The sequence below is a fragment of the Pseudomonas sp. 43mfcvi1.1 genome, assembly GCF_900115935.1.
Classification (GTDB): Bacteria; Pseudomonadota; Gammaproteobacteria; order Pseudomonadales; family Pseudomonadaceae; genus Aquipseudomonas; species Aquipseudomonas bijieensis.
In genome coordinates this window covers 230686-288356 of record NZ_UETT01000007.1, presented here as the reverse complement: position 1 = coordinate 288356, position 57671 = coordinate 230686, and the positions used below count along the sequence as shown (strand labels likewise).

Below are 57671 nucleotides of genomic sequence, written 5' to 3'. Positions count from 1 at the left end.
TGGGGCACGCGGTGGATTTGATCGAGAAGGTCCAGCACGACATCGGCATGCCGTTGGGCGTGCAGACCGAGTTCCAGGGCGCGGCCCAGGCGTTCCAGGCGTCGTTGTCGAGTACCCTGTTGCTGATCCTGGCGGCGGTGGTGACCATGTACATCGTCCTGGGCGTGCTGTACGAAAGCTACATCCACCCGATCACCATTCTTTCCACACTGCCCTCGGCGGCCATTGGCGCCTTGCTGGCGTTGATCCTCAGTGGCAATGACCTGGGCATGATCGCGATCATCGGCATCATCCTGTTGATCGGCATCGTCAAGAAGAACGCGATCATGATGATCGACTTCGCCCTCGACGCCGAGCGTAACCAGGGCATGGACCCGCAGACGGCGATCTACCAGGCGGCGTTGCTGCGCTTCCGTCCGATCCTGATGACCACTCTGGCGGCCCTGTTCGGTGCGATACCGCTGATGTTCGCCACCGGTTCCGGTGCCGAACTGCGCCAGCCCCTGGGTTTGGTGATGGTGGGTGGGTTGTTGGTGAGCCAGGTGTTGACGTTGTTCACCACGCCGGTGATCTACCTGTATTTCGACCGTTTGGGGCGGCGGTTTGCCCGACCGGAAGGGAAAGAGGTGCGGGTATGACGGCGGCGCCCGGCATCCTGGAACTTGAGCGCTTTTTGTGGCGAGGGGATTTATCCCCGTTGGGCTGCGTAGCAGCCCCTTTGGTGAGTGCTGCGCACTCAAGCGGGGATAAATCCCCTCGCCACAACAGCCTAGCCGTCTCTTGTATCCAGCGGCTTGAAGCCTGGAGCGGTGGCCGATGAACTTGTCCGGCCCCTTCATCAAGCGCCCGGTGGCGACCATGCTCCTGAGTTTCGCCATCATGCTCCTCGGTGGCGTGTGCTTCGGCCTGCTGCCGGTTTCACCGCTGCCGCAGATGGATTTCCCGGTGATCGTGGTCCAGGCCAACTTGCCCGGGGCCAGCCCCGAAGTGATGGCTTCCACAGTGGCGACCCCGCTGGAGCGATCCTTCGGTGCCATCGCCGGGGTCAATACCATGAGCAGCCGTTCCAGCCAGGGCTCGACCCGGGTGATCCTGCAATTCGACCTGGACCGTGACATCAACGGTGCTGCCCGGGAGGTACAGGCAGCGATCAATGCTTCGCGCAACCTGTTGCCCAGTGGCATGCGCAGTATGCCGACCTATAAGAAGGTCAACCCGTCCCAGGCACCGATCATGGTGCTGTCGCTGACCTCGGATGTATTGGAAAAAGGCCAGCTCTATGACCTGGCGTCCACCATCCTGTCCCAGAGCCTGTCCCAGGTGTCAGGTGTCGGCGAGGTGCAGATTGGCGGCAGCTCGTTGCCGGCGGTGCGCATCGAGCTGGAGCCCCAGTTGCTCAATCAGTACGGCGTGGCCCTGGACGATGTGCGCACCGCCATCGCCGACAGCAACGTACGCCGGCCCAAGGGCTCGGTGGAGGACGACCGGCGCATGTGGCAGGTCCAGGCCAACGATCAGTTGGAAAAGGCCAAGGACTACGAAACGCTGGTCATCCGCTACCAGGACGGCTCGGTGCTGCGGCTCAAGGACGTGGCGAAAGTCACCGACAGCGTCGAGGATCGCTACAACAGCGGTTTCTTCAACGACGATGCCGCCGTGCTGCTGGTGATCAATCGCCAGGCCGGGGCCAACATCATCGAGACGGTCAACGAGATCAAGGCACAATTGCCGGCCTTGCAGGCCGTGCTGCCGGCCAGCGTCAAGCTGAACCTGGCCATGGACCGCTCGCCAGTGATCAAGGCCACCCTGCATGAAGCGGAAATGACCCTGCTGATCGCCGTCGCCCTGGTGGTGCTGGTGGTGTTCCTGTTCCTCGGCAATTTCCGCGCCTCACTGATCCCGACCCTGGCCGTGCCGGTGTCGCTGGTGGGCACGTTTGCGGTGATGTACCTGTACGGTTTCTCCCTGAACAACCTGTCGTTGATGGCGTTGATCCTGGCGACCGGGCTGGTGGTGGACGATGCCATCGTGGTGCTGGAGAACATTTCCCGGCACATCGACGAAGGCGTGCCGCCGATGAAGGCCGCCTATCGGGGCGCCGAGGAAGTGGGCTTTACCCTGTTGTCGATGAACGTCTCGCTGGTGGCGGTGTTCCTGTCGATCCTGTTCATGGGCGGGATCATCGAGAGCCTGTTCCGCGAATTCTCCATCACCCTGGCGGCGTCCATAGTGGTTTCGCTGGTGGTCTCGCTGACCCTCACGCCGATGCTCTGTGCTCGCTGGCTCAAGCCCCACGTGCCGGGACAGGAAAACCGCCTGCAACGCTGGAGCCAGCGCCTCAATGAGCGGATGGTCCGTGGTTACGCCACCAGCCTGGACTGGGTGCTGCGCCATCGACGCCTGACCCTGCTGAGCCTGCTGGTGACCATCGGCGTGAACGTCGCTTTGTACGTGGTGGTGCCGAAAACTTTCATGCCACAGCAGGACACCGGCCAACTGATCGGTTTCGTGCGGGGCGACGATGGGCTGTCGTTCAACGTGATGCAGCCGAAGATGGAAATTTTCCGTCGCGCCGTGCTCAAGGACGAGGCGGTGCAGAGCGTCGCCGGTTTCATCGGTGGCAACAACGGCACCAACAACGCCTTCATGCTGGTGCGCCTCAAGCCGATCAAAGAGCGTAACATTTCTGCACAAAAGGTCATCGAGCGCCTTCGTAAGGAAATGCCCAAGGTCCCCGGCGCTCAACTGATGTTGATGGCCGACCAGGACCTGCAGTTCGGTGGCGGTCGCGAGCAGACCACTTCGCAGTATTCCTACATCCTGCAAAGCGCCGACCTGGCAACGCTGCGCACCTGGTACCCCAAAGTCGTGGCGGCCTTCCGCGCCTTGCCGGAGCTGACCGCCATCGACGCCCGCGACGGCGGCGGGGCGCAACAGGTGACGCTGGTGGTGGACCGCGACCAGGCCAAGCGCCTGGGCATCGACATGGACATGGTCACCGCCGTGCTCAACAACGCCTACAGCCAGCGGCAGATTTCCACCATCTATGACAGCCTCAACCAGTACCAGGTGGTGATGGAGGTCAATCCCAAGTACGCCCAGGACCCGAGTACCCTCGAACAGGTCCAGGTGATCACCGCCGACGGCGCGCGGGTGCCGCTGTCGGCCATTGCCCATTACGAGAACAGCCTGGAAGACGACCGGGTCAGCCATGAAGGCCAGTTTGCGTCCGAGGGCATTTCCTTCGACATGGCCGAAGGTGTCACGGTGGAGCAGGGCACCGCGGCCATCGAGCGGGCAATCGCCAAGCTGGGGATGCCCGAGGACGTCATTGCGAAAATGGCCGGTACCGCCGATGCGTTCGCCGCCACCCAGAAGAGCCAGCCGTTCATGATCCTCGGGGCGTTGCTGGCGGTGTATCTGGTGCTGGGGGTGCTGTATGAAAGCTACATCCATCCGTTGACCATCCTGTCCACCTTGCCATCGGCCGGGGTCGGTGCATTGCTGTCGATCTATGCACTGGGCAGCGAGTTCAGCCTTATTTCGCTGTTGGGGCTGTTCCTGCTGATCGGCGTGGTGAAGAAAAACGCCATCCTGATGATCGATCTGGCGTTGCAACTGGAACGTGCCGGGCAGACGCCGCTGGAGTCGATCCGCAGCGCCTGCCTGCTGCGGTTGCGGCCGATCCTGATGACCACGCTGGCGGCGATCCTGGGTGCCTTGCCGCTGCTGCTCGGCGCCGCCGAAGGCTCGGAAATGCGCCAGCCGCTAGGCCTGACCATCATCGGTGGGTTGGTGTTCAGCCAGGTACTGACGCTTTACACCACGCCGGTGGTTTACCTTTATCTCGACAAGTTGCGCCATCGCTTCAATCGCTGGCGCGGCGTGCGCACTGATGCTGCCCTGGAAACTCCGCTATGACCGACCGTTCGCCTTTCAATCTTGCCGCGGCGCTGGCGACCGCCCGTGGCTCGCGGGTGCTGAGCCTGGCGCTGTGTGTGGCGATGCTCAGCGCCTGCGCCATCGGCCCGGATTACCAACGTCCCCAGGCCGCCGCCCCGGTGCAATACAAGGAGGCCCAAGGTTGGCGCCAGGCCAACCCCAGCGATGCGCTGGCCCGCGGCGCCTGGTGGGAGCTCTACGGCGATGCGCAACTCAATGGCCTGGTGGACAAGCTCAATGCGTCCAACCAGACCGTGGCCCAGGCCGACGCCCAGTACCGGCAGGCCCGGGCACTGGTGCGCAACGCCCGTGGCGCATTTTTCCCGACCGTGGACTTGACCGTTGGCAAGACGCGCTCCAGCCAGGGCACTGGTAGCAGCAGTTCGAGCCTGAGCAGTTCGTCCAGCGGCATTCGCGACACCTACAGCGCCCAGGCGGGCGTCAGTTGGGAGGCGGACGTGTGGGGCAAGTTGCGCCGGACCCTGGAAGCCGACGAGGCGAGCGCGCAAGCCAGTTTCGCCGACCTGGCGGCGATGCGCCTGAGCCAGCAATCGGAACTGGTGCAGAATTACTTGCAGTTGCGGGTGATCGATGAGCAGAAGCGCTTGTTGCAGACCACCGTCGACAACTATCAGCGCTCGCTGAAAATGACCGAAAACCAGTACCGCGCCGGGGTGTCCGGCAAGGACGCGGTGGCCCAGGCGCAAAACCAGCTCAAGACCACCCAGGGCGACCTGATCGACCTGATCTGGCAACGGGCCCAGTTCGAGAACGCCATCGCTGTGCTGATCGGCTTGCCGCCGGCCGAGTTCAGCCTGGCCGAAACCCAGGACATTCCGTCACTCCCGCAGATCCCGGTGGCATTGCCATCGCAACTGCTCGAACGCCGGCCGGACATCGCCTCGGCAGAACGCTCGGTGATGGCCGCCAACGCCAACATCGGTGTAGCGAAGGCAGCGTACTACCCGGACCTGACCCTGAGTCTCAGCGGTGGCTATAGCAGCAGTACCTACGACAATTGGGTGAGCGTGCCGAACCGCTTCTGGTCGGTAGGGCCGCAACTGGCGATGACGCTGTTCGATGGCGGCCAGCGTTCGGCAGAGGTCGACCGTACCGTCGCGGCTTACGACCAGACCGTCGCCACCTATCGCCAGACCGTGCTCGACGGCTTGCGCGAGGTGGAAAACTACATGATTCAGCTCAAGGTGCTGGAAGACGAAGCCCGCGTGCGCCAGGAAGCCCTGGACGCCGCCCGGGAATCCCTGCGCCTGACCCAGAACCAGTACAAGGCCGGGTTGATCGCCTACCTCGATGTGGTGACCGTCCAGGCCACCGCGCTGAGCAACGAACGCAGCATGCTGAGCCTGCAACAAAGTCGGCTGATTGCCAGCGTGCAGTTGATTGCGGCGTTGGGTGGTGGGTGGGATGGGCAGTTGCAGGCGGATGAATAAGCCAGGGTGAAGCAAGTCCCTGTGGCGAGGGGATTTATCCCCGCTGGGCTGCGCAGCAGCCCAAATACTACTGCCACTGCGGTGTGTCAGGCCGGATAAGGGGGGCGCTTCGCACCCCAGCGGGGATAAATCCCCTCGCCACAGGTGAAGCCTTCACAGATAAATCCCCTTATACAGGTGCGCCTTTGCTTGGTCGCCGGTCAGTCCCGCTTTTGGCCGATGCACTGCCTACGTCCTGTCGCCATGGCTTGTTATAGTTCAGGCCTCTTTCAGTCGGTAAAGGATAACTGCCATGTCGCAATACCAAGCGTTCAACGTCGAACTTGCAGACAACATCGCCCATGTGCAGATCAATCGCCCGGAAAAGATCAATTCGATGAATGCCGCGTTCTGGAGCGAGATCATCGAGATTTTCCAATGGATCGACGACACCGACGCCGTGCGGGTAGTGGTGCTCAGCGGTGCCGGCAAGCATTTCTCCTCAGGGATCGACCTGATGATGTTGGCAGGCGTGGCCAACGAGCTGGGCAAGGACGTAGGACGCAATGCACGGTTGCTGCGGCGCAAGATCCTGCAACTGCAAGCCTCGTTCAACGCCGTGGACAATTGCCGCAAGCCGGTGCTCGCGGCCATCCAGGGTTATTGCCTGGGCGGTGCCATCGACCTGATTGCCGCGTGTGACATGCGTTATGCCGCCGAGGACGCGCAGTTTTCCATCAAGGAGATCGATATCGGCATGGCCGCCGATGTTGGCACATTGCAACGCTTGCCCCGGATCATCGGGGACGGCATGCTGCGTGAACTCGCTTATACGGGGCGCACCTTCGGTGCCGACGAAGCACGCAGCATCGGCCTTGTCAATCGTGTCTACAGTGACACCGCCAGCCTGCTCGACGGCGTGATGGGCATCGCCCGGGAAATCGCCGCCAAGTCGCCGATTGCCGTGACGGGCACCAAGGAAATGATCAGCTACATGCGCGACCATAGCATCGGCGACGGCCTGGAATACGTCGCTACCTGGAACGCCGCCATGTTGCAATCGACCGACCTGCGCGTGGCCATGGCTGCCCATATGAGCAAACAGAAACCCGAATTTCTGGATTGACTGACCATGATTTCACGCTGGACCACCGCAGTACTCGATACCGATCTTCCTGGCGGCTGGGCCGTGGCCCGTAGCCCGGAAGGCTTCCTGTTCGATGACAACGGCGCGTTGTTTCCCCGCGAATGGCTCAAGCGCCAGGACCTGTCGATCCTTGCCGAACACGGTATCGGCCACCTGGATGGCGAGCCGGTCTACCTACTGGAATTGCACAGCCCGCTGGACATCCCCGGTTGCAACTGGAAAGGCCTGCGGGCCTTCATGCTCGAGGATGACCACACGCTGTACAAAGTGCTGGGCTACGCCGCACAGATCGGCACCTGGGCCCGGGAGCATCGTTTCTGTGGCAGTTGCGGCAAGCGCATGGGGCAGATTCCGCTGGAGCGGGCGATGTATTGCGATGTGTGTGATCTGCGGCATTACCCGCGGATCTCACCGAGCATGATTGTGTTGATCACCCGCGGCGATGAAGTCCTGCTGGCCCGTTCGCCGCGTTTCGTCACCGGCGTCTACAGCACCCTGGCCGGGTTTGCCGAACCGGGCGAATCGGCCGAGGATTGCTTGATTCGCGAGGTTCGCGAGGAGGTCAGCATCGAGGTGAAGAACATCCAGTACATGGGCAGCCAGTGCTGGCCGTTCCCCCATTCGATGATGCTGGGTTTTCATGCCGAATATGCCAGTGGCGACATCGTGCCCCAGGAAGATGAAATCGAGGACGCCCAGTGGTTCAACGTCCACGACCTGCCACCGTTGCCGGCCTCGCGTTCCATCGCTCGTTACCTGATCGACGTCTACGTGGCGCGGCGCCTAGGCCATGCTGAACCAGTGCTGCCAGGCTAGGCGTACGGTCAAGCCCAGCACCACGGTGATGAACACCGGTCGGATGAACTTCGCGCCGCCGCTGATGGCGGTGCGAGCACCGAAGAACGCACCGACCATCACCGACAGGCCCATGCTCAGGCCGATGACCCAGTCCACCTGCCCCGAGAAGATGAACACCGACAGCGCCGCGATGTTGCTGACGAAGTTCATGCTGCGAGCCACGCCACTCGCCTTGACCAGGTCGATGGGGTAGAGCAGCAGGCTGCTGACCGTCCAGAACGCCCCCGTGCCCGGTCCAGCCACGCCGTCATAGAAACCCAGGCTGAAGCCCTGGGGCGATTGCCACGTTTTCTTGATCGGCGCGTCGCTGTCCAGTGGCGCCTTGGGCGTGCCACCGAACAAAAGGTACAGGCCGCAGGCGAAGACGATCACGGGCAGCATCTTGTTCAGCCATTCGGCAGGCAGGTAATGGGCGACGATGGCGCCGGTCAAGGCGCCCACCAACGTGCCGACGAGGGCATGGGTCCACTGGCGGGGATGGAACAGCTTGCGCTTGTAGAAGGTGAAACTGGCCGTGGCCGAGCCGAAGGTCGAACTGAGCTTGTTGGTGCCCAGCACCAGATGTGGCGGCAGGCCAGCGGTCAACAGCGCCGGCGTGGTCAACAGGCCACCGCCACCGGCGATGGCATCGATGAAACCGGCAATGAACGCGACAATGGCGAGGATAGCGAGGGTAGTGAGGTCAACACTGAGTTCGAAAGGCATGGAATGACTTATTTGGCAGGTCGCAGAAGGGCTGCGGGGAAGGCCGGTATGTTACCCATTATGGTGCACGGCTGCGACTGCCCGATCATGCCCAGCCCTTGCACGCCATGCAAAATCCGTGGCGAGGGGATTTATCCCCGTTGGGCTGCGTAGCAGCCCTGAAGCAATGAACCCAATCTTCCTGGCACACCGAGTTGCCTGGTTTAGGGGCTGCTGCGCAGCCCAGCGGGGATAAATCCCCTCGCCACAGAGTTCGGTTACAGCCTTCAAACCACATCATCGACAATGATATGCCGCTCACCCCGCGAGCAGCGCTCGATTCGCGCCTGGACCCGGTACACCGTGCGCAGCATCTGCTCGGTGATGACGTCGTCAATCGGACCACTGCCTTGCAGGGTGCCTTGAGCGATGACCAGTACCTGATCAGCAAAGCGCAATGCCTGGTTCAGGTCGTGGATGGCGATGAATACGATGATTCCATGTTGACGGGCGAGGGCGCGCATGAAGGTCAGGACCTGGACCTGACGGTGCATGTCCAGGGCACTGGTGGGTTCATCCATCAGCAAGACCTCGGGTTCGCGCACCAGTGTCTGGGCGATGGACACCAGTTGCTGCTGCCCGCCGCTCAATTCACCGAGGTTGCGAAACGACAGCTCGCTGATGCCAAGGGATTCGAGGATGCGGTCCACCGCCGCCAGCTCATCGGTTTGTACGGCCCAGCCCGGGGCCTGTTGCTTGCGGGCCAGCAGCACCGATTCATAGACCGTCAGCCGCGCACTGACGTTGAGGTTCTGCGGCATGTAGCAGATGCCCGCCGGGCCTTTGCGCGAACCTTCCAACCGCACCTGGCCGGGGCCCTCGATCAGGCCGGCGATGCGTTTGAACAGCGTCGATTTTCCGGCCGCGTTGGGGCCAACCACCGCCACCACTTCACCACCGCAGAGAACCGGAGTATTGATTGCATCGAGGATCGAGCGACCACCATAACGGGCGCCGAGGCCTGCCAGTTCAATCGTCACCATGACTGTTTCTTCCCGCCAAGAATGAGAGAGATGAAAAACGGCACGCCGATCAGTGACGTGACCACCCCGATAGGAAAGATTGCGCCCGGTATCAAGGTTTTACTCACCACCGAACTGGCCGACAGGATCAAGGCACCGGTCAGCAATGAGGCGGGCAGGAAAAAGCGCTGGTCTTCACCGATCAGCATCCGCGCAATGTGCGGCCCCACCAGGCCGATGAAGCCGATGGTGCCGACAAACGCCACTGGAAATGAGGCCAGCAGACTGACCATGACCAGGGTCTGCAAACGCAACTTGCGCACATTGATGCCGAAGCTCGCGGCCTTCTCATCCCCCAGGCGCAGGGCGGTCATGGCCCAGGCGCGACGGGCGAAAATCGGCAAGGTGACAAGGATCACCAGGCAGATCACCCCCAGTTTCGGCCAGGTGGCCTTGGTCAGGCTGCCCATGGTCCAGAACACCACCGCAGCGACGGCTTGCTCAGTGGCGAAGAACTGCACCAGCGCCAGCAGGGCATTGAAGGTGAATACCAGGGCGATGCCCAACAGAACGATGGTTTCGCTGGTCATGCCGCGACGCAGACTCAACACATGAATCAGCAGCGCCGAGAGCATCGCCATGACAAAGGCGTTGAGCGGCACCATGTATTGAGCGATCACCGGCACCAGTGCCACGCCGAACGCCAGCCCCAGGGCCGCGCCAAAACTGGCCGCAGCAGAGATGCCCAGGGTGAACGGGCTGGCCAATGGGTTGTTGAGGATGGTCTGCATCTGTGCGCCGGCCAGGGACAACGCCGCGCCAACCGCTACCGCCATCAGCGCCACCGGCAGGCGAATGTCCCACATTACCACCCGTACCTGGGGCGCGGCGGACTCAGGTGCGAACAGCGCCCCCAGTACTTCGTCCAAGCCATAACTGGCCGGGCCGAGGGCCAGATCCAGCAGCACGCTGAACAGCAGCAACGCCCCCAGGCCGACCAGAATCAGCCGTTTACGCCAGACCTGCGCGCGGTAGATCGTGCCAAGGGCGAGGTGATCGATAGGGCCGTTCATGGCTGGGCCTGCGCGGGCTTGAGGCTGACGAAATAGCCCGGTTCGTAGGGCACCGGCAGAAATCGCTGGTGGAACTCACGAAACGTGGCGTCGGGGTCCAGTTCGGCGAACAGATCCGGGTGGAACCACTTGGCCAGTTGCTGGATGGCGATGAACTGGTAAGGACTGTTGTAGAACTGATGCCAGATGGCGTGAAACCCCTGGGTTTGCTGGGCCTTGATTCCGGCGTAGGCGGGGCGCTGGGTGAACCATTGCAGTTTGCGCCGTGCCTCGACCAGATCGGCACCGGGCCCGACACCAACCCAATGTCCGCCAGGGGCGAAGGCTTGCCAGTTTGCGCTGGTGACCACCACCTGATCCGGGTCGGCGACGATCACCTGTTCGGGGTTCAACTGGCCAAAGGTGTTGGGGATGATGGTGCCGGCGATGTTGTGACCGCCGGCCAGCTCGACGAAACGGCCGAAATTTTCATTGCCAAAACTCAGGCAGCAGTCGTCGGTGTAGCCGCCGATGCGTTCGATGAAGACCTTGGGCCTGGGCGGTTGGCGGGCCTCGATCACATCGGTGACACGGCGGATCTGTTGCTGGCTAAAGGCAATGAACGCCTCGGCGCGGGCTTCTTCGCCGAACAACTGGCCGAACAGGCGCATGGTCGGCTCGGTGTTCTGCATCGGGTTGTTGCGAAAATCCACATACACCACCGGGATACCAAGGGCGTCGAGCTTTTCGATGTAGCGGGCGTCCTCGGTGGCATGCTGGGCTTCGATGTTGAGGATGATGACGTCCGGCTGTTGGCTGATCGCTTGCTCGATGTCGAAGGTGCCGTCTTCGAAACCGCCGAAGGTCGGGATTTTGGCAATGTCCGGATAACGCTGCAGGTAAGCGCCGTAGGTGTCCGGGTCGGACTGGATCAAATCCTTGCGCCAGCCAACGATGCGCTGGATCGGGTTGGCGGTGTCGAGGGCCGCCACCAGATACAGTTGACGGCCTTCACCGAGGATCACCCGGCGTACGGGAATGCGCACTTGGACCTGGCGGCCCAGCAGATCGGTGACAGTGGTTCTTGGCGTGGTGTCCGGTGTGGTGCCTGAACAGGCGAAACCGCTCAGTAGCAGGGTCATGGCGCCCAGCAGCACAGCGATGAGCGACGGGCGTTTTCGAGGTCTGGATAACATCGTTTTAACCTTTGATGGCCCGGGCCGACAGCGCGGTGTACGCGCTGCCGGGCCCGGAAAGCTCAGAAGTCGACCGTGGCCGAGAGCAGCAAGGTGCGCGGTGCCCCTTGGGAGAACGCACCGTAGGAGGCCACACCGGACCAGTACTCGCGGTCGAAGACGTTCTGCACCGTGGCACGGAAAGTCGTCGGCCGGCCCTCGAGCACGGTGCTGTAGCGAGCGCCCGCGTCGAAGCGCGTCCAAGGATCGAGTTCGCGGGTGTTGGCCTGGTCGACGTACTGGCTGCCGGTGTAGATCGCGCCGCCGGTGAGGGTCACGCCCTGGACCCATGGCGTATCCCACTCGGCCCAGAGGTTGGCCTGCACTTCGGGTACGCCGACCGGCTTGTTGCCGCGATTGGCGGCGGTGCCGCTTTTGGTCAGTTCGCCGTCCAGCAATGTGACGCCACCCAACAGGCGAGTGCCTTCGCGCAGTTCACCGAACATGTTCAGTTCGATGCCACGGTTGCGTTGTTCGCCTTGGACCGAATACACACTGTTTGCTGCGTTGTTAGTCAGCTCGCCGGCGGGCTTCTTGACCTGGAACAGTGCCAGGGTCGAGGTGAAGGTGCCGTAGTCGACCTTGACCCCAACTTCCTGCTGGCGGGAGATATAGGGCTTGAATATTTCACCGGAGTTGCTTGCATTCGCAGGCGCGGTATCACCCTTGCTCAGGCCTTCGATGTAGTTGTAATAGAACGACACATGTTCCCAAGGCTTGATCACCGCACCGAACAACGGTGTGGTTTCGCTTTCGTCATACGCAGTGGTGACCGCGCCAGCGGCGTTGTAGTTGTTCGATTCGATGCTTTGCTTGCGCAGGCCCAAGGTCACCTGGACACGCTCGTCGAGGATCGACAGGGTATCGGCGAGGGCGACACCAGACAGTTCGGTGTCGGAAATTTTCAGTACGTCGGGGGAAGCAATGGAGGGTTTGTCGCGCTCCACCGGGTGGTAAATGTTCGACAATACAGGGGTTCCGGAATTGATCCCCCTGCGCAATTCATCGCGGTAGCGACTGACCTGCAGCGTGGTGCTGTGGCTGACCGGACCGGTTTCGAAGCGAGCCCGGGCCCCCGCGTCCACGGTGTAGCGCTCCACTTCGAACTTGTAGTAACCGGGCGTCGATCGGGTATCCCCGGCGCTATTGATAATTGTGGGGGTCTGGTCCGACAGCCTTGCTACATCGGACTTGCCGCCCCCGGCGTGGCCAAATACCGTCAGGCTGTCGCTCAGGTCATATTCCCCGCTGAGCAACGCCGATTTATCACGGGTCTTCGACCAGCCCCATTCCTGGGTCACGTTGCTGCGTCCGTTGGCGGCCGACGGTACCTCGACACCGTTCGCGATCTGAAACGGTCGGGACGGCGCGTCCCACTGTTCTTCCTGGCTGATCAGGTCCAGGCTGGTCCTGAATCGGTCGCCCTGGTAATCCAGGGAGATCGAGCCGATACCGACATCCCGCGACTGTTTGTCGATCGCCGTGTCGCCGCCCTGGAGACTGCCATTGATCCGCACGCCAAAGCGCCGTTCCTCGCCGAAGCGACGGCTGATATCGACGTGTCCACCCACTTGCGAGTCCATGGCGTAATTGGCGGTCACGCGGGTCAAGTCTTCGTCCAGTGAACGTTTGGGGACGATATTGATGACACCGCCGACACCGCTGTTGGGCGACATGCCGTAGAGCAGGGCGGCCGGGCCCTTGATCACCTCAATGCGTTCGGCGTACTCGGTGAACACCCGATAGTTGGGGGCCACGCCGTATACACCGTCGAACGCCAGTTCCCCAAGGTTGCCTTCGCCCACGGGAAAACCGCGAATGAAAAACGAATCGACGATGCCGCCGGTCTGGCCAGTGGAACGCACCGAGGAATCACGCTCCAGCACGTCGGCGACGGTCACGGCTTGTTGGTCTTTCATCAGGGCCGAGGTGTAGTTGCTCACACTGAACGGTGTGTCCATCAGGTCCTTGTTGCCCAACAGGCCTACACGACCGCCACGGGCGACCTGACCGCCACTGTAGGCGGCCGGCAAATCACCGGGGCGGGCTTCGGTGGCGCTGACGGTGGTTGGCGCCAGGGTCAGTCCGCCGTCGGTGCTGCGTTTTTGCAAGGTGTAGCTGCTATCGTCGCGAGCCACAAGATCCAGACCGCTGCCGGCCAGCAGCCGGGCAAACGCTTCGCGCGCGGTGAACTGGCCGGACAGGCCCGGGCTGTCCAGGCCCTGGGTCAGGGACGGTTCGAACGACAGGGCGATGCCGGCCTGCACGGCGAACGTCGAGAGGGTTGGCCCCAGGGGGCCGGGTTGAATGTTGTAGGACTGGCTGGCGATGCTGTCCAGCGGCGCGCCCGGTGCGGCCCAACTGCCTGGGCTTAAGGTCGAAAGTGCAAGGCCGAGCATTGCACTGCGAATCGCCAGATTCAGCGTGCGATCCGAGCGCAGGGGGCGGGCAACGGGCATGGCTTGATGATCCTGTTCAGAGGGGTTTTGTTCTCTAGCCAGCCAGGATCGAAAAAAGTATCACCCTCGCACGATTATTTTTTTTGGGTTCACGCCGGCGTCAACATGACCCAGTAGTCGCCCAGGCGCGAAGTGACGCGGATGGGGTAAGTCCGGGCGAGCATGTTCAGGGTTCGTTGAGTGTCGCTGACGGGGAAGGCACCGGAAATCCGCAGGTCGGCAATGGCCGGGTCGCAACGCAGGACGCCGTTGCGATAGCGGGCCAGTTCGCCAATGAAATCGGCCAGGCGCATGTTGTCGGCCATCAGCATGCCTTGGGTCCAGGCCAGCACCGATTTATCGACAGGTTTCAACCCGTCAATGGCGAACGCTGTAAAACCACTGCTCTGACCGGCCTCGACGACTTTCTCACCAATGCCTTTGAGGTGGATACTGACTGCGCCCTCGAGCACGGCGAGGCGGGTGTGCCCGCGCTCTTCGCGCACACTGAAACGCGTGCCGAGCGCCTGCATCCGGCCCTCGTGGGTTTCCACCCTGAATGGCCGGGCGACAGGCGACGGGTCCGGTGCGGTCTGGATCAGTATTTCGCCGCGGCGCAACAGCAACAGGCGCTGGCGCTGATCGAAATACACATCGATGGCGGTGTCGGTGTTCAACGTCACGCGAGTACCATCGGTCAATGTCAGGTCGCGACGCTCGCCCACGGGCGCGCGGTAGTCGGCGGTCCAGTTCTGCCAGTCGTTGAGCTTCCAACTGCCCCAGGCCAGTGGCGCCAGCGCGAGCAAGGTCGCCAGTTTGCCCATGGCGGCACGGCGCTCGGGGTTGCTGGGACGGTCCAGCGCCGGCATGGCCAGGGCCGGTGGCAAGCCTTGCAGTTTGCTCAACAACAATTCCGCCCGCGCCCAGGCCTGGCGGTGCGCCGGGCTGCTGTTGCGCCAGCGTTCCCATTCCAGGCGCTCGGTGTCGTTGACACTGCCTTCGCTCAGGCGCATCAGCCAGTCGGCTGCTTCATTGAGGATGGCGGGATCGACGGCATGACTATCGCGAGCAGGCATTCAGTCCACCCACATCAGGCAGTGCAGGAAGGCCTGCTTCATGTAGCGCTTGACCGTAATCAGCGAGACTCCCAACTGATGGGCGATGTCGTTGTATTTCAAGCCGCTGATTTGCGATAACAGAAATGCGCGTTTGACCGGCCCGGGGAGGGTGTCGAGCATGGCATCGATTTCATGCAGGGTTTCCAGCACCAGCAGGCGGCGTTCCGGCGAGGGCGCTTCGGGTTCGGGCAGCAGCGCCAGTGCCTGCAGATAGGCACGCTCCAAGGCCTTGCGCTGGAACCAGTTGACCAGGATGCCACCGGCCACGCAGCTGAGGTACGCGCGTGGCTCTTCGATGACCGCGACCTTCGAGGCGAGGATACGGATGAAGGTGTCATGCGCCAGGTCTGCGGCATCCAGCGCATTGCCCAGTTTGCGGTAGAGTCGGGCGTACAACCAGCCATGGTGTCCGCTGTAGAGGTCTGCGACGGTGCGCAGATGACAATCGTTGGTCGCTGAACCCGGATCGCTCATGGCTGTTTATATTTTTGATAGTGAGAATTATTCCCAATATTAGTGGAGGCGCTCGTCGGCACGCAAGATCGATCTTGAGGCAATGAGCAATTGTGCTGGGGCAGGGTTGTGCGAATCGCTATTCGCTTGCCTGGTCCGGCACCCCGACCGGCCTGTAGCGCAGCAGCACCAAGGGCAACAGCACCACGCCGTAGGCAATGCTGACATAGAGGTAGGTGTATTGAAGGCCATAGACCTGGCTGAGCAAGGCCCCCAGGGAAATGCCGATGATGGACGCCGTTTGCGAAACGCCCTGGGCGAGTCCCAGCACCTGACCCTGGCGGCTATTGTCGGTGCTTTTGGAGATGAGTGCGGTCAGCACCGGTGTAGTTGCGCCCAAGAGGACGCCCCAGGCGAAGTAGACAATGGCGAAGACCAACGGCTGACGTGTCAGGCCGGCCATGGCGGTCAGGGTCATGCAAGCGATCACGATGGCGGTGATGGCTCGCAGCGTCTGTGTCGGGTTGCGCTGCTCGAAGTAGCGTGACCAGGTGGTTGCGCACAGGATGAAGCCCAGGGCCAGCAGGCCATAGCAAAGCCCCACCAGGGCATTGCTGACGTCGAAGGTCGAACTCACATACAGCGAAAACGAAGTCTGCGGGAGCATTCGCGCCAGCAACAGAAGCCCCATGATGCCCAGCAGCGATACTGTCAACGGGTTGTATAGCCCGGGACGCGAGGGTGCGGACGGAACGCTGCCGGCTGCGGTTGTCTTCCCGACAGGCGCTACGTCAGGCAGCGTCAACGCCGCGACCACGGTGCACACTGCGCACAGGCCCGAGGCCACGATGTTGATCCAGAAAAACGTGGCATGATCCAGGATCAGCCCGCCCGCCACCGCCCCCAGCAGCGAGCCGACATTGGTGGAAATCTGCAGGATGGCAAACAGCCTGGCCCGCCGCGATGGCGCCTCGATGCTCACGCCGTAGGCCTGGGCGGGGGCGATATAACCGGCGAACGCACCTTGCAGGAAGCGCAGGACCAGGATCACCCAGATATCGCCGCATAGCGCCAGGCCAAGCTGGGTCAGGGACAACCCGGCCAGTGCCCGGATCATCATCAGTTTATGGCCGTAGCGATCACCGATACGGCCCCAGAAAGCACTGGTCAGGATGATGCCCAGCATCGGACCGACATACACCGCCGTGCTGGCGAAGCTGAACAGCGCGTCGTTGCTGGTCAGTTGTCGCAGGTGAACAGGCCAGAACGGCCCGCTCATCTCCATTGCACCCATGGAAACCAGCTGGATCGCAAACAACAGATAAATCAGCAAGCGAACGCTTGAACCCTGGGGGATACCAACACGGGGCATGGACAGACTCGCAGAGGCGGAAGGCTGTGTCTTATCCGACAGTGCGTGGATCTGAGCAAGAAAAAAATGCAGCAGGTTCCTCCGGAAGCCGAACAATCGACGATTTTTTTTTGAAATCAAGGGGTTGTCAGTCTAGGCAAATGAGTACATAATTGCGCCCATCGAACGCACTGAGATGTAAAAAATCTCAATGTTTTCAAGGGGATAGCGCTTCAAAGAGGTTCTGTTTCCAGATCAGGTTTGTACGCGGTTGATGTGGCTGCATTGCATCAAACGTCTTGAGGCCGAATAGCAAAATGGTTATGCAGTGGATTGCAAATCCACCTACGCCGGTTCGATTCCGACTTCGGCCTCCACTTTTAAAAAGCTCTGTAGATCTATGATTTACGGAGCTTTTTTATTTTCGAAGCATTGAAAGGTTTTGTGTTGAAAAGGGCGCGAGCTACCTTGCTTCACAGGGGAGGGATGTATATATTCCCCCCTCTTGCTGCACCAGCCAGGGCTTCGGCGATTGGATTTTGCCGACGCTCCCATGGCTAACCGCGCTACCGCCCGAATGGCGAAACTGGTAGACGCATGGGACTTAAAATCCCCCGCTCGTAAGGGCGTGCCGGTTCGATTCCGGCTTCGGGCACCATCTAAAATCAAGGGTTTGCGAGCGAAAGCTAATGCAAACCCTTGTTCGTTACGGCTTCTGAAACTACCGAAGAAACGGAGTCCTGCCTCCGGAGCCTCTGCACTCGGCATTGCGATTAGCGGGTGAGTGCTCAAGCGTTACCTGCTGTCCAAGCCCTGCCTAATACGCGAATCCCTTGACCATGATATTTATCATGTAGCCTCTTCTGTATCAGCACGGCTTGTACCGACTCGTCACAATCGCCGGCGAAACGCCTCGAGGATATCCCGCGTGCCCTTTTTCATTTGCAGTTGGGTGATGGCATCCAGCGGGTGCCAGAGGCAATCGCTGATTTCGTTCTGTGGCCTGGCCGCCGTCGAATCGCTGACTGACGCTTCGAATACGTGATGCTCGGTTTGCCCGTCACTGATTCGCATCAGGTAGAGCAGGTTCTCGACGTCCAGGCCAGTTTCTTCGGCCAATTCCCGAATGGCTGCCCCAGCATGGGTCTCGCCGCGTTCGACGCTACCGCCCGGCAGCATCCAGCGGCTATTGGCTTTGCGAACCAGCAAGATATGACGATTTTCCTCGCAAATGACGGTCGCTCGAATTTTCATGGCCGTGCTCAATCAGTGACTGTCATTAAAGTGAAATATAACTGCAATATTTGAGCCTGGCATCAATTGGCTTTGCTCAAACTGTCGATTTTTTCAATGTCTTATCCAGTACGACCGCGACGGCGCGAGAAAGACTGGGCTCATTTGAGGCAGTCATCGACCCATCCCATCTGTCCGACCACCAGCACTAGGCTTTCGACCGGTTATCGCCTCAAATGAATCAGCTTCAAAAAAATGAATCCATGTTGGGTGCATTGGCCGGGCCCCTCCCGGGGAAGGAAGCGAGATATGACCAGCGTTGAAGATTTCAAGATCAAATCCCATGAGCTCCTGGTGGAGCTCGATGCGGCAACGTCGGAAATGATGAAGCTCATATGTATCCATCAAATGAGTGGATCGACCTGGGATGAAGCGGTCCGCCGTCAACATGAAGCCTATGAGCAATGGGTCGCTTATTTGAATGAGCGGGGATAGGTCCTTTGGGCGCACCAAGGGTAAAAATTCTTTGAACGGCGTCTCAACGGCTGTGCCTAATCCTTAAACCGACAAGAGGATTAGGCCATGACCGAATTAGCCAGTTATTTTTGGATCGCTGTCGCGGTGCTTTTGCTCCTCGTCGATTTATGGGCGATCGTCAGCGTCTTTCGAAGCGACAAGTCGGCTGGCACCAAGGCTGGCTGGGCCCTGTTGCTGATCATTCTGCCGGTTGTGGGCCTGGTTATCTGGGGCGTAGCTGGGCCGCGCGGGATCAAGGAAGGACCGTCATCGCCGGAGCACAGCAAGGGCTAGAAACGGCTCTCCGAGTCAACTTTTCACTGGTTTATCCAGTTACCGCCGGTGCTTTCGCAGTCTTCCTGGGCTTGCTGCAACTGTTCGATACCGTAGTAGTACCACGTCACCTTGGCATTATCGGGAAGATTGGCCGACCCACCGTGCTTGTCCTTGCTGGTGCAATCAATAGCAGGAATCTGGCAATCATGAGGTTTCTCCCTTTGTGGCTTTTGCACCGGTGCCTATCAATTTCGAGGTGCAAAAAAAGCCCGTGTTCCATCGGTTTTCCAACCGGTAGAACTCAAGGGGGGCACATGTCGGGCGCGGTGCGTCAGCGGAACTTGGGCAGAGGGCGTTCAGCGGGCTTCAGCGACGTCAGTGCGCTTTGGATCGATGGGGCGTCTTTCTCGATGTCGTTGAGCCGGTCACGGATGCGCACCGCAGTGGGATGCCCGCCTTGGTGGTCGACCCAATCGGCGATTTCCTTGCAGGCTGCCGTAAGCCTGGCCTGACGCGATTCCAGCAAGGTGAGCAGGGTGGTGATGGACTCTTTTTCGGACATGTCACACCTCCATTCAGGGTTGCATTGAGCGTTGATGAGGCAGCACAAAACCCGCCAGGGGCGGGTCATGCTATCGCTTAAAGCGTAGTTGAGTTATGTCGGTTCTGTCGAAGAATCCGGCGCCCGGCTGGACAACCGGTGCACCGGAAACAGGGGTTATTTAAGTCAGCCGGACTCCTTGACCCAGGACGGCGCGACGCTTGCTCGCCAGCGCACGTCGGTAATACCGTATTTTTCAGCAAGGGGTTTTGAAACCCGCTTGACCTTTTCCCGTCCGAATTTCGGAATGCGCCCGACCCCCGCGTCGCAACTGGCCCAATGCCAAGCTTCGGAGTTATTCATCACTTCGGCGCGAATGATGAATGACTTCGGCTCGCCATGGAGCATGTAGTCGATGATGTAAAGCGATGGCCCGCCCATAAATCCTCCCTAATTAGTTCTATACGGATGGATACGGAGGCGTGCGGAAAATTCCATCGAATTATCCAGACGGTCAAAAATCACGCCAGGTAGTCGCGCAGCCAAGTCGCTGCTCGCTGTCCGGAACCAAACCCGGTTAACCTTCTCCAAGGTGAGCTTCACACCATGTGCCAGGGATTAACAGGCAAGACAGTGCGGTATCAGATAAAGGCAGAACATGAAAAACATCGCCAGGGCGCTGGTTATCGCAGTCCTCGCCATCGGTGTGTCGGGATGCATCGGCCCGCCCATCGAACTGACTCCACAAACCGAGCAAAGCCTGCTGGCACAACCCCCGATCCGTTTTTTGCTGACCTTCGATGACGGGCCTAGTGCCTCGTCTTTCTGGAACCCGAGCCTGGAGGTGCTGGATGCCCTCGCGCACAACCCGGTGCAGCCGGGGATCAAGGCGGTATTTTTTGTCCAGACCCGTGCACTAAGAGCTGGCAACAGCGACATCGGACGCTCGGTGATGCACCGTGAACAGCGCGAAGGTCATATCCTGGGCTTCCATACGGCGACTTACTGGCATACCAACCATCGCTTTCTGAGTCCTGACGAACTGGAGCAGTCACTGGTCAAGGGCGGGGGTGATATCGCCGCCATCACAGGGGCAGCGCCCACCCTGGTGAGGCCGCCGTTCTGGAGTTACGACAGGCGCACCTTCACCGCTTACCAGCAGCATGGCTTGCACGTGTTGCTGACCGACCTGAGCGCCAACGACGGTAAGGTCTGGGGAATCACCGCCAGCCCACGACGGCGAATCAACCTGACGCGCCAGCTCTCTGAAGTGCGCGAACGCATCGCCGCCGGGCAGTTGCCCGCGGTTGACGGGGTGATTCCGGTGGTGGTCACCTTTCATGACCTCAACCGCTATACCGCCCGACATGCCCGGGAATACTTGCAAATCCTGCTCGACGCTGCCCGAGCCACGGGCGTGAAGACCGACGCCAAGCCCTTCTATGATGACCGTCAGGCGCTGGAGCGGGCCGCGATGGCGCGCACGGTCAAGAACACTAGCGAACCGGTGCACTTGCCGGGTTTGTGGGATTGGTTGTGGGATTCGGATTCCCATTGAGAGACTCAGGCCTGCGTCGTTGCGCAAGGTTGCGACGCTCGGTTGGCACCCTTGCGCAAACTGAGTGTAAGGTAGGTGGCGTAACCCTGGTTTATCTCGAAAGGAGGTGACAATGAGTACTGCGATGCTGACCAAAATGCATATCAACGGGTATGACGTGCTCAGCGTAAACAGCGGCCCATGGCGGGTCTGCACTCAGGCCGACCGATTGGGCTCCTTTGCTTCCCGTGAGGAAGCACTGGCCTACGCCGCCGCATTGCCGGCCAGGAAAAAACACGGCCGCCAGGCTGCGACCGCCAAATAGCGCCGTCAAAGGCAAGGGGAGTTGGCTGCGAACCGAGCCGTATGGTTCGTTGCGCAGCCGATTCCTCCATCTCTGTCAGGTGGGTGCCAGTTCCAGCGGAATTTCCAGGGTGAACAGCGCTCCCTGTCCAGGGCCGTCGCTATGGACATGGAGGTGGCCATTCATTTCAACCGCTGCCAAGGCGCAGCTGTGCAAGCCGAAGCCATGGCCGTCCTTGCGGGTGGTGAACCCGTGGTTGAAGATGCGGGTCAGGTTCTCGGGCGTAATGCCTTCGCCTCGATCCTTGACGCTGACGCACAGCGTTTTCTGATCGACGACCCGGATTCCCAAAATCATTTCCCGAGGATGATCACTGACGTGCGACATCGCGAATTTGGCGTTACTGATGAGGTTGATCAGGATCAACAGCAACCTGTGCTTGTCACCCATTATCATCGGGACGTCCTGATAGTCCTTGATGACGGTGACGTGGTGCCGGCTCAGCGCGCCCGAGTTCATGCGTAACGCATCTTCGAACAGATCACTGATGCTCAGTGCCTCGATCAGCCTGGCAGCTCCGGCGTAGGTTTGCTGGGTGGTGACGATTTCCTTGATGTGGTCGATGCTTTTGGTCAGTTGCGCCAGTTCTTCGATAAGCAGTGTTTGCTCGGCGGCGATGGAGTCGACCAGCTCATTGAAGTAGCGGGGCAACAATTTGCCCTTTTCATCGCTGGTGATGAACTGGCCCAGGTCGTCGGCATGTTCATTCATCATTTTTACGGCTTTTCCAAGGCCCAGTGTCTTGCTGCTGCGCAACTTGCGGGTTACCAGGTCCGCGGAAATATTCACGCTGTTGAGCACATTCCCGACGTTGTGCAACACGTTAGTGGCGATCTCGGCCATGCCTGCCATCCGTGCGGCGTCCACCAGTTCACGTTCAGCCTCTTTCAGTTCGCGAGTGCGTTCTTGCACGCGCTCCTCGAGCCGTTCATTGGACGATTGCAGTTCGTGGTTGATCTGGTTGATGACGGCGTAGCTGCGAACCAGCCGCACCGCCAGGTAGATCATCAATAGCGCCATGAGGCTGGCGCACACACCCAGGTAGACATGGTATTGACGGTCCGCAGCAGCCGTCCTGCGCTGCGTCTCGTTCAACAGTTCGTTGATGCTATCCAGTTCCTGGGCCACCGGAATCACGCTGATGCGGTCAAGAAGGTCATTGACGATCGGTTGTTCCTCGATAATAGCTCTGACGTGCTGCGCCAGGGTGATGAAGGGAGGTTGATAGGTCGCGGGTAACTGGCTGATGTATCGTTCCAGTTCATTGAGCTGGTTCTGCACCTCCTTGGCTTTGTCCGAGGTGACATACAATGCGTACTCCAGCGTCGTCAGTGACAGCTCAAGCACATTGGAAGCCACCGTAAGGCGTTCCGCAGGGCTTTTGACTGTCATCTCCTTGAGCAATGTCTGAATGTCGTCTTCGATGACCGGCAGAGCGTCCAGGGCAGTGCGCAGCTTGGCGTTGTGTTGCTGGAATTGATCGACCAGTACTGTCTTGTTCTTGACCGCATCCACATAACCTTGGCGCCTGGACGCCCAAAGAGTCGCCAGGGGACCTGCGTTATTGAGCTGCTCCAACTGCTCCCATCGGCTGCCCGCCTCAGGCGGTGGCGCCAGCGACAGATTGTTGTTGACGCCGATTTTTTTCCTCAGGATCTTGACGCTCCAGTTAGCGTCGGCCTGCTTGAGTTGGCGGATGAAGTCACGGGATTCGAAGTAGGTCGATGAGTCGTACGTATAGGACTTGATCAGAAAGAATATCAGGGCTGAAAACGCAATCAGCGCGACGGCCAGCAAGGCAGGCCATTTGTACTTCTTGATAATGTAGGTCACGCGATTCTCCTGTTCAGGGCGCCTGTCGAGGGTGTCGGTGAATGCCCGGGCGGGCGGGAAATGTCAGAGCGTGAGGCGAAGAGAGCGTTGAACTGTCGTAGCGATGTTTGCGTGGGTTTGCTTTTGCCTGGGTACACGTTGAGCTCCCTGCTAACGGTGAACGTCGGGGGTCGTCAGTGACGTGAGTGTAGCGTTAACGAGACAGCTCGATGGCATTGGCCGTGAAGGCTGAGACGGTGGACGAGCGCGGCCAGGACTGGCCGCGCTCGTGAGGGTTTACTGGTTCTTGATGTCAATGAAGGGCAGGGCGCCGTTCGGCAGCACGGTGGTGGGCAATACACCATTCCAGCGCTCGGCCTTGGTGAGCTCTACCAGATTCTGGTTGCTGGCCAAGGCCTGGGCACGTGCCTTGATCGCTTCGGCTTCGGCCTTTCCGCGCAATTCGGTGGCCAGTGCGTCTGCCTTGGCCTGGGCAACTTGAGAATCGGCTTCTGCCTGGGCCTGGGTGACACGAATCTGGGCTTGAACCTGCTCGGTCGCCAGTTGCTGCTCGCGGGTCTTGACCTGCACTTCGGCGGCCATGCGCGCTTCAATGGCTTTTTCATAAGCGTCACTGAAGTCGATGTTTTCGACCTGGACGCTGTCGATGATCACCGGCCCGGTAATCGTCGCCTTGATTGCGGTCGAAATATCGTTGACTAGTTGGACGCGATTCTGCACGGCAGCCACGGCGTTGAACTTGCCAAAGACGTTTTCCACCTGGGTCGGCACCTGACGGCTGATCATCCGGTCGCGGATGCCTTCAAGATCCTTGAACTGGGTATAGACCTTCGCGACATCGGAAGGCGCGATGTGCCAGGACACGGATACCTTGAGCTGGGCGGACTGTTGGTCCTTGCTGTAGGCCTGGAGGTCTTCATAAGCCGTCACTTGGCTCTGGACGCTGATCAGGCGCACAGACTCGATAAACGGCGTCTTGAAGGACAGTCCCGGTTCAACCACCCCGACCAGCGCCCCGTTGCGCAGAAGAACGCCGCGCTCGGTTTCGTCGACCGTGTACCAACTGCCAAAGAAGACGCACAACAGGACGATGCCTACGATTGCCGCAACGAGAGAACCGATGGTTTTACTGGTCACTTTTCTTTCCTTGAGTGGAGGGGTGGTTTTTGCCATGACGGTATGTCAATCCTGAAAGACCGAAGCAGGCATTCTGAATGCCAGACACGAAAAAGCCCTGAATAATCAGGGCTTTAACGTTAGAAGATGGCGGAGGCGATGGGATTCGAACTCATGGACCTGTTACAGTCGACGGTTTTCAAGACCGTTGCCTTAAACCACTCGGCCACACCTCCGTATTGCGTTGCGGGCGCCATAATACCCGAATGAAACACACTGTCAAACTCTCTACGTAGCTTGTTACAGAGCGTCTGTTATGATCCTTGCCACTGAATGTTTCAAAACCGGAGGAGTGTCGCCATGCGCGAACAGGATTACGCAGTGAACAACAGCGTGCAGGCTGAGCAGCTAGAGGTTAGCCGCGTCCTGCGCAACACTTATGGCCTGCTGGCACTTACGCTCGCTTTCAGCGGTGTGATGGCCTACGTCGCCCAACAGATGCGGGTGGGTTACCCGAACATCTTCGTCGTGCTGATCGGTTTCTACGGCCTTTTCTTCCTTACCAACAAACTCCGTGATTCGGCCTGGGGCCTGGTGTCGGCTTTCGCCCTGACCGGTTTCATGGGCTTCCTGCTCGGCCCGATCCTCAATCGCTACCTGCAAATGCAGGGCGGCGCCGAAGTGGTCAGTTCGGCCTTTGCAATGACCGCACTGGTATTTGGTGGCCTGTCGGCCTACGTGCTGATTTCCCGCAAGGACATGAGTTTCCTCGGCGGCTTCATCACCGCAGGTTTCTTCGTCTTGCTGGGTGCGGTGCTGGCCAGCTTCTTCTTCCAGATCAGCGGCTTGCAACTGGCGATCAGCGCCGGCTTCGTGTTGTTCTCGTCGGTCTGCATCCTGTACCAGACCAGCGCTATCATCCACGGCGGCGAGCGTAACTACATCATGGCCACTGTCAGCCTGTATGTATCGATCTACAACCTGTTCGTCAGCCTGCTGCAACTGTTCGGCCTGATGGGTCGCGATGACTGATTGCATCCGCAATGAGTGAAAAGCCCGCTTCGGCGGGCTTTTTTTCGTCCGCGTTTTGAGGTTGTGGCCAATAGCCTCTAAAAAGCCTTAAGCGTGATGGCACCTTTGAATAAATGATCTACACCTATGGCTAGGAACTGCATTGCCAGGGGCGGCATGAAGTGGATCGATCAGCGACTGCGCGAAATCTCGCCACACCCTCCGGATACCGTTCGCATTTGGCTATCAAGCCTTGTCTGGTCGTGCCCGACTCTTGGGCCCAAGGAGGTGGGCAACATCAGTGACCGTGGACCGTGAGCAGGTATGGGCATGGTGCCCAAGCCTGATAACAGAAGGAGACCCTGCGCATCGTTCAATTGTTCGATGGGACGGCGGGCGTTCTCCCTATAAGGAGATATCGATGAACCACCCCCAAGGAAAGATCGCTGCATTGCTGACCCTGACAGGCGCGCTGACCATGGCGGGCGCCCACGCGGGGACCTTCCCTGATTTCGGCTACGGGCCACCCAAGAGCGTCTACTCCGGTCCATTATTCCGGCTCAGCCAAGACTATCCCACCGTGGCCCCGGGCCCTTCCTCGATGCCGGCATTCTTCAAGCATCTGCCCACCACGTTCAGCAATGATTTTGAAACCTGGCGTTCCTATATGAACGAGGTCAAGGCTTATTGCCTGGAAGGCAATACGGGGATCGGCTGGGATGTGCAGAAAAACAAGGTTCGCCAGTGGTATCACATGCCATGGCAACACTATGGCCCCAATGGTCGCGAAGGTATCCGAGGGCTTACCAAGGAGGCACCGATCAAGCCATTGCAATTGGCGAGCACTCAAAAAGGCAGTGGCCAGACCTACGCAGTAGGTATCTATAACGATATAGGGGGCTACACCATTGGCCAGGTCTGGAAAGACCCGCAGAACCCTGACCCGAGCTACACCTCACAACCTAAGGGCTTTCCCAACGGTACAGTCGTCTGCAAGGCGTTGTTTGCCGATATAGACGTCACCACGGTGCCATTCCTGGCCAATCCATTGCTCTGGAATGCGTACACCACCAAGACGTTCACCTCGACAGAGCGCGCGGTGACCCAAGTCGCGCTGATTCAGATGGACATCGCCGTGCGGGACACCCGCGTGAGCGACACCGGCTGGCTGTTCGGGACGTTCCAATACAACGGTGCCGTGACCGGTAAAGCGAACTGGAACAATCTGGTGCCCGTGGGGATTATGTGGGGCAACGATCCCAAAGAGACCGGCAACGCGTTCACCAACCCGACCCCTACCGAAACCAAGATCAACCCGGCGCTCAAGCAGACAGCCATCAACGCGAACACCAAAGAGCTGCCACCCACCCATCTGGGTTGGAACGGGCGCCTCAACGGTCCCGTGGACAATCCCCAGGCCTCCTGCCTGAGTTGCCACATGACCGCTGAGTACCAGCAATTGGCGCTGATGAACCCGACCTTCCAAGCCAACCCGCCACCCGTGGGCGGTGAGGAGTGGATGAAGTGGTTCCAGAATATTCCAGCCGGCCAACCCTTTACCCCTGGCACCCGAAGCACCGACTACAGCCTGCAATTGTCCGGTTCCCTGGCCAACTTCTATGACTGGAAATGCAACCACAGCGGAGTGTATGCCGACGGCCAGAATGCTTGCGCCAAAATACAGCCCCTTAATCTGATGAAGGCGAGCAATGCGCCTGAGCAAGAGGTGCACAAAGTCCAACGCAGCCCTGAACTGGAAGACCTTCAGTAGCGTGGCCTCCGGCCTCGGACACGAACCGAGGCCGGATCCGACTCACGCCATTGGCGGCAAGCGCCGTTTGACGGGCGTTTTCTTGACGATGGCCGTATTGGTCTCGGCCAGGACATTGAGCCTGTCCAGCAGCGTGTCCAGCTGTTCCATCGAGCGCACATGCAGTCGGGCAATGAAACAGTCTTCGCCGGTCACCTTGTCGCATTCGGTGAATTCAGCGATGGCCTGGATCTGCCGTTCAACTTCCTGCAACTGCCCCGGCAGCGGGCGGATACGCACGATGGCCTGGAGTTGATAGCCGAAGCACTTGGGGTCTACCTCGACGGTGTAGCTCCTGAGCACGCCGCGTTCTTCGAGCCGGCGAAGGCGCTCGGCGACGCTGGGAGAGGACAGGCCACTCAGGTTCGCCAGAGCCTTGAGGGAGCGTCGGGAATCTTCCATCAGGGCGCTGATGAGGATCTGGTCGATGTCGTCAGTCATTTTTCAGTTCCATTAGGCGAATGCTCGAAGTTGCCTTGATAAAAAAGGTCGAAAGCCAGTTTAGCCTTTTTCAGACCATGGAGAACCCAACCACTGGCTCGGCATACTGTGCCTCACTTGCTGAAGGAGCCTGAAGATGGACAAGACCCTACGCCGCGGTTCGCTCGAAATGACTGCCGCCATGCTGATCTCCGGAACCATAGGCTGGTTCGTGCTGGTCTCGGGCCTGCCGGTACTGGATGTGGTGTTCTGGCGTTGCGTGTTTGGCGCCGCCACTTTACTGCTGATTTGCGCCGGTTTCGGCTTCTTGCGTCCAGGTATCCTGACACGCACCACGTTTCTGCTGGCGGTGCTCAGCGGGGTGGCGATTGTCGGCAACTGGGTGCTGTTGTTCGCCTCTTACTCCCGAGCCTCGATTGCCATCGGTACGGCGGTGTACAACGTCCAGCCGTTCATGTTGGTCGGGCTGGCGGCTCTGTTCCTGGGAGAAAGGATCACCGCGCAAAAACTGTTCTGGCTGGCGGTATCGTTTCTCGGAATGCTGGCAATCGTCAGTTCCCACGGCGAACAAGGGCAGGGCGGCGGTGCCTATCTGCTGGGCATCGCGCTGGCGCTGGGCGCAGCGTTGCTGTACGCCATCGCAGCGTTGATCATCAAGCGCCTGACCGGCACGCCGCCGCATCTGATTGCACTGATCCAGGTCAGCACCGGCGTATTGCTCCTGGCGCCCTGGGCGAACTTCTCAGCGTTGCCACAGCACGCCGGGGCGTGGGCCAGCCTGCTGACCCTGGGCATGGTGCATACCGGTGTGATGTACGTGTTGTTGTACAGCGCGATTCAACGATTGCCGACGGCGATCACCGGCGCGCTGTCGTTTATCTATCCGATTGCGGCGATCTTCGTCGATTGGTTCGCCTTCGGTCATCGCCTTGAACTCCTGCAATGGTTGGGTGTGGCGGCGATCCTGTTGGCGGCCGCAGGCATGCAGCAGGGCTGGGGCATCAAGTTGCGCCGCGCAGCCCTGTCTTGAGGCACCGTTCGGCGTGGCTCAGAAGATGTAGTCGGTGGTCAGGAAGTTGGAATCGCGTTCGCGAATGATGTCGCTGATCAGCGCTTTGTTGCTGTCCTGGAACTTGGTGGCCACCAGCGTACGAATAGAGAAGGTGCGTAGCGCATCGTGAACGGACAAGGTGCCTTCGGCTGAGTTTTTCCGACCATTGAACGGGAAGGTATCCGGGCCGCGCTGGCACTGGGCATTGATGTTGATACGTCCGACCTGATTGGCGAAGGTGTCCACCAGCTTGCCGACTTCCGCCGGATTGGTACCGAAAATGCTCAGTTGCTGGCCGAAGTCGGACTCCAGCACATAGTCGATCACGGTATTGAGGTCACGGTACGGCACGATGGGCACGACCGGGCCGAACTGCTCTTCGTGGTAGACCCGCATCGCCGTATTCACCGGGTAGAGCACTGCCGGGTAGAAGAACGAGCTGCGTGATTCGCCACCGTGGGCATTCTTCACTTCTGCCCCCTTGGCGAGCGCATCGGCGACCAGCGAGTGCAAGTAATCGACCTTGCCCGCCTCGGGCAACGGCGTCAGCGCCACACCGTCCTCCCATGGCATGCCGGGTTTCAGAGTGGCGAGCCTGGCGTTGAACTTCTCGATGAACGCTGGCGCCACGTCCTCATGGACAAACAGGATTTTCAACGCCGTGCAGCGTTGGCCGTTGAAGGAGAGCGAGCCGGTCAAGGCTTCGCTGACGGCGTTGTCCAGGTCAACATCCGGTAGCACCAGCCCGGGGTTCTTCGCATCCAGCCCCAGGGCGGCCCGCAAGCGGTGCGGACGCGGGTGGAGCTTCTTCAGGTCACTGGCAGCCTTGTTGGTGCCGATGAAGGCGAAGATGTCGATCTTGCCGCTGGCCATCAGTGCGCTGACAGTTTCCCGGCCACTGCCGTAGATCACGTTGATCACGCCCGCCGGGAAACTGTCGCGAAAGGCCTCCAGCAATGGACGGATCAGCAACACGCCGAGCTTGGCTGGCTTGAACACCACGGTGTTGCCCATGATCAAGGCGGGAATCAACGTGGTGAAGGTTTCGTTCAGCGGATAGTTGTACGGGCCCATGCACAAGGCCACGCCCAGGGGGACGCGGCGGATCTGCCCAAGGGTGTCCTGTTCCAGCTCGAAGCGGCTGGAGCGTCGGTCCAGCTCCTTGAGGGCGTTGATGGTGTCGACGATGTAGTCGCAGGTGCGGTCGAATTCCTTCTGGGAATCCTTGAGGTTCTTGCCGATTTCCCACATCAGCAGCTTGACTACGGCCTCGCGTTGCTCGCGCATGCGCGCCAGGAAGGTTTCCACATGACGGATGCGCTCGGCGACGCGCATCGTCGGCCACTGGCCCTGGCCGCGGTCGTAAGCCCGGACGGCGGCGTCCAGGGCGGTGAGGGCGGTCTCGGCATCCAACAGCGGTGTGCTGCCTAGAATCACTTGCTCGTCGCCCAGTTCACCCGCCAGGTAAACGGGGCTGCGCACGACGGCCAGTGGTCCCTGCCAGGTTTTCAGGATGCCGTCGACCAGGTATTCGCGCTGTTCGATCCGGCCTTCGAGGCGGTAGGCGTCCGGGATGTCGGCGGCACTGGGAAACAGGTTGGCGAGAAAAGGGGCGGTGGTCATGTCGTTACTCCATCAATGAAATGAGCCATGGGCGGACGGCTTGCAGGTATAAATCGCTTTTAGCGTTATACGCCTTAATGGAGGTGTTTTTTAAGTGGCGGCAGATTGCTCGCGCCTGGCGATGTCGTAGGAGCTACCTCGCGAAGCGAGGCTGCGATCTTTCCCAGGCACTGAGTTCCAAGCGAAAGATCAAAAGATCGCAGCCTCGTTGTACTCGACAGCTTCTACACAGCTCCTACAAAGCTTTTGCTCACCAGCGCATCCGCACGCCCATGCTGGTGATGATGCCGTTGAGGTCGTTGTCGTCGACGTCACTGCTGTAATCGGCGCTGACATACAGGCTTACCGCCGGCGTGACCCGTGCCACCAGGCCCAGGCCGACTTCGACGGTGGAGGATTTCCGGCTGCTGCTGATCTTGTCGACCTTGTCCAGGGACAACGTATCGGCGCTCTGCACCGTGTGCCACAGGTTGGTGCGCACATAGGGCTCCATGCCCAGGCCATTGACCTGGTAGTTACCTTTGAGTCGTGCACCGACGCGGCCGCTCCAACTGCTCAGTTCATTGCCGGTACCGCTCTCGGTATTCGGCGTATCGAGGGTGATGCGCTGGTTGATCAACTGCGCCTGGGGTTCGACTACCCAGTGTGTCCCGATGCCAATCGGAAAGCCACCTTCGACCGACAGCGTCACCGCATTACCTTCGGCGGCCTGGCGCTGGCCTTGTTCGGTGCGACTGTAGCCATTGACCCGGCCGCCACTGGCGCTCAGGTCCACATGCCAGCCCGCAGGCCCGGTCAGGCTCCAGTAGGCGCCAAGGCTCGAGCCTTTGAGGTTGACGGCATCCTTGCCTGGATCGGCCATGACAGGCGTCACCAGCAGGCCATTGCCGGTTGAAATAATCTGGTTTTGTCCACTGATCAGCCCCATGCGCTGGGTATGGCCACTGTCGTTTCGTAATGTGAACAGGGCGGGGCTCTTGCTGGAGGCGGGGTCACCGCCGATCGCTGCGGTACTGAGGTCGTGGGACTGTGTTCGGCCATACCAGGGCTGCGTTGTCTCCTCGCCAGGCCAGGCCTGTACCTCCATGGAGGAAAGCAGCAACAACGAAGTAGAGAGGGTGTGGAAGGTGATGGTGATCTCTTGTGGACGGAGGGAGGTTTTCATGGTGGCCTGCCTTGCAATCGCATGCATTTCTCGCTTTTTGGCGTCTCTCCTACCCCGAATGAGGGGCGACCGAATGGATTGAGGCAAGCCTCTGGCGGCCCGCGTTTGCGGGTTCCAGAGGCCTGCCCCTGACTGTATTTCCGGGGGTAGTACCGTGTAGTCAAGAAGACTGATGGCACTGCGTCAAGAAAATGGACGATGAATGGCAGGCTGAAATCAGCCTCAATAAGAGGCTGATTTCAATTGCTTATTTCGGATCATATTTGGGCGTCAAATCACCGTCGGGGTTCCTGTCTACCAACTGATCCGTAAGCCGATTCTGCCGGCCACGGCGCGTTGCTGGTTGCTGTCGAAGTTTTGGCTGTAGTCCGCGCCGGCATACATGGCGACTGTGGGCGCCAGGCTCACGGTGACGCCAATCCCGAGGTCACCGGTGGACGCGCGCTGTTGGGTCTCGACCCGTTCGGTGTCGTCGAACGTCACCGAGTCGGTGCCGGAAAACGTGTGCCAGAGGTTGGCGCGCAGGTAGGGTTCCACGGGCATGCCGCTGACCTGGTAGCGGCCCTTGAGGCGAGCCCCGAGACGGCCGGTCCAGGCACCGTCGGAATCGAACTCGACCTTGGAGACCCCATCGTTTTGCGTGTCCAGGGACACTTTCTGGTGGATGATCTGGGCCTGGGGTTCGACGACCCAGTTGGCGTTCACCGCGAAGGGATAGCCGGCCTCCGCCGAAACAGTCAGGGCGTGCCCACGATTGTCGATTTTCAAGCCGCGTTCGGAGCGATTGTCACCGTTCAGTCGCGTGCCCATCACCACTGCATCGACGTAGCCGCCGGTAGGGTCGGTGAGCGTCCAGTACAGTCCATAGCTGTCGCCGTCGAGTTCTATCTTGCCGGCGTGTCGATCTTCGAAACCCAGGTTGAAGCCTTTGACATCGCCGTTCAGCTCCGTGTGGCCGACGAAGAAACCAATGCGTTGGGTCTGGCCGCCGGACAGCAGGGAGCTGTACAGATCGTTGCCCACCTGGAACCCCTTGATCGACCCATCGAACCGCGGCGTCACCGTACCGGCCCAGGTTTGCTCCAGATCCTTGCCGTAGACCCGGCCCCAACCCGCGCCGAACGCGCCAGTTTCCGTGAGCAGGCGCTGGTCGCCCTGGCGATCATGGAACGTGCCCAGGGCCATCAGGGTCAGTTGCGCCGCCGCTGGAGGCAATACTGACCAGGTCGGCACTTCCGGGCGATATAACGGGATAGGTGCCGCGCCGGGCACCGCAGTTGGCAACGGCGGTAGCGTCGGGACCGGTGGCGCACCTGGTGCGGGAGGCGCCGTCGGGATAGGCGCCGGTACCGGCCCGGCGACCACGGTAGAGCGCAGGTACCAGTTGTTTTCATTGCCGGTCACACCGCCCTTGAACAGTCGGTAGTCGAACGCACCGGCCGAGACGGATTGCGCCAGTGAAAAGGCGCTGGCGTCACTGACCGCGCCACCCTGGGCCTGGACCACTTCGATGCCGTCCTGGGTCGTCTGTGCGCCTGTGCCGCCCAGGTTCGTGACGGTGATGGCAGTGCTGCCGGTGAGCGTCCCGCCATTGACCACCAACTTGTCACTGGCAGAGCCATCGGCGCCGACTGCCGTTTGCACATGCAGCTGGCCATTGTTGCCCACGTAGTTGCCCTGGACGGTAAGGGTATCGTTGGTGCGGGTGTTGCCTTGGGTGAGGTCCACCGTGCCGGCGTTGTTGAGCGTCGCCAGTTGTCCGGCAGTAAAAGGGGCGATGACGCCCTGGGTCGCCGTCAGCGTGCTGCCGCTTTCGATGTTGAGCGTCCCGGTGCCGGTAGCACTGTCACCCAAGGTCAGCGTGTCGTTGAGGTCCAGTTGCGAGCCTTGGGTGAGGTTGACCGTTTCCCAATTGAGATAACGGGCGCCAGTGCTGGTGGTGCTGCCACTGAAGGTCAACACGTCCTGGCCCAACCCACCGTTCAGGCTGGGTGTGGTGGCAAGCAGGGTTTCATCGAGGTTGCTCAGCAATGCCGTGTCGCTGCCTTCGCCCATCAGGATGGCCGAGTGAATGAGGCCGCCGCTCCATTGGAACTGGTCATCGCCGGCACTGGCCCGGACTTCGCCGAGGATTTCGCCACCGCTGACGGTAATGCTGTCGTTGCCGCCGCTGACACTGACATTGCCGCCGATCCGTCCTGCGGAGAGGATGATGGTGTCCTGGCCGAAACCGGTCACCAGGTTGCCGATGATGTTTCCGCCGGACATATCGAAAACATTGTCATCGAGTTTCATGTCGACCCGGCCAATGGTGCCGCCGGTCATCTCGGCGTGGTCGCCGTCTTCGAACGCATCGACGATGGTCCCACCGGTCATCAGGAACTCATCGAGGCCGTCGCCCTGAGCCAGGGAGAGAATCCTGCCACCATTCATCTCGAAATAATCGGCTTCCGCGCCTTGCTCGACGTCACCATCAATCACGCCGTTGGCGTTGATCACGATGCGGTCGAGCCCGGTGCCGAAGGTAACGTCGCCGGAAATGACGCCGCTGCCGTTGGCGGGCAGGGTCAGGCTGTTGTTACCTGCAAGGTCCGTCAGCCCGGGGCTGGTGCCGCTGTCGCAGACATAGGTGTCATCGCCTGCGGTTGGTGCCAGCGTGCAGGCTGCCATGGCGGCCGGTGCGGGGAACAGGAAAGGGGCCGATACCCATAAAGCGTTGAGCAGCCGATTGAGTCGTTTGTTGTGCCGAATCATGTGCTATCCCTCTGCATCGGCATTTCGCAAATGCCGGTTCCAGCATTGGTTGCACAACAGATGGCACACAGGGCCTGGCAACGCTCGCTGTATGGGATGGCACCCTAGCAACGAATAAAGGGCGTCGCTACTGTCAGAACTTACAGGTCACTGCGCAGAAACAGCAGCCAGGATCAGCCTTACAAATGCACTTCCACCGAAAGTGGCAGGTGATCGCTCAGGTGCGTCCAGGGTTTGCTCCCAAGTATTTGCGGGGCGTGGCTGCTGGCGTTACGCAGGTATATGCGGTCCAGGCGCAGCAGCGGGAAACGGGCCGGGTAGGTCCTGGCCGGGCGACCGTGGTGGTGCTCGAAGGCTTCATGCAGGGAGCCATGGCGGGCGAGGGTGAGGTTACCCCGCAATTGCCAGTCGTTGAAGTCGCCGGCGATGATCACAGGGGCGTCCTCGGGCAGCGAATCGAGCAGTTGGCAGAGCAGTTTGAGCTGTAGTTGACGATGGCTTTCCAGGAGACTCAGGTGCACGCAGATCCCGTGGACGGCGGCGTGGCCGGGCACATCCAGCACGCAATGCAACAATCCGCGCCGCTCCGGACCGGTGATGGACACATCGAGATTGCGGAACTGGCGGATCGGGTACTTGGAGAGCAGAGCGTTGCCATGATGGCCATCGGGGTAGACCGCATTGCGGCCGTAGGCGAAATCGTTCCACATGCTGTCGGCGAGGAATTCGTACTGGGACGTCTGGGGCCAGTTGTCGTAGCGTGACGCGTGTCGGTCGTGTTCGCCCAGCACCTCTTGCAGGAACACCAGGTCGGCGCCGGTACTGCGCACCGCTTCGCGTAGTTCGGGCAGGATGAAACGACGATTGAGGGCGGTGAAACCCTTATGGGTGTTGACCGTCAGGATCCGCAGCCGATGAACCGCCGCGGGCGCGTCCGATGGCATTGGTTCGACGGCGCGCCAATCGGGATCTTGAGACACGTTCACTCCTGAATCAGACGTACTTGTTCATGCGACTGACCCAAGGTGCCGGCAGTTCCGGATTTTTCATATCCTTGCCGATCGCTATCGCGAGCAGGCTCGCTCCCACAGGGGGCGCAGGCGTGCGCAGATGTTGCAGTACCCCGCAAATCCAATGTGGGAGCGAGCCTGCTCGCGATTGGCGGTGTGTCTGAACCACCGCCCTCCGCGAACAAACCCAGCTTTACAGGTGCGTATTCAGATGAAGACAATCTCATAGGGCAAGCCCATCCGGTCAAGGATGACCCTGGGTAACAGTGGGGCGATGCCGCTCGCCGGTTCGCCGGCAAGTTGGCTGACGTAGGCGTACATGGCGTGACGCTTGCGGGCGGTGGTCCAGACGTCGAGGCGCAGTTTACGGGCCCGGTGCCAGGGGATTTTATTTTGCTCGCGCACTGGCCAGTGCCAGGCCCACACCGGCAGTTCGTTGAACGCCACACCGACTTTGTCGGCGGCCAGCGCCCCGGCGCGGCCGACGGTGTCGTGATCGCTGTCGCCATCCTGGCGCCAGGTGCTGAATACCACGTCACCGGGCCGCAGGTGGCGAGCAATGAAGCTAGCCAGTTCGGCCTCGTGTTCGGCCAGGGCCTTTTCCGGGAAGCCGCCGCGCACCCATTGCAGGCCGTTGGCCGCAATGCCAAGGCGATGCAGGGCGTCCACGCTTTCCTGGGGGTGAGGGCGGTGTGTACGCAGGCGTTCGTCGGTCCACAACGGTGAGCCGGGGTGGGCCAAGTCTCCGTCGGTGACCGAGATCAGCAACATGGGTTGGTTCAGGTTGCTCAGCAATTGCAGCAATCCGCCACAGGCCCCGACCTCATCGCCTGGATGGGGGGCGAGGATGACCGCGCGGGCGCCGGCGGGAATGAGCGTCTGGGTACTGATGATCGGAATATCGGCCAGTTGCGCAGCACTGTTCCAGATTTGCGGATGCTGTCGGCCAGGCAAGCGAGAGGCAGGTTTCATAAGCGACATCCTTGTATGTGTTCAATCTTTCAGCCATGCACCGGGCCTACTGTCCGGTGGTTCCGATGTGGGCATGACTGCGATTCACAGCGCTCCGAATCCTGGAGACTACCGCATATGAAGTATTGACCATCTCAGCCGATTCGTCTCGTGACATGTGCATCTGCACTGCATTTTTTTCTTCAAACTGGCAGGTGTGCATCGAAAACCGCTTCCTTGCGGTCCTCATGGCAGCTTACAGCGGGTGTTTCACTCCTCGTCTTCGCGTTGCAGTTCGAACAGCAGCAGCGAGCGCCCGGTGACGGAGTATTCAGAATCGAATTCGAAGCGCTCCTGTCCTCGAACGGCCGGTTGGTTGGTGTCGACCATGCAGGTCCAGAAACTGCCCTCGGGGACTTCCGGCAAGCTGAAATTGACGATGTCATGGTGTGCATTGACCACCAGCAGCAGCGTCGCATCGCCGCCCTTGCGTCGAATACCGGTCTCCTGGGCTCGCCCGTCCATCAGCATCCCCAGGCAGCGACCATGGCCGTCCTGCCATTGTTCAGTGGTCATTTCGCTGCCGTCCGGGGCCAGCCAGGTCACGTCCTTGACGCCGATGTCCTCGTTGTAGTTACCCACCAGGAATCGCCCGCGCCGCAGGATCGGGTAGGTCAGGCGCAATTTGATCAGGCGCTTGACGAACTTGAGCAGCGCCGCGCCATCCTCGCTCAGGTCCCAATTGACCCAGCCGATCTCACTGTCCTGGCAATAGGCATTGTTATTGCCGTGCTGGGTACGGGCAAATTCGTCGCCGGCAACGAGCATCGGGGTGCCTTGGGCCAGCAGGAGGGTGGCGAAGAAGTTGCGCATCTGCCGATGGCGTAGCGCGTTGATCTCCGGATCGTCCGTCGGGCCTTCGACGCCATGGTTCCAGGACAGGTTGTTATTGCTGCCGTCCTGGTTGTTCTCGTCGTTGGCTTCGTTGTGCTTGTCGTTGTACGACACAAGGTCATTCAAGGTGAAACCGTCGTGGGCTGTGACGAAGTTCACCGAGGCGTATGGACGCCGGCCACGCTGGTTGAACATCTCGCCCGAGGCTGTCATGCGGCTGGCGAAATCGGCGAGCTGGCCATCATCCCCCTTCCAGAAGGCACGCACCGTGTCGCGGAACTTGTCGTTCCACTCGACCCAGCCCGGCGGGAAGTGCCCCACCTGATAACCTCCAGGACCACAGTCCCAAGGCTCGGCGATCATCTTCACCTGGCGCAGTACCGGGTCCTGGCGGCAGGCAACGAGGAAGCTGTGGCGTTCGTCGAAGCCGTCATGGTAGCGGCCGAGAATGGTCGCCAGGTCGAAGCGGAAGCCATCGACGTGCATCTCCGTGGCCCAGTAGCGCAGGGAATCGGTGACCATTTGCAGAACGCAAGGATGGCTTAAGTCCAGGGTGTTGCCGGTGCCGGAGTCGTTGATGTAGTAGCGCTTGTCATCGGGCATCAGCCGGTAGTACGAGGCGTTATCGATGCCGCGCATGGACAGGGTGGGGCCTTGCTCGTTGCCTTCGGCGGTGTGGTTGTAGACCACGTCGAGGATGACTTCCAGATTGGCCTCGTGCAGGTGGGCGACCATCTCCTTGAACTCGGCGATCTTGCCGCTGGCCAGGTAACGTGGGTCCGGGGCAAAGAAGGCGATACTGTTATAGCCCCAATAATTGGTCATGCCTTTGTGCAGCAGGTGCTGGTCATTGACGAAGGCATGGATGGGCAGCAGTTCCACCGAGGAAACCCCCAGCTTGCGGATATGCTCCAGCACATCGTCGACCATCAACCCGGCGAATGTACCGCGCAGGTTTTCGGGTACCGCGGGGTGGCGCATGGTTAGGCCGCGCACATGGGTTTCATACAGGATGGTCTTGTCCCAGGGCACGCTGACGCGATGGTCGTGGCCCCAGGTGTGCGCCGGATCGATGACTTTGCACTTGGGGACGAACGGGGCGCTGTCACGCTCATCGAAACTGAGGTCGCCGTCGGGATGGCCAATGGTGTAGCCGAACAGGGCTTCGGACCACTTCAATTGACCGACCAGCTGCTTGGCGTACGGATCGATCAGCAGCTTGTTCGGGTTGAAGCGATGACCGTTCGCCGGGTCGTATGGACCATAGACCCTATAGCCGTAGATCAATCCCGGGTGGGCATCGGGCAGATAACCGTGGTAAATCTCGTCGGTGTATTCCGGCAGTTCGATGCGTTCGAGTTCGACTTCGCCGGCATCATCGAAAATGCACAGTTCGACCTTGGTGGCATTGGCTGAAAACAGCGCGAAATTGACCCCGAGGCCATCCCAGGTTGCACCCAGTGGAAAAGGCAGCCCCTCACGAATCCGCGAAGCCTCGATAACGGGCGGCGGCGTGGTTTTGTTTGGACGGGTCATAGTTGCTCCTGCAAAAGACAGACAGATATAGCGATGCGGTTCACTTGAGAGGGGTGGTTCCCCCTTCACCCGTGGCGAGGAGAGTTATCCCCGCTGTGTGGGACAAGTTGCTCTCTGTGGGAGCAAAGGTTGCGGCGATGAAGCGATGCGCTTGTTTCGCGAGCAAGCTTTGCTCCCACCTGGCAAGGAGACCGATGGGAGATGAATCAAACCGCTGGTGGTTTGCGCGCCGCCCGGGGCTTTTTATCCGCAGGCTTTTGCGCCTCGGTGGTCGCGACCGGTTTGGTCGCCGGCTTGGCCTTGGGGGTCGCGCTTTTTGGAGCGCTCTTGGCAGCGGTGCTCTTGGTCGCCACGGGGGGCTTGGCGCCATCCGCTTTGCTGGCCGTTGATTTGCTCGCCGCCTTGGGAGGCTTGCTGGGCGCCAGGGCTTCGGCTTCGGCGAGTTTGCGCGCCATCTCCCAGTGGCGTTTCTCCTGTCCGGCGGGCTTACCCTCGGACTCCCAGATCTGGTAGGCGAATTCGCGGATGCGTTTATCGTCGGTACTCATCGCAGTGCTCCTGATTCAACTCAAGATTGGATAAAGACATTGACCGGGAAATCCCCCAGTGCGGTGCTGATCAGCAGCTCCCTTTGGGGTGTGACTGTTGCACTTGAAAAAAGTCCCTTCAGTTTTTCCTCCTCGGCGGCGAACGGTAACGACACGCGGGTATCGCCCCAATCCGACGCAGCCACCAGCGGCACGGCACTGTTTTCCAGCAAGTGCGCCGCATGGATAGGCGCGACAATGATCGCCCGTTGTTGCCCGTCCTCACGCATGAAGGCCAGTACCCGTTGGGCCTGTTCGCCGAGCACTTCCAGCGGCTGGTAGCGGCCCTGGCGCCATAGCGACGGATACTCGGCTCGCACGGCCAGTGTCCTGGCGATCAATGCCTGTTTGACTCGCCCGTCACGCCAATCGCGTATCAGCGCGGCTGGAGAGTTGTCGGCCCGTAGCGCCTCGCGGCGGGCCTGGAAGTCCACAGGTCGGCGGTTGTCCGGATCAACCAGGCTGAAGTCCCAGAACTCGTTGCCTTGGTACAGGTCCGGTACGCCGGGTACGGTCATGCGCAGCAAAGTTTGCGCCAGACTATTGAGGGCACCCGCCGGGGCGATGGCCTGGACCGCCTCGGCGATGGCGCTGCGCAACGGCAGCCCCTCATCACCCAGCAGCAACCGTTCGAGAAACATCTGCGTCGCTTGCTCATAAGCGTCGTTGACGGCCGCCCAGCTGCTTTGCAGCTTGGCTTCACGCAAGGCCTTGCGTTGCCATTGCCACAGGCGTTCGTTGTAGTCGGCCAGGGCCTTGTGGTCCTGCAGGTTGAGGTCCAGCGGCCAGCTTCCGAGCAGCGCCTGGTACAGAATCAGCTCATCACCGGCCGAAGGCGCCGACGGGTCGCTGTGCAGCGAAGGCGCAAGGATGCGCCATTGCTCCACGCAGGCGGCATACCAGTCGGCGCGCTCGCTGAGTACGGCCAGCCTGGCACGGGTGTCTTCGCCGCGCTTGTGGTCGTGGGTGGCGGTGGTGATCAGGTTGTCGGGAAAGTGTTCGAGTCGCTCAAGGCAGGCGTGGTGGAACACCTCGGCCGGGGCGCTGAAGCGCTCGGTGTCATAGCCCACGTCATTGCGCGACAACAGCACTGCCGAGCGATAGAGCGCGGTGTCTTCCACGGCTTTGGCGGCGGCTGGCGAGGTCAGTTGCTGGAAACGCACGCAGGCATGGCGCAGGCGTTTACGCTGGCTGCCGCGCGGACGTTGCCGCCAGGGCATCCCACCGAGCCATCCGGCCAGGCAATCGAGCACCGGCCAGTCAGCTTCGCTGAGGGTTTGCCGGGCGCCTTCCAGGGCCTGGTTGAAGAACACTTCGTCTTCGGCCGACCGCCCCAGGGGCGTAATGTAGGTGCGATACACCGGGAAATGCACGATCAGCTCTTGCAAGGCCCGGCGGATCGCGCCCAGGGTCAGGTCGCGGGTCATCACATCGTCCCGGGCCACTTGCAGCAGGGCCTGGGCGACGCTTTCGAAGTCGCCGGCCAGGGAACCATTGAGAATCTGTTGGCGGGCCAGGCGCGCTTCTTCAATGAAGTGCGCCGGTCGCTCACTGTGCCGGCTCCAGAATTCGGCAAGGGGCTCGGCACCGGCCGGGTCATGCTGGAGCAGCGAAACCTGATTCATGAACTCGTAACCGGTGCTGCCGTCGATGTTCCAGTCCCGTCGCAAGGTTTCGCCATCGCCAAGGATTTTCTCGACGAAAATCGGCAGGTGCCGCGACGGCGAAAGCGAATCGACGCGTCTGCGCAATTTGCGGCAGTAACCGCGAGGGTCGGCAAGGCCATCGATGTGATCGATCCGCAGCCCGTCCACCAATCCTTCACCGATCAATTCGAAAATCTTGGCATGGGTCGCCTCGAATACCGCCGGACGCTCGACCCGCAGCCCGCCCAGTTCGTTGACATCGAAAAAACGCCGCCAATTGATATCGTCCGCGGCTGTGCGCCAACTGGCCAGGCGATAGCTTTGGCGCTCCAGCAATTGATGCAGGCGTTCGAAGCCCTGGGGCTGGGTAGAGTCGTAGCCGCCCAGGTTGTCCTCGATGGCGCTCAGGATGCCGTTATCTGTCGCCAGGCTTTGCAATTCTGCTTGCAGTGGGCGGGCGAGGGTGTGGGCATCGGTCTGGTAATTGAGCGTGGTGAAGCGCTCGGCCAGGGATTTGAGCGACTCGGCTTGCTCGGCGGGCAGGGTTTCGGCGGGTTTGAGCAGTTCGCCGTAGTACATCGGGCAAATGGGGAAGTGGTGTTCGTAGTGCTCGACATAGAAGCGGCCATGGGCGGCATCGAAGCGCAGTTTCAAGGTGCCTTCCTGCAACGCCACGCCGTAGTCGCTGCCCAGGAACGGCAGCAACAACTGGCCCTCCATCAGCGGGTCCGGGGAGTGCCACTGGATGTCGAAGAATTCACCGTAAGGGCTCAGGCGGCCCCATTCGAGCAAATCCAGCCACCAGGGATTGTCATTGCCGCCAACGGCCATGTGATTGGAAACGATGTCGAGGATCAAGCCCATCCGGTGCTCGCGCAAGGCTGCGACCAGGCGCTTGAGCGCTGCTTCGCCGCCAAGCTCGGGGTTGACCAGGGTCGGGTCGACGACATCGTAGCCGTGCATCGAGCCGGCCCGGGCCTTGAGCAGTGGCGAGGCATAGATATGGCTGATGCCCAGCGCGGCGAAGTACGGCACCTGGGGGATGGCATCGTCCAGGGTGAAGCCTTTATGAAACTGCAGGCGCAATGTTGCCCGCAGGGGTTGGATCAATGTCTGCTTCATCGGTCACGCTCGTTCGCCTGAAGTCTGGCACAGGCGAGTATTTCCAGACGCCGGGCGGCGTCCGGGTCATCCAGTAACGCCTGGCTTTGCTGGGTCAGGCGGCGGCGCCAATTGGGGTGGGTGTCGATGGTGCCCGGCAGGTTCGCCTGTTCCTCGATGCCCAGGGCGTCTTCGAGTGGCAGCAACACCAGCGGCGCGCGGGTGTGGCCGAGGAAGCGCACGCTGGCATCCAGTACCTGGTCGGTTTCGCGGTGTTCCTCGCGAAAGTTCTGCGGATCCTGGTTCAGTACCTGGCGCAGGCCTTCACGTTCGCGCTCGCGGTGTTTGCGCCAGTCCATTTCGGTGTGGGAATCGATCAGGTCCAGCCGGGCGTTCCAGTCGATGTCGTGACCGTGCCACCAGCCATTGAGCGTTGGCAAGTCATGGGTGCTGGTGGTTGCCAGGGCATTGTCCGGCCAATCGAGGATTGGCTTGAAGTGGGTGTTGTCCTGTTCGAACAACAGCACGCGCATGCCCAGGATCGAGCGGGCGCTGAGTTTTTCCCGCAGGCCATCTGGCACGGTGCCAAGGTCTTCGCCGAGCACAATGGCTTGGTGACGATGGGATTCGAGTGCCAGCAGGCGCAGCAGGTCGTCTACCGGGTAATACAGGTAGGCGCCATCGGAGGGTGGGGCGTCGTTAGGAATCACCCAGAGCCGTTGCAAGCCCATGACATGATCGATGCGCAAGCCGCCGGCGTGGGCGAAGTTGGCCCGCAACATTTCAATGAATGCGCGAAAGCCGTTACGCACCAGGCCTTCCGGGGAAAACGCGGAGATCCCCCAGCCTTGGCCGGAGCGGTTGAGAATGTCGGGCGGTGCGCCCACGGTCAGCGAAGCGAGCAGTTCGTCCTGTCGGCTCCAGGCCTGGCTGCCACCGCCATCGGCACCCACCGCCAGGTCGGCGATCAGGCCAATGCCCATGCCGCTGGATTTGGCTGCGCTCTGGGCACGTTCCAGGCAGCGAGCGATCAACCATTGGCAAAAGGCGTGGAAGCCGATTTCATCGGCATTTTCTTCGGCAAAATGGCCCAAGGCCGTACTGCGCGGATCGCGCCATTCTTCCGGCCACTGCCGCCAGTCGAGGCTTTCGCCGCGGGCGGCGCGTTCGGCCTGCAAGGCCTCGAAGCGGCAATGGTTCTCCAGGGCTTCGCCGCTGGTGTGACGGAAACTGCTGAAGTCTTCATGCAGCGGATGCTCGCCCTGGCTGAAGCCGTCGTAAAGGGCGCGCAGAATTTTCTGCTTGGCTTGGGCGGCGACCGGCCAGTCGATCAGTGGCTGCTCTTCCAGGGTACGCAGTTGATTGGTCAGGCCGGTGGCGTCGATGGCGGTGCGCAGGGCGCGTTCGCCGAGGATGGTCCCCGGCGCCGCGTACAGGCTGTTGAGAAACAGTCGGCTCGACGGTGAGTAGGGGCTGTAGCGCCCGGTGTCGCTGCTGAACATGGCATGCATCGGGCTGATGGCAATGGCCTCGGCCCCGCGCTCGCCGGCCACCCGTGCCAGTTCCTCCAGGGCTTGGGTATCACCGAAGCCGCCGTCACCGGGACGCCTGAGGGCATACAGTTGTGCGCTCAGGCCCCAGGCCCGTGGTGTCGGGTCGTCCACCGCATCGGCCACGCTGTAGCAACGGGCCGGTGCGACGGCGAGGGTGAAATGCTGGTCCTGGATGCTGACATGCTGATAACCCACTGGGACCATCCCCGGCAGCTTGGCGTCGGCATCGAGGTTCAGGTTCAGTGTCGCGCCATCTTCGAGTTTGATTTCGCAAGGCGTCCCCGCCTCGAAGTAGCGGCTCAAGTCCAGGCTGGCCCCGACGTCGGCGGTGATCAGCGGTGGCAATTGATGGTTCTGTTGAGCTTCCTGCAACTGCAGCAGGCTGGCGTCGATTTCCTGGGCGCTGCCGGCTGGGTGGCCCAGGCCGGTAAGGACCGAGCGCAAGACGGTCGGCGAGACTTTCTGGGCCCGGCCATTGGCATCGATCCAATCCACCGCCAGGCCCGCTCTTGCGGCGAGGATTTCCAGTTGCGCATCGCTCATAGGCGCTCTCCAGTGATGTTGGGCAAGGTTGTCGCCTGCGTCAGACTGACCAGCGCGCTGTAGGGCGCAAGAACGCCCTGTTGCAACAGACCCTCGAGCGGCTGCGGATGTTCGAAAAGAATGCGTACCTCTTCCGGGGCGCTGTGTGCGACGGGCTGATCACTCAGGTTCAGGTCGATGCGCAACACACTGCCATCGCCCAGCCGCCAGCGTGCGCTGACGGCGCCACGGCCCAGCACATCGGCGCCCAGGGCCTGGGCTCCGGGCAGGCGCGGGACGATTTCTTCACGGCGAATTTTCAGCAGTTGCCGATATAGCGCCTCGTTGGCCTGTTGCTCCGGGCCTTGCGATTCCAGGCTCGGGCGTGAAGCCTCGAAGGTGCTGGCCGCGTTGGGGTCGGGAATCTGTTCGCGTTTCTGCGGATCGGCAAAGGCACTGAAGGCCTTGAACTCGCTGCGTCGGCCTTCGCGTACGAGTTCTGCCAGCTCGCCGTGGTGGCTGGTAAAGAACAGGAACGGTTGTTCGGCCGCCACCTCGTCGCCCATGAACAGCAGCGGGATCATCGGTGACAACAGCAACAAGGCTGTCGCCGCTTGCAGGGCCTGGGGCACGGCGAGCTGATGCAGGCGTTCGCCCAGGGCTCGGTTGCCGATCTGGTCATGGTTCTGCAGGAACAGTACGAACGCGCTCGGCGGCAGGTGCCCACTGGGTTCGCCCCGGGATTCGCCATGGCGATTGATGTGGCCCTGGAAGACGAACCCCTGGCTGAGGCAACGTGCCAGTTGTTCCGTCGGCTGTTCGGCATAGTCGGCGTAGTAAGCGTCGGTTTCACCGGTCAGCAGCACGTGCAAGGCATTGTGCCCGTCGTCGTTCCACTGGGCGTCGTAGCCGTGTTCCAACAGGCTGGCCTGGTTGTGTTCGTTTTCCACGGTCAGCCAGACATGCCGGACCGGGTCTACCTGCTCGCGCACCCTGGCCGCCAGCTCCTGGAGAAAGTCCGGGTCTTCAATGGCGTGTACCGCGTCCAGGCGCAAGCCGTCGAAACGGTATTCCAGGAGCCACATGAGCGCGTTGTCGATGAAAAAGTCCCGTACCTCACGGCGCCGGAAATCAATCGCCGCGCCCCAGGGCGTGTGCTTGTCTTCGCGAAAGAAGCCCTTGGCGTAGCGGTGCAGGTAGTTGCCGTCGGGGCCGAAGTGGTTGTAGACCACATCGAGGATGACCGACAACCCATGGCCGTGGGCGCTGTCGATCAGATGCTTGAGCTGTTCGGGTGTGCCGTAGGAGGCCTGGGGTGCGTAGGGCAGGACGCCGTCGTAGCCCCAATTGCGATCCCCAGGAAACTGCGCCAGCGGCATCAGCTCGATAGCGGTGACGCCCAGCCCGGCCAGGCGTGCCAAATGCTGCTCGACTCCGTTGAAACCACCCAGGGCGCCGACGTGCAATTCGTAAATCACGGCTTCGTGCCAGGGGCGGCCGGACCATTGAGTGTGCCGCCATGAATAGGCATGCGGGTCGACCACCACGCTGTGGCGATCGATATCGCCGGCCTGGGCGCGAGAGGCTGGGTCCGGCACTTCCAGCTCGCCATCGATGTTGTAGCGGTAGCCGGTGCCAGCGGGGCAACGGGTCTGGATCATGAACCAGCCGTCGGCTTGGGGCAGTAGCGGTATTGAATCTCCAGTGTCGAGCTCGACACTGACAAAAAAGGCATCCGGGGCCCAAAGGGCGAAGCGGGTGTGCTCCTCATCCAGCATGACCGCCCCGTGGGTCCATGTCTCAGGCGTCCTTGACGTCATTGTTACCTCATTGTCTGGCCGATTTTCCCAGTGACTTAGCCACCAGCTGTTCGTAGAGTTCGGCGTAGGGTTCGACGGCCTTGCACCAGTTGAACGGCGCCGACATGGCCCGGCAGCGCATGGCGTTGAGCAGGTCGGGGAACTCGAAGACCTTGAAGGCCCGGCTCAGGGCCTGTTTGTAGCTTTCCACGGTGGACTCATCGAACAGGAAGCCGGTGATGCCATCTTCGATAGTGTCTGCCAGGCCTCCGGTATTGCGCGCAACCGGCAGTGAGCCGAAGCGTTGGGCGTACATCTGGCTCAAGCCGCAGGGCTCGTAGCGAGACGGCATCAGCAGGAAATCGCTGCCGGCGAACATCCGCCGCGCATCGGTTTCGTTGAAGCCGATGCGCACGCCGATGCGTCCGGGAAAGCGCAGCGCGAGTTCGCGCATGGCCTGTTCTTCTTCCGGTTCGCCGCGGCCAATGATGGCGATCTGGCCGCCGGACTCGACGATGAACTCGGCGACCGCTTCGGTCAGGTCCAGGCCTTTCTGGTAGACCAGGCGCGAAACCACCGCGAATAGCGGGCCAGTGGAGTCATCGAGGCCAAAGAGTTCACGCACGTGGCTTGCGTTGACTCTCTTGCCTTCCCAGTCGCCCATGGCGAACTGGCGGAACAGATGCGTGTCGGTGGCCGAGTCCCAGCTTTCATCGATGCCGTTGGGGATGCCGCTGAGCAAGCCTTGTTGGGTCTTGGCCGCGAGGAAACCGTCGAGCCCGCAACCGAACGCCGGGGTGGTGATTTCCTGGGCGTAGGTGGCGCTGACGGTGGTGATATGGCTGGAGTAGGCCATCCCGGCCTTGAGGAACGACAGCTTGCCGTAGAACTCCATGCCTTCCTGTTGCAGGGCGTGCTCGGGGATGCCCAGTTCCGGGCAGGACGCCAGGCTGACGACGCCCTGATAGGCCAGGTTGTGGATGGTAAACAGCGTAGGGGTGCGTTGCCCACGCCAGTGCATGTAGGCCGGTGCCAGCCCGGCTGGCCAGTCGTGGGCGTGGACCAGGTCCGGGCACCAGTGGATCTGCGCGAGGTTGGCGGCGATGTCGGCGGCGGCCAGGCCCAGGCGGGCGAAGCGAATGTGGTTGTCGGGCCAGTCGCGACCGTTGTTGGCGCCGTAGGGGGAGCCTTCGCGGGCAAACAGTTCCGGGCAGATCAGTACGTAGATCACCAGGCCGTCGGCCATGTCCATGCGCCCGATCTTGCAGGGCGGCAGTGCTGCGTGGCCGCCCAGTTCGCCGATGATGTGGATCGGATTACCGCTGTTCATCACTTGCGGATAACCGGGGATCAGCACCCGGACATCATGCAGCCCGGCCATGGCCCGGGGCAATGCGGAGGAGACGTCGCCCAGGCCGCCGGTCTTTACCAGGTCGGCGATTTCCGAAGTGACGAACAATACTTTCTTGCGGTTGGGATTCTGTCGAACGACGGGGAGCAGTGCCTTGCCGCCGGTGGCCAGCACCGGTGCCGTTGGCGATTCGGCCGCCGGCGGTAATTGCGAACGGACTTGTTGTGGTTCCAAGGCAGCACTGATCATAAATATCTCCCATTTTCTCGATCTGTTTCCGGCAAGCGCCAGAGCTGTTGTTTCATTGGCCGAATCCTGCGGCCAGGCGCACAAGCGCTACGCAAGGAAAGCGAACGGCTACCCAATGCGGCGAAGCGAATCAGCTGTGAAGGAGCTGTTGCAATGACCAGTGCAAGGACTGCACCAGTCGCTGTTGCCCTACCTCTAACCTGACCTGTCGCCGTTGCGAAAAGTTTCGACTTTTTTTCGTCCGGATGACCGGTCGGTTTTCTCCCCGGTTAGGCAGTCTAGGTCAGAACTTAGAGCGGTGCGGCTCGGTTCGTCGCATTGTCCGACAATCACGGTTTTTGTCGGCAATCTCCTACACGACAAAGAGGGATACGCACCGACGAAGTGCAGTTTCCTGAAAACAAAAAGGTGTAAAGGGGCAGCCTTGTGTCATCGGCGTGCGCGATGGAATGGCGTGATGCACCATTGGGGGGCGGGCGGAATAGAGGCGTTTTGATGGCTATTGTCTGCGCTGGAAGCACACTATCCTGTGGGAGCGGGTTTGCTCGCGAATGCGGTGTATCAGCCAGCAAATGTGTGGCTGACAAACAGCATTCGCGAGCAAGCCCGCTCCCACAGAGAGGTATTCAGGATATTTGGGGCCGGGGCTCAGCCCGTCGGCGTCAGCAACCGAATCGGCTGGCCCGCCGCCCATGCCAGCAGGTCTTCGATCATCAGGGAATAGAACCGCTGGTAATTCTGTCGGCTGACGTAACCCACATGAGGCGTGGCCAGTACGTTTTCCAGGGTTCGGAAGGGATGGGCGGCTGGCAAGGGCTCCTGGGCGAAGACGTCCAGGGCGGCGCCAGCCAGGCGCTGGTGCTGGAGGGCGTCGATCAGGGCGGCTTCATCGACGATCGGCCCGCGTGAGGTGTTGACCAGCAGCGCCTCGGGCTTCATCCAGGCCAGTGCCTGGGCATCCACCAGGCCGCGGGTGCGTTCACCGAGCACCAGGTGGATCGAAAGAATGTCGGCCTGCTCGAACAAGGCCTGCTTGCTGACGTAGGTCACGCCGACTTCGGCGGCTCGCTCGGCGCTGAGGTTCTGGCTCCAGGCGATCACCCGCATGCCGAATACCTGGCCGAACTGCGCCACCCGCGTACCGATGCTACCCAGGCCGAGGATCGCCAGCGTCTTGCCGTGCAGGTCGCCGCCCAAGCCTTGCTGCCAGAGGCCGGCGCGCAGGGCATTGGCTTCCTGTACCAGGTTGCGGGTCAGGGCCATGATCAGCGCCCAGGTCAGTTCGGGCGTGGCGTGCTTGTAGCTGTCGGTCCCGCACACCTGGATGCCCAGTTCGGCGGCAGCCTTGAGGTCCAGGGCGGCATTGCGCATACCACCGGTGAGCAACAGCTTGAGATTGGGTAGGCGGCGCAGCAGGCCTTCGTCGAACAAGGTGCGCTCACGCATCACGCAGATCACTTCGAAGCGCTGCAGGCGCTCGGCGAGGGTGTCGCGGTCGGCGGGATAGTCGTGGACAAACGTCACCTGGCCGATGCGGTCCAGCACCGACCAATCCACCACGCCACGTGCCACATCTTGCCAATCGTCTATGACTGCTATTTGCACCGCCATGGAACACCTCGTCAGGGAATGGGTTTGTCCAACCAGCCCAGCAGGGCCTTGTGGAACCGGTCCGGCTCTTCCATCTGAGGGGCATGCCCCAGATTGGGGAACTCCACCAGAGTCGAACGGGGAATCAGCTCGGCCACCTGTTTGCCCAGCACCTCGTAGTGACCCAGCCTGGCCTTGACCGCCGGCGGCGCGATGTCACTGCCGATGGCGGTGGTGTCGGAGGTGCCGATCAGCAGCAGGGTGGGTACGGTCAATTCTTTGAACTCGTAATAGACCGGCTGAGTGAAGATCATGTCGTAGATCAGCGCCGAGTTCCACGCCACTTGGCGATGCCCCGGGCCTTTGTTCAAGCCGGCGAGCATGTCTACCCAACGCTCGAACTCAGGCTTCCAGCGGCCTGCGTAATAGGTCGTGCGCTCGTAGTTGCGAATGCCCTCGGCGGTGACTTTCAGTTCCCGCGCGTACCATTGATCCACAGTGCGATAGGGGACGCCCAAGGCTTTCCAGTCTTCCAGGCCGATGGGGTTGACCATCGCCAGGCGTTCGACCTGGTCGGGAAACTGCAAGGCGTAACGGGTGGCGAGCATGCCGCCGGTGGAATGACCGAGGATGATGGCTTTCTGCACACCGAGGGCCTTGAGCAAGGCCTGGGTGTTGCTTGCCAATTGCTGGAAGCTGTACTGGTAATGCTCGGGTTTGCTCGATGTGCAGAAGCCGACCTGGTCCGCCGCGATGACCCGATATCCGGCCTCGCTGAGGGTCTTGATCGAATCGCCCCAGGTGGCGGCGCAGAAATTCTTGCCGTGCATCAGCACCACGGTGCGGCCATTGACCTTGCCTTGGGCTGGCACGTCCATGTAACCCATCTGTAACGACTGGCCCTGGGACTGTAAGGCGAAATGCTTGAGGGTGTAGGGGTATTCGAAGCCCTCCAACTGCGCACCGTAGGCCGGGCCTTCAGGCGGGTTGGCGGCCTGGGCGAGCAGGGGCAGGGCGGCGGTGAGGAACAGGCTGGGCAACCAGCGCGCGGTGATGCGGGACATGGTCAATCTCCTTATGGCCGCCGCCGATCCTGGTGCGGCCCGATTATGGCGACATTAACCACAGGCAATCGAACGACGCGAACGTTCAGTCCATCCAGCCCAGTGTCGCCAGGGCGAGAACGCCATAGCGCAGGCCCTTGGCAAGGGTCACGAGCAGCAGGAAGCGCCGCCACGGTTCGCCCATCACTCCGGCCACCAGGGTCAACGGATCGCCGATGATTGGCAGCCAGCTGAGCAGCAGTGACCAGCGACCGAAGCGTTGGTAATGCCCACGAGCCTTGTCCAGGTGGGTGGGACTGACCGGAAACCAGCGCCGGTCCTTGAAGTGCTCCAGGCGCGTGCCCAGCCACCAGTTCACCAGTGAACCCAGGACATTGCCGAACGTGGCAACCCCCAGCAACAGCCAGGCTTCATGGCGCTGGCTGAGCAGCAGGCCGACCAACAACGCCTCGGATTGCAGCGGCAACAGGGTTGCCGCGCCGAAGGCCGCGAGGAACAGGCCGATGTAGGCTTCGCCCATCAGTGGGCCGGATAGTCCGCCACCACGGTTTGGGTCCCGTCTTTTTTCAGGCCGATCACTTGATAAGCGTCGCTCATACCGTCCATTTCCATGCCGGGCGAGCCCATGGGCATGCCCGGTGCGGCCACGCCGAGCAAGTCATCGCGCTTGCTCAACGCCAGCACCTGGTCGGCCGGGACGTGGCCTTCGACGAATTTGCCGTTGATCTCGGCGGTGTGGCAGGAACGCAGGTTCGGCGCCACGCCCAGGCGCTGTTTGACCAGGCTCATGTCGGCTTCGACATGGTCGTTGACCTTGAAGCCGTTTTCTTGCAAATGCGAAATCCACTTTTTGCAGCAACCGCAATTGGCATCGCGGTGTACATCAATGGTGACCGGTTCGGCGGCCTGGGCCAGGGTGGAGACGAACAGGGCGCTCAAGGCGAGCAAGTGCAGGGGGTGGGCCATGGAGGTGGTCTCGTATCAAACGGTTTGAAGGGAGGATAACAGAGTAGCGAGCGTGAGCTGACAGGGGGCTGAGGCGGGGATTACACAATTGTCAGGTTGAGAGGGAGACAATTCGCAGAGGAATGGAAACCACTGAACCCTGTGGGAGCGAGCCTGCTCGCGATGATGGCAGCACAGGCGCCATCACCGCAGTTGACCCACCGCGATCGCGAGCAGGCTCACTTCCACAGGTTTTGTGGCGGGAGCAGATTCAGCGCACCTTGAACCGCCCCATGATCGCATTCACCCGAGCATTGGCTTCCAGCAGTTGCCGGGTGTTGGCCTCGCTGGCCAGGCCGCCTGCCACCAGTTCTTCCACCATGTGACGGATCTGCACCATGCTGCGATTGATCTCCTCGGTCACCGCGCTCTGTTGCTCGGCGGCGGTGGCGATCTGGGTACTCAGGCTGTTGATCTGGCTGACCGAGCCTGCCATTTCGTCCAGCCCGGAGTTGACTCGGGATGTGGCATCGGCGGCCGACTGGCAACTGGCCTGGGTGTTTTCCATGGCTGAGACCGACGAGCTCACGCCTTGTGTCAGGCGGGTCAGCATTTCGTTGATTTCCGAGGTGCTGGCCTGGGTGCGGGCGGCGAGGGCACGTACTTCGTCGGCCACCACGGCAAACCCACGGCCTTGCTCACCGGCCCGGGCAGCTTCAATGGCGGCGTTGAGAGCCAGCAGGTTGGTCTGCCCGGCAATGGCGCCGATGACGCCGAGAATTTCGGTGATGCGCTGCGCGTCCTGTTGCATGCTCTCGACCTTGCGAGTGGCGCTGGCCACTTCATCGATCAGCGCCACCACACTGTTGGACGCCTCACCGACCACTACGCGGGAGCGGTCGGCATGCTCGTTGGCGCGCTGGGTGAACGCTGCGGTCTCGGCCGCATTTTGCGCGACGCTTTCGGCCGTGGAGCTCATCTGGGTGATGGCGGTCACGGTCTGGTCGGTTTCCGAAGCGTGGCGCATCAGGATTTCACTGGTGTGGGCGGAGGTCCGTTGCAGATCGCCCAGGCTCGATGCCATGGCGCCAGTGGCCTGGGTGACCTCGCCGATCATGCTTTGCAGGTAAGCGATGAAGCGGTTGACCGAATGACCGATCGCCCCCAGTTCATCCTCGGCCCGGATAGTGATACGTCGAGTCAGGTCGGCATCGCCCGTGGACAAGGCGTCGATGTTGCCCTTGAGGACCTTCATGCGGTGGGTCAATTGACGGATCGCGTAAAGCTGCATCAATACCAGCAGGATCACCATCGGAATCTGCAGCAGGCTCAGTGTGCTCAGTACATCGTCGCGCTGGGCGGTGATCAGCCGGGTTGGCAATGCGGTCGCAAGGAACCATGGCGAACCCTCGATAGGGCGCATGAAAAACGTGCTGGCCTCGCCCTTGTTGTCGAACTCGACCCGTTGCAGCGGCTGGTCGCGCTTGGCCAGGCCAGCCTGGACCTGGGCGGCGAATGGTGAGGTTGCCGCCAGTTCGCTGATGTTCTTCAGTACGATCGGTCCGCTGATGCGCGAACTGTTGCTGATGATCTTGCCGTCGCCTTCGACGATCAGCATCTCGGCGCTCAGGTCGGCTTCCTTGCGTGCCACCAGGTCATTGAAGAAACCCAGGGTCACGTCGATGGTGGAAACGCCATAAGGCACGCCGTTCTTCTGGATGGCCATGGCGCAGTTGGTGCGTGGTTCGGCGCTGGCGTCGTCTTTATAGGCCGCGGCCCAGGCGCATTTGCCCGGCGGGGTGGCCATGCCGCCCTTGTGCCAGGGTTGTTCGTAATAGTTGGGCGCGGCGTCACTGTTCCAGAAGGTATTGACCGCCAGCTTGCCGGACGCGTCGCGGTGCCAGAAGGTGCTGAATTTATTGCGTCCCTCGGCCCGCTGGTTGGGCAACGGCCAGATCCCGCCGCCAAAGACTTTCAACTCGCCGTACTGATCCACCAGCCCCGGCAACACTTTGTCGATGGCATCGCTGTCCAGCAGCGGGATGGTCTGGGTGATGCTGCGTTGCTGCGCCTGCACCTTGTTCAGTTCGCCCTGGATCTGCTCGGCGACCTCGGCGATGCGGTTCAAGGCCACTTGCTCTTCGGTCTGGCGCAACTTGGGCGCGACCAGATAACTGATGCCCACCACGGTCAGGATGGATAACACCAGCATGAATACAATCAGGAACAGCGTGTAGCGAGCCTGAATAGTTCGGAATGAGGGCATGTGGGGAGTCCTTGCACGAAGGCGACTTTCTGCAGCAGGCGGATGGGCAGTCCTGTATGTATCGGCCTGCGGTGACGCAGCTTTAGGAGAGGGCAAGGTGGGATGAGAGGTTGGCGAGGAAGCGGCTTCCTCGCCAAGGGGCATTAGCGGGGCATGTCGAAGCCCGGGCCGCCACGGTGGTCAGGTCGATCCCCATGACCGCGGTCGTGGGGGAAAAACAGGCAGCCACTCAGGGTCAGGGTGGACAATAAGGCAAGCAACAGGCTGATACGACGAAACATACATAATTCCTCATGATAAACCGCCGCGGTTGCGCGAATACGCTCCTTCGGCTGTACCATGGGACCCCGTTGGCAGCCCGTCATCCCCGCAATTCGGTAGGGACTTGGCAAGCCTTCGGATACAGAACGGATACATTCAGGAAATTGGTAATGACTCATTCACAACGTTTGAAATACTCGATTCTGATCGTCCTCGTCGTCCTGGCAATCATGCTGGGGCTGTCCTGGATGCAAGGCAAGGGCATGATCAGCGAGCAGCTGTTTCAATACATCGCCATCGCCGTGGCGGTCATCGTGGTGGTGATCAACGGCGTGATGCGGCGCAAGGTCAAGTCCTGAGCGCCGGCTTCAATCCTCGGCCTGGAGCACGGCCATCGCACTGGGGTGCAGGCAGTAGCTTTTATCCGGGTTGAGGGTGACGACTCCCTCGCTGCACAGGCGTTTCAACACCTCGCGCACACTGAGAAAGGACAATGGAATGTCCAGCCCCAACAACTGGCTGTGCACGCCGCGCACGCCCAGGCTGCGATTTTCGTTGGCGGCCTTGAGCAGCGCGTCGATGACTTTGAGGCGAATCAGGCTGGTCCTGAGCCCGAAACTCTTGAGCAAGCGCCTGATGTGGTCGTTGCCGCCTCGATCTGCCGGCTTGTCGAATACACGGTGGGGGGCGCTCAGCGAGACGCCGCTCGGCCTTGGCTTGCCCTCCATGGGCTGTTGCGCGTTACGCATGCAAAAACTCCTTACAAGCCTGATCAGAAAAGGTCACGGATACTCTCCTGTAATAGGACGAACGAGGATTCGCAATCATGAGGACCATGATGTGAAAAAATTGCCCGTGCTTCGTCAAACCCCCGTATTCAAACGGCTGCCAGCCATTAATTTTTTTTCATCCGGTTCGTTTTGAAGGTAGGCACATTCCGGCTCAGCACGCGGCGTGTGATTTCCCAGGCGGGCCGAGTGTTTGTCTACTTCGCACCGGTAGCCGTCCTGGTTTCTGAAGTTTTTATCAGGAGTGAGCGTGAGAATGTCCGGGCAGTTATCGAGGATTGGCCTCGCAGGCGCTTTTCTGGGGATCGCCCTCGGGCTCAGTCCCGTGGTCAATGCGCAGGATGATGGGCAGCAGGCCAGTGCCGAGATCCGTCGCACCCGTTTTGGCGTGCCGCATATCCGGGCTCAGGATGAGCGCGGGCTGGGTTATGGCATCGGCTATGCCTACGCCCAGGACAACCTGTGCCTGCTGGCCAATGAGATCGTCACGGTCAACGCCCAGCGCTCGCGCTATTTCGGGCCGCAGCAAGTCACGGTCGAACAGCGGGAGAACCGCGTCAGCGATGTGTTTTTCAGTTGGCTCAACACACCGCAAGCGGTTTCCGGTTTCTGGCAGGCCCAGACGCCTCAAGTGCAGCAACTGGTCGAAGGCTACGTGGCGGGCTACAACCGTGCGTTGGTCGAGCGCAAGGCCAAGGGCCTGCCGGAACAATGCGCTGGCGAGTGGGTGCGGCCGATCACGGCGCTGGACCTGGTCAAGTTGACCCGTCGACTGTTGGTGGAAGGTGGCGTCGGCCAATTCGCCGAGGCCCTGGCCGGTGCACAACCGCCCCAGGCGACGGTACTCACGGGTGTTCCAGCCAGCGGTTTCGCTGCCGCCGCAACCCGCCAGCAGCGTTTTGCCCTGGAGCGTGGCAGCAATGCGCTGGCCATCGGCAGTGAGCGCTCGTTCAACGGCCGCGGGATGTTGCTGGCGAATCCGCATTTTCCATGGTTGGGCGGCATGCGTTTCTATCAGATGCACCTGACCATTCCCGGCAAGCTGGATGTCATGGGGGCGGCCCTGCCGGGCCTGCCGATGATCAACATCGGCTTCAGCCAGCATCTGGCCTGGACCCACACTGTCGACAGTTCAAAACACTTCACCCTGTACCGCCTGCAACTCGACCCGAAGGATCCGACTCGCTACCTGCTCGACGGCAAGTCTGTGCCGATGAGCCAGCAGACGGTCGCGGTCGACATCAAGCGACCTGACGACCAGGTGCAGACGATTTCCCGAGTGGTCTATGGCTCGCAGTTCGGCCCGATCGTGCAATGGCCCGGCCGGCTGGACTGGGACAACCGATTCGCCTACAGCCTGCGGGATGCCAACCTGGAAAACGATCGTGTGCTGGCCCAGTGGTACGCCATGAACAAGGCGGTCACGCTCAAGGATTTGCAGGACGCCGTCCATGAGATCCAGGGCATTCCCTGGGTCAATACCCTGGCGGTGGACGATCAGGGGCAAAGCCTCTACATGAACGTGTCGGTGGTGCCGAACGTCGACGCCGATAAACTGGCCCGGTGCAGCGATCCCAGGGCCGGGCTGCAACTGATCGTGCTGGATGGGGCTCGCAGCGGATGTGCCTGGGGGATCGATGCCAAGGCCGTGCAAAAAGGCATCTATGCCGCCGACAGGCTTCCGCAGTTGCTACGCCGCGATTATGTGCAGAACTCCAACGATTCGGCCTGGATGGTCAACCCGTCGCAGCCGCTGTCCGGTTATTCCCCATTGATCAGCCAGCAAGGCCAGCCGCTGGGACTGCGGGCGCGTTTTGCGCTGGAACGGATGGCCGCGCTGGCCAAGGATGGTCCGGTGAAGGTGGAGGATTTGCAGCGCATGGTCATGGACGATCAGGTTTACCTGGCCGACCAGGTGATGCCGGATCTACTCGGCGTTTGTGCCGGTGACCTGGGGCAGGACGCTTCGGCCCTGGTCGAGGTTTGTGCCAGCCTCAAGGCCTGGGATCGTAAGGCCGGCCTGAAGAGCGGCCTGGGGTTCGTGCATTTCCAGCACATCATGGAAGAGGTGCGGGCTGCCCCGGGGTCGTGGCGCGTCGCGTTCGATCCCAAGGACCCGCAACACACCCCGCGAGGCCTGGCGATCGAGCGACCGCCTGTACTCAAGGCCGTGCGCGAAGCCATGCAGGCCTCGGTGGAAGCGGTGAAGGTCGCCGGGTTGTCGAAGGACAGCCAATGGCAAGATATCCAGGTGTCCAGCAGCGGCGGTCGACTAACGCCGATCCATGGCGGCCCCGGGGAGCTGGGCATCTATAACGCGATCCAGAGCGTGCCGGGGGCGAACGGTAAGCGGGAGGTGGTCAGCGGTACCAGCTATCTACAAGTGGTGACGTTCGACGGTAAAGGTCCGCAGGCCCAGGGCTTGTTGGCCTTTTCCATTTCCAGCGATCCGGCATCGCCTTACTCGGCAGATCAGACCCAGGCGTTTTCGCAGAAGCAGTGGAGTGTGCTGCCGTTTACCGAACAGCAGATCAAGGCCGACCCGCACTATCAGGCGCTGATTATCCGTGAGCGCGATGAGGCGGGCAGGGTGGTAACGCAGTAACTTTTATTGGGCTGTGGACGAGGGGGAGCTCACATCCCCGATGGATGCCGGCTGACCTACCGTTATCGCGAGCCTGTGGAGCAAAGCTTGCTCGCGATGACGTCGTCACAGACATCACCTCTATAAGGCTGTAAAACCGCTATCGCGAGCAAGCTTTGCCCCCACCGGGGGAGGTTTCAGTTATTGGTTGGCCGTTGCCCGATGGAATTGAGGACCGGGTTGCCGTCCTTGTTCTGGGTCAGGTAGACCGGCAGTACTTTGGGCAGCGAAGGCACCAGGTTCTGCACTTCACTGATGTTGTAGACCCCCCCGATACGCAGGCCGCCGGTGCTGTTGTCGGCCAGCATGACGGGACGGTCGAGGTAGCGGTTAATCAGCGGCAGTGCGTCGCTCAGGGCGAGGTTATCCAGCACCAGCTTGCCATTGCGCCACGCCAGTGAGCTGTCGTTGGGGGCTATCTCACGGACTTGTGGCTGGTGGTCGCCCGCCTTGTAGCTGGCCTGCATGCCCGGGGAAAGCGGCAGGCCGTCACGGCTGAACGCCTGGTTGCTGGTCACCCTTACCGAGCCCTCCAGCAGGGTGACCCGTACCTGGTCCTGGTACATCCAGACGTTGAAACGAGTGCCGGTCACGCGTACCTGGCCTTGGCCAGCCCGAACGACAAATGGATGCTGCTTGTCATGGCTGACGTCAAAAAACGCCTCGCCCTTTTCCAGCGTTACCCGACGCTCGTTTTTGTAGTTGGCAAATACCAGCTCACTGCCCAGGTTGAGTTCTACCTCGCTGCCGTCGCCCAAAGTGACGTGACGTACGCTTGCGCCGGCTTCGAAGCGCTCATAGGAGTTGGCAACCCAGCCCAGGTTCCAGCCGGTGTAGGCGGCGATGGGCAGACCCACGACGAACACCGCAGCGGCGACCGCCAGGCGGCTCCAGCGCGACCGTGGGCGGGGCG

48 protein-coding genes and 3 tRNA genes (2 of these 51 only partly in view) are annotated in these 57671 nt (G+C 61.0%); 16 read left to right on the top strand and 35 right to left on the bottom strand.

Annotated features, from left to right (window positions below):
* From DTP52_RS15985 to nudC, 5 genes are all read left to right on the top strand, one after another.
* Positions 1–638, top strand: the 3' end of a protein-coding gene (locus DTP52_RS15985) for an MdtB/MuxB family multidrug efflux RND transporter permease subunit (protein WP_109754222.1). 2458 nt of this gene lie to the left of the window's left edge; the window shows 638 of its 3096 coding nt (coding positions 2459–3096); its start codon lies off the left edge, out of view; its stop codon occupies positions 636–638.
* Positions 639–816: 178 nt separating this feature from the next.
* Entirely contained in the window at positions 817–3921 is a 3105-nt protein-coding gene (locus tag DTP52_RS15975) for an efflux RND transporter permease subunit (RefSeq protein ID WP_109754220.1), read from the top strand.
* Complete coding sequence (locus tag DTP52_RS15970) at positions 3918–5393, top strand: efflux transporter outer membrane subunit (RefSeq protein ID WP_109754219.1); 1476 nt, start codon at positions 3918–3920, stop codon at positions 5391–5393. Before DTP52_RS15975 ends, DTP52_RS15970 begins: the two co-directional genes overlap by 4 nt.
* 292 nt (positions 5394–5685) lie before the next feature.
* Complete coding sequence (locus DTP52_RS15965; protein WP_109754218.1) at positions 5686–6498, top strand: crotonase/enoyl-CoA hydratase family protein; 813 nt, start codon at positions 5686–5688, stop codon at positions 6496–6498.
* 6 nt (positions 6499–6504) lie between these two features.
* The gene (gene nudC / locus DTP52_RS15960) at positions 6505–7335 is read left to right on the top strand and encodes an NAD(+) diphosphatase (RefSeq protein WP_109754217.1); all 831 of its coding nucleotides are present in this window, start codon (positions 6505–6507) and stop codon (positions 7333–7335) included.
* On the opposite strand, the gene DTP52_RS15955 is transcribed toward nudC, so the two are convergent.
* The 8 genes from DTP52_RS15955 to DTP52_RS15915 form a co-directional block, all read right to left on the bottom strand.
* Complete coding sequence (locus DTP52_RS15955; protein ID WP_109754216.1) at positions 7303–8082, bottom strand: TSUP family transporter; 780 nt, start codon at positions 8080–8082, stop codon at positions 7303–7305. The genes nudC and DTP52_RS15955 overlap by 33 nt on opposite strands.
* Positions 8083–8348: 266 nt before the next feature.
* A complete protein-coding gene (locus DTP52_RS15945; protein WP_109754215.1) occupies positions 8349–9104 on the bottom strand; it encodes an ABC transporter ATP-binding protein in 756 nt (251 codons plus the stop codon).
* Positions 9098–10156, bottom strand: a complete 1059-nt coding sequence (locus DTP52_RS15940) for an iron ABC transporter permease (RefSeq protein WP_109754214.1) — start codon at positions 10154–10156, stop codon at positions 9098–9100. The genes DTP52_RS15945 and DTP52_RS15940 overlap by 7 nt, the downstream gene beginning before the upstream one ends.
* Positions 10153–11331 (bottom strand): ABC transporter substrate-binding protein, encoded by a 1179-nt coding sequence (locus DTP52_RS15935; protein ID WP_109754213.1) that lies wholly within the window; start codon positions 11329–11331, stop codon positions 10153–10155. The genes DTP52_RS15940 and DTP52_RS15935 overlap by 4 nt, the downstream gene beginning before the upstream one ends.
* Before the next feature lie 62 nt (positions 11332–11393).
* Complete coding sequence (locus DTP52_RS15930) at positions 11394–13829, bottom strand: TonB-dependent receptor (protein ID WP_109754212.1); 2436 nt, start codon at positions 13827–13829, stop codon at positions 11394–11396.
* A gap of 89 nt (positions 13830–13918) precedes the next feature.
* Positions 13919–14884: a FecR domain-containing protein gene (locus tag DTP52_RS15925; RefSeq protein ID WP_109754211.1), complete on the bottom strand. Its 966-nt coding sequence runs from the start codon at positions 14882–14884 to the stop codon at positions 13919–13921.
* A complete protein-coding gene (locus DTP52_RS15920) occupies positions 14885–15400 on the bottom strand; it encodes a sigma-70 family RNA polymerase sigma factor (RefSeq protein ID WP_109754210.1) in 516 nt (171 codons plus the stop codon). It lies immediately after the preceding gene.
* 118 nt (positions 15401–15518) lie between these two features.
* Positions 15519–16751: an MFS transporter gene (locus tag DTP52_RS15915; RefSeq protein ID WP_109754209.1), complete on the bottom strand. Its 1233-nt coding sequence runs from the start codon at positions 16749–16751 to the stop codon at positions 15519–15521.
* Between the two features lie 282 nt (positions 16752–17033).
* Between DTP52_RS15915 and DTP52_RS15910 the strand changes: the two genes are divergently transcribed.
* Together DTP52_RS15910 and DTP52_RS15905 are read left to right on the top strand one after the other, a co-directional pair.
* A tRNA-Cys gene (locus DTP52_RS15910) sits at positions 17034–17107 on the top strand.
* A gap of 194 nt (positions 17108–17301) precedes the next feature.
* Positions 17302–17388 (top strand) — tRNA-Leu (locus DTP52_RS15905).
* 233 nt (positions 17389–17621) lie between these two features.
* On the opposite strand, the gene DTP52_RS15900 is transcribed toward DTP52_RS15905, so the two are convergent.
* A complete protein-coding gene (locus DTP52_RS15900; RefSeq protein WP_109754208.1) occupies positions 17622–17984 on the bottom strand; it encodes an NUDIX hydrolase in 363 nt (120 codons plus the stop codon).
* A 288-nt stretch (positions 17985–18272) separates the two neighbouring features.
* On the opposite strand from DTP52_RS15900, the gene DTP52_RS15895 reads away from it, so the two are divergent.
* Both DTP52_RS15895 and DTP52_RS15890 read left to right on the top strand, forming a co-directional pair.
* The gene (locus tag DTP52_RS15895) at positions 18273–18458 is read left to right on the top strand and encodes a hypothetical protein (RefSeq protein WP_109754207.1); all 186 of its coding nucleotides are present in this window, start codon (positions 18273–18275) and stop codon (positions 18456–18458) included.
* Positions 18459–18545: 87 nt separating this feature from the next.
* Entirely contained in the window at positions 18546–18773 is a 228-nt protein-coding gene (locus DTP52_RS15890) for a PLD nuclease N-terminal domain-containing protein (RefSeq protein WP_109754206.1), read from the top strand.
* A gap of 23 nt (positions 18774–18796) precedes the next feature.
* On the opposite strand, the gene DTP52_RS15885 is transcribed toward DTP52_RS15890, so the two are convergent.
* From DTP52_RS15885 to DTP52_RS15875, 3 genes are all read right to left on the bottom strand, one after another.
* Positions 18797–18991, bottom strand: coding sequence for a hypothetical protein (locus DTP52_RS15885; protein ID WP_109754205.1), 195 nt, complete (start codon positions 18989–18991; stop codon positions 18797–18799).
* A 95-nt stretch (positions 18992–19086) separates the two neighbouring features.
* Positions 19087–19317 (bottom strand): hypothetical protein, encoded by a 231-nt coding sequence (locus DTP52_RS15880; RefSeq protein WP_109754204.1) that lies wholly within the window; start codon positions 19315–19317, stop codon positions 19087–19089.
* A 165-nt stretch (positions 19318–19482) separates the two neighbouring features.
* On the bottom strand, positions 19483–19737 hold the full coding sequence (locus DTP52_RS15875; protein ID WP_053125507.1) for a DUF6555 family protein: 255 nt from the start codon (positions 19735–19737) through the stop codon (positions 19483–19485).
* A 217-nt stretch (positions 19738–19954) separates the two neighbouring features.
* Here DTP52_RS15875 and DTP52_RS15870 point away from each other — a divergent pair, with 217 nt between their 5' ends.
* A complete protein-coding gene (locus DTP52_RS15870; RefSeq protein WP_109754203.1) occupies positions 19955–20854 on the top strand; it encodes a polysaccharide deacetylase family protein in 900 nt (299 codons plus the stop codon).
* Positions 20855–20966: 112 nt separating this feature from the next.
* Positions 20967–21158, top strand: coding sequence for a DUF2188 domain-containing protein (locus tag DTP52_RS15865; protein ID WP_109754202.1), 192 nt, complete (start codon positions 20967–20969; stop codon positions 21156–21158).
* A 75-nt stretch (positions 21159–21233) separates the two neighbouring features.
* Here DTP52_RS15865 and DTP52_RS15860 read toward each other — a convergent pair whose 3' ends face one another.
* The 3 genes from DTP52_RS15860 to DTP52_RS15850 all read right to left on the bottom strand — a co-directional run bounded on the left by DTP52_RS15860 (position 21234) and on the right by DTP52_RS15850 (position 24382).
* Positions 21234–23030 carry a DAHL domain-containing protein gene (locus DTP52_RS15860; protein WP_109754201.1) on the bottom strand — a complete coding sequence of 599 codons (1797 nt, stop codon included), beginning with the start codon at positions 23028–23030 and terminating at the stop codon, positions 21234–21236.
* Positions 23031–23306: 276 nt separating this feature from the next.
* Complete coding sequence (locus DTP52_RS15855; RefSeq protein ID WP_109754200.1) at positions 23307–24167, bottom strand: prohibitin family protein; 861 nt, start codon at positions 24165–24167, stop codon at positions 23307–23309.
* 127 nt (positions 24168–24294) lie between these two features.
* A tRNA-Ser gene (locus DTP52_RS15850) sits at positions 24295–24382 on the bottom strand.
* A gap of 124 nt (positions 24383–24506) precedes the next feature.
* Between DTP52_RS15850 and DTP52_RS15845 the strand changes: the two genes are divergently transcribed.
* Positions 24507–25178, top strand: coding sequence for a Bax inhibitor-1/YccA family protein (locus DTP52_RS15845; protein WP_014338124.1), 672 nt, complete (start codon positions 24507–24509; stop codon positions 25176–25178).
* 400 nt (positions 25179–25578) lie between these two features.
* Positions 25579–26928, top strand: coding sequence for a hypothetical protein (locus tag DTP52_RS15840; RefSeq protein ID WP_109754199.1), 1350 nt, complete (start codon positions 25579–25581; stop codon positions 26926–26928).
* Positions 26929–26970: 42 nt separating this feature from the next.
* Here DTP52_RS15840 and DTP52_RS15835 read toward each other — a convergent pair whose 3' ends face one another.
* Complete coding sequence (locus DTP52_RS15835) at positions 26971–27408, bottom strand: Lrp/AsnC family transcriptional regulator (RefSeq protein ID WP_109754198.1); 438 nt, start codon at positions 27406–27408, stop codon at positions 26971–26973.
* A gap of 136 nt (positions 27409–27544) precedes the next feature.
* On the opposite strand from DTP52_RS15835, the gene DTP52_RS15830 reads away from it, so the two are divergent.
* Positions 27545–28438: a DMT family transporter gene (locus tag DTP52_RS15830; RefSeq protein WP_109754197.1), complete on the top strand. Its 894-nt coding sequence runs from the start codon at positions 27545–27547 to the stop codon at positions 28436–28438.
* 18 nt (positions 28439–28456) lie between these two features.
* On the opposite strand, the gene DTP52_RS15825 is transcribed toward DTP52_RS15830, so the two are convergent.
* From DTP52_RS15825 to DTP52_RS31205, 17 genes are all read right to left on the bottom strand, one after another.
* Positions 28457–30082 carry an NADP-dependent glyceraldehyde-3-phosphate dehydrogenase gene (locus DTP52_RS15825; protein WP_109754196.1) on the bottom strand — a complete coding sequence of 542 codons (1626 nt, stop codon included), beginning with the start codon at positions 30080–30082 and terminating at the stop codon, positions 28457–28459.
* Positions 30083–30332: 250 nt separating this feature from the next.
* Positions 30333–31247, bottom strand: a complete 915-nt coding sequence (locus tag DTP52_RS15820; protein ID WP_109754195.1) for an autotransporter outer membrane beta-barrel domain-containing protein — start codon at positions 31245–31247, stop codon at positions 30333–30335.
* A gap of 294 nt (positions 31248–31541) precedes the next feature.
* Positions 31542–34001 carry an autotransporter outer membrane beta-barrel domain-containing protein gene (locus DTP52_RS15815; RefSeq protein WP_109754194.1) on the bottom strand — a complete coding sequence of 820 codons (2460 nt, stop codon included), beginning with the start codon at positions 33999–34001 and terminating at the stop codon, positions 31542–31544.
* Between the two features lie 179 nt (positions 34002–34180).
* On the bottom strand, positions 34181–34945 hold the full coding sequence (locus DTP52_RS15810) for an endonuclease/exonuclease/phosphatase family protein (RefSeq protein WP_269154783.1): 765 nt from the start codon (positions 34943–34945) through the stop codon (positions 34181–34183).
* A gap of 273 nt (positions 34946–35218) precedes the next feature.
* Positions 35219–35983: a PIG-L deacetylase family protein gene (locus tag DTP52_RS15805; protein WP_109754192.1), complete on the bottom strand. Its 765-nt coding sequence runs from the start codon at positions 35981–35983 to the stop codon at positions 35219–35221.
* 249 nt (positions 35984–36232) lie between these two features.
* Positions 36233–38392 (bottom strand): glycogen debranching protein GlgX, encoded by a 2160-nt coding sequence (gene glgX, locus DTP52_RS15800; protein WP_109754191.1) that lies wholly within the window; start codon positions 38390–38392, stop codon positions 36233–36235.
* Between the two features lie 206 nt (positions 38393–38598).
* Positions 38599–38940, bottom strand: coding sequence for a DUF2934 domain-containing protein (locus tag DTP52_RS15795; protein WP_109754190.1), 342 nt, complete (start codon positions 38938–38940; stop codon positions 38599–38601).
* Positions 38941–38960: 20 nt separating this feature from the next.
* A complete protein-coding gene (locus DTP52_RS15790; RefSeq protein ID WP_109754189.1) occupies positions 38961–41747 on the bottom strand; it encodes a malto-oligosyltrehalose synthase in 2787 nt (928 codons plus the stop codon).
* Entirely contained in the window at positions 41744–43822 is a 2079-nt protein-coding gene (malQ, locus tag DTP52_RS15785) for a 4-alpha-glucanotransferase (RefSeq protein WP_109754188.1), read from the bottom strand. Before malQ ends, DTP52_RS15790 begins: the two co-directional genes overlap by 4 nt.
* Positions 43819–45621, bottom strand: coding sequence for a malto-oligosyltrehalose trehalohydrolase (gene treZ, locus DTP52_RS15780; protein WP_109754187.1), 1803 nt, complete (start codon positions 45619–45621; stop codon positions 43819–43821). Before treZ ends, malQ begins: the two co-directional genes overlap by 4 nt.
* Positions 45622–45628: 7 nt before the next feature.
* Positions 45629–47200: a glycogen synthase GlgA gene (gene glgA / locus DTP52_RS15775; RefSeq protein WP_109754186.1), complete on the bottom strand. Its 1572-nt coding sequence runs from the start codon at positions 47198–47200 to the stop codon at positions 45629–45631.
* A gap of 648 nt (positions 47201–47848) precedes the next feature.
* Positions 47849–48811, bottom strand: a complete 963-nt coding sequence (locus DTP52_RS15770; protein WP_109754185.1) for a D-2-hydroxyacid dehydrogenase family protein — start codon at positions 48809–48811, stop codon at positions 47849–47851.
* 11 nt (positions 48812–48822) lie between these two features.
* Complete coding sequence (locus DTP52_RS15765) at positions 48823–49854, bottom strand: alpha/beta fold hydrolase (RefSeq protein WP_109754184.1); 1032 nt, start codon at positions 49852–49854, stop codon at positions 48823–48825.
* 85 nt (positions 49855–49939) lie between these two features.
* Positions 49940–50374: a YqaA family protein gene (locus tag DTP52_RS15760; RefSeq protein WP_109754183.1), complete on the bottom strand. Its 435-nt coding sequence runs from the start codon at positions 50372–50374 to the stop codon at positions 49940–49942.
* Positions 50374–50820 (bottom strand): DUF411 domain-containing protein, encoded by a 447-nt coding sequence (locus DTP52_RS15755; RefSeq protein ID WP_109754182.1) that lies wholly within the window; start codon positions 50818–50820, stop codon positions 50374–50376. Before DTP52_RS15755 ends, DTP52_RS15760 begins: the two co-directional genes overlap by 1 nt.
* 250 nt (positions 50821–51070) lie before the next feature.
* Complete coding sequence (locus DTP52_RS15750) at positions 51071–53065, bottom strand: methyl-accepting chemotaxis protein (RefSeq protein ID WP_109754181.1); 1995 nt, start codon at positions 53063–53065, stop codon at positions 51071–51073.
* Between the two features lie 143 nt (positions 53066–53208).
* On the bottom strand, positions 53209–53346 hold the full coding sequence (locus DTP52_RS31205) for a hypothetical protein (protein ID WP_014338251.1): 138 nt from the start codon (positions 53344–53346) through the stop codon (positions 53209–53211).
* Positions 53347–53496: 150 nt separating this feature from the next.
* On the opposite strand from DTP52_RS31205, the gene DTP52_RS15745 reads away from it, so the two are divergent.
* Entirely contained in the window at positions 53497–53685 is a 189-nt protein-coding gene (locus tag DTP52_RS15745) for a hypothetical protein (RefSeq protein WP_003202135.1), read from the top strand.
* A 9-nt stretch (positions 53686–53694) separates the two neighbouring features.
* On the opposite strand, the gene DTP52_RS15740 is transcribed toward DTP52_RS15745, so the two are convergent.
* The gene (locus DTP52_RS15740) at positions 53695–54075 is read right to left on the bottom strand and encodes a fe2+ zn2+ uptake regulation protein (RefSeq protein ID WP_109754180.1); all 381 of its coding nucleotides are present in this window, start codon (positions 54073–54075) and stop codon (positions 53695–53697) included.
* 295 nt (positions 54076–54370) lie between these two features.
* Here DTP52_RS15740 and DTP52_RS15735 point away from each other — a divergent pair, with 295 nt between their 5' ends.
* Complete coding sequence (locus DTP52_RS15735) at positions 54371–56719, top strand: acylase (protein ID WP_109754179.1); 2349 nt, start codon at positions 54371–54373, stop codon at positions 56717–56719.
* 176 nt (positions 56720–56895) lie between these two features.
* Here DTP52_RS15735 and DTP52_RS15730 read toward each other — a convergent pair whose 3' ends face one another.
* A protein-coding gene (locus tag DTP52_RS15730; protein WP_109754178.1) for a FecR family protein crosses the window boundary here: on the bottom strand, positions 56896–57671 show its 3' portion. Its footprint extends 226 nt past the window's final position; 776 of the gene's 1002 nt are visible here — the last part of the coding sequence; its start codon lies off the right edge, out of view; it ends in the stop codon at positions 56896–56898.

Coding starts and splice junctions, on each gene's coding strand:
- DTP52_RS15815 (WP_109754194.1), bottom strand. CDS start 34,001: ATGATTCGGCACAACAAACGACTCAATCGGCTGCTCAACGCTTTATGG.
- DTP52_RS15865 (WP_109754202.1), top strand. CDS start 20,967: ATGAGTACTGCGATGCTGACCAAAATGCATATCAACGGGTATGACGTG.
- DTP52_RS15810 (WP_269154783.1), bottom strand. CDS start 34,945: ATGCCATCGGACGCGCCCGCGGCGGTTCATCGGCTGCGGATCCTGACG.
- glgA (WP_109754186.1), bottom strand. CDS start 47,200: ATGATCAGTGCTGCCTTGGAACCACAACAAGTCCGTTCGCAATTACCG.
- DTP52_RS15765 (WP_109754184.1), bottom strand. CDS start 49,854: ATGTCCCGCATCACCGCGCGCTGGTTGCCCAGCCTGTTCCTCACCGCC.
- DTP52_RS15940 (WP_109754214.1), bottom strand. CDS start 10,156: ATGAACGGCCCTATCGATCACCTCGCCCTTGGCACGATCTACCGCGCG.
- malQ (WP_109754188.1), bottom strand. CDS start 43,822: ATGAGCGATGCGCAACTGGAAATCCTCGCCGCAAGAGCGGGCCTGGCG.
- DTP52_RS15970 (WP_109754219.1), top strand. CDS start 3,918: ATGACCGACCGTTCGCCTTTCAATCTTGCCGCGGCGCTGGCGACCGCC.
- DTP52_RS15915 (WP_109754209.1), bottom strand. CDS start 16,751: ATGCCCCGTGTTGGTATCCCCCAGGGTTCAAGCGTTCGCTTGCTGATT.
- DTP52_RS15870 (WP_109754203.1), top strand. CDS start 19,955: ATGAAAAACATCGCCAGGGCGCTGGTTATCGCAGTCCTCGCCATCGGT.
- DTP52_RS15820 (WP_109754195.1), bottom strand. CDS start 31,247: ATGAAAACCTCCCTCCGTCCACAAGAGATCACCATCACCTTCCACACC.
- DTP52_RS15875 (WP_053125507.1), bottom strand. CDS start 19,737: ATGGGCGGGCCATCGCTTTACATCATCGACTACATGCTCCATGGCGAG.
- DTP52_RS15770 (WP_109754185.1), bottom strand. CDS start 48,811: ATGGCGGTGCAAATAGCAGTCATAGACGATTGGCAAGATGTGGCACGT.
- nudC (WP_109754217.1), top strand. CDS start 6,505: ATGATTTCACGCTGGACCACCGCAGTACTCGATACCGATCTTCCTGGC.
- DTP52_RS15745 (WP_003202135.1), top strand. CDS start 53,497: ATGACTCATTCACAACGTTTGAAATACTCGATTCTGATCGTCCTCGTC.
- DTP52_RS15965 (WP_109754218.1), top strand. CDS start 5,686: ATGTCGCAATACCAAGCGTTCAACGTCGAACTTGCAGACAACATCGCC.
- DTP52_RS15795 (WP_109754190.1), bottom strand. CDS start 38,940: ATGAGTACCGACGATAAACGCATCCGCGAATTCGCCTACCAGATCTGG.
- DTP52_RS15880 (WP_109754204.1), bottom strand. CDS start 19,317: ATGTCCGAAAAAGAGTCCATCACCACCCTGCTCACCTTGCTGGAATCG.
- DTP52_RS15840 (WP_109754199.1), top strand. CDS start 25,579: ATGAACCACCCCCAAGGAAAGATCGCTGCATTGCTGACCCTGACAGGC.
- DTP52_RS15925 (WP_109754211.1), bottom strand. CDS start 14,884: ATGCCTGCTCGCGATAGTCATGCCGTCGATCCCGCCATCCTCAATGAA.
- DTP52_RS15975 (WP_109754220.1), top strand. CDS start 817: ATGAACTTGTCCGGCCCCTTCATCAAGCGCCCGGTGGCGACCATGCTC.
- DTP52_RS15945 (WP_109754215.1), bottom strand. CDS start 9,104: ATGGTGACGATTGAACTGGCAGGCCTCGGCGCCCGTTATGGTGGTCGC.
- DTP52_RS15790 (WP_109754189.1), bottom strand. CDS start 41,747: ATGAAGCAGACATTGATCCAACCCCTGCGGGCAACATTGCGCCTGCAG.
- DTP52_RS15835 (WP_109754198.1), bottom strand. CDS start 27,408: ATGACTGACGACATCGACCAGATCCTCATCAGCGCCCTGATGGAAGAT.
- DTP52_RS15955 (WP_109754216.1), bottom strand. CDS start 8,082: ATGCCTTTCGAACTCAGTGTTGACCTCACTACCCTCGCTATCCTCGCC.
- DTP52_RS15805 (WP_109754192.1), bottom strand. CDS start 35,983: ATGAAACCTGCCTCTCGCTTGCCTGGCCGACAGCATCCGCAAATCTGG.
- DTP52_RS15740 (WP_109754180.1), bottom strand. CDS start 54,075: ATGCGTAACGCGCAACAGCCCATGGAGGGCAAGCCAAGGCCGAGCGGC.
- glgX (WP_109754191.1), bottom strand. CDS start 38,392: ATGACCCGTCCAAACAAAACCACGCCGCCGCCCGTTATCGAGGCTTCG.
- DTP52_RS15930 (WP_109754212.1), bottom strand. CDS start 13,829: ATGCCCGTTGCCCGCCCCCTGCGCTCGGATCGCACGCTGAATCTGGCG.
- DTP52_RS15895 (WP_109754207.1), top strand. CDS start 18,273: ATGACCAGCGTTGAAGATTTCAAGATCAAATCCCATGAGCTCCTGGTG.
- DTP52_RS15735 (WP_109754179.1), top strand. CDS start 54,371: ATGTCCGGGCAGTTATCGAGGATTGGCCTCGCAGGCGCTTTTCTGGGG.
- DTP52_RS15900 (WP_109754208.1), bottom strand. CDS start 17,984: ATGAAAATTCGAGCGACCGTCATTTGCGAGGAAAATCGTCATATCTTG.
- DTP52_RS15830 (WP_109754197.1), top strand. CDS start 27,545: ATGGACAAGACCCTACGCCGCGGTTCGCTCGAAATGACTGCCGCCATG.
- DTP52_RS15935 (WP_109754213.1), bottom strand. CDS start 11,331: ATGTTATCCAGACCTCGAAAACGCCCGTCGCTCATCGCTGTGCTGCTG.
- treZ (WP_109754187.1), bottom strand. CDS start 45,621: ATGACGTCAAGGACGCCTGAGACATGGACCCACGGGGCGGTCATGCTG.
- DTP52_RS15825 (WP_109754196.1), bottom strand. CDS start 30,082: ATGACCACCGCCCCTTTTCTCGCCAACCTGTTTCCCAGTGCCGCCGAC.
- DTP52_RS15920 (WP_109754210.1), bottom strand. CDS start 15,400: ATGAGCGATCCGGGTTCAGCGACCAACGATTGTCATCTGCGCACCGTC.
- DTP52_RS15890 (WP_109754206.1), top strand. CDS start 18,546: ATGACCGAATTAGCCAGTTATTTTTGGATCGCTGTCGCGGTGCTTTTG.
- DTP52_RS15755 (WP_109754182.1), bottom strand. CDS start 50,820: ATGGCCCACCCCCTGCACTTGCTCGCCTTGAGCGCCCTGTTCGTCTCC.
- DTP52_RS15760 (WP_109754183.1), bottom strand. CDS start 50,374: ATGGGCGAAGCCTACATCGGCCTGTTCCTCGCGGCCTTCGGCGCGGCA.
- DTP52_RS31205 (WP_014338251.1), bottom strand. CDS start 53,346: ATGTTTCGTCGTATCAGCCTGTTGCTTGCCTTATTGTCCACCCTGACC.
- DTP52_RS15845 (WP_014338124.1), top strand. CDS start 24,507: ATGCGCGAACAGGATTACGCAGTGAACAACAGCGTGCAGGCTGAGCAG.
- DTP52_RS15750 (WP_109754181.1), bottom strand. CDS start 53,065: ATGCCCTCATTCCGAACTATTCAGGCTCGCTACACGCTGTTCCTGATT.